43 protein-coding genes and 1 riboswitch are annotated in these 47954 nt (G+C 59.1%); of the genes, 16 read left to right on the top strand and 27 right to left on the bottom strand.

All coding sequences use genetic code 11. The features are described 5' to 3' along the window. Window positions 1–586 precede the first annotated feature (586 nt). From ppk1 to DXD77_RS08195, 5 genes are all read left to right on the top strand, one after another. On the top strand, window positions 587–2989 hold the full coding sequence (gene ppk1, locus DXD77_RS08215; protein WP_233502358.1) for a polyphosphate kinase 1: 2403 nt from the start codon (window positions 587–589) through the stop codon (window positions 2987–2989). Between the two features lie 98 nt (window positions 2990–3087). After that, a complete protein-coding gene (rlmD, locus tag DXD77_RS08210; RefSeq protein ID WP_117564380.1) occupies window positions 3088–4416 on the top strand; it encodes a 23S rRNA (uracil(1939)-C(5))-methyltransferase RlmD in 1329 nt (442 codons plus the stop codon). Window positions 4417–4522: 106 nt separating this feature from the next. Further along, entirely contained in the window at window positions 4523–5065 is a 543-nt protein-coding gene (locus DXD77_RS08205) for a DJ-1 family glyoxalase III (protein ID WP_055287259.1), read from the top strand. Further along, window positions 5062–5643 carry a nucleoside triphosphate pyrophosphatase gene (locus tag DXD77_RS08200; protein ID WP_117564381.1) on the top strand — a complete coding sequence of 194 codons (582 nt, stop codon included), beginning with the start codon at window positions 5062–5064 and terminating at the stop codon, window positions 5641–5643. Before DXD77_RS08205 ends, DXD77_RS08200 begins: the two co-directional genes overlap by 4 nt. A 100-nt stretch (window positions 5644–5743) precedes the next feature. Beyond that, the gene (locus tag DXD77_RS08195; RefSeq protein WP_117648379.1) at window positions 5744–6745 is read left to right on the top strand and encodes a P1 family peptidase; all 1002 of its coding nucleotides are present in this window, start codon (window positions 5744–5746) and stop codon (window positions 6743–6745) included. A gap of 364 nt (window positions 6746–7109) precedes the next feature. Here the strand turns inward: DXD77_RS08195 and DXD77_RS08190 are convergent, their stop codons facing one another. Both DXD77_RS08190 and glf read right to left on the bottom strand, forming a co-directional pair. Next, the gene (locus tag DXD77_RS08190) at window positions 7110–8141 is read right to left on the bottom strand and encodes a glycosyltransferase family 2 protein (protein ID WP_117648378.1); all 1032 of its coding nucleotides are present in this window, start codon (window positions 8139–8141) and stop codon (window positions 7110–7112) included. Continuing rightward, window positions 8134–9336, bottom strand: a complete 1203-nt coding sequence (gene glf / locus DXD77_RS08185; RefSeq protein WP_117564384.1) for a UDP-galactopyranose mutase — start codon at window positions 9334–9336, stop codon at window positions 8134–8136. The genes DXD77_RS08190 and glf overlap by 8 nt, the downstream gene beginning before the upstream one ends. Window positions 9337–9567: 231 nt before the next feature. On the opposite strand from glf, the gene pta reads away from it, so the two are divergent. Continuing rightward, window positions 9568–10548 (top strand): phosphate acetyltransferase, encoded by a 981-nt coding sequence (gene pta / locus DXD77_RS08180; protein ID WP_117564385.1) that lies wholly within the window; start codon window positions 9568–9570, stop codon window positions 10546–10548. Window positions 10549–10900: 352 nt separating this feature from the next. On the opposite strand, the gene DXD77_RS08175 is transcribed toward pta, so the two are convergent. From DXD77_RS08175 to rnd, 9 genes are all read right to left on the bottom strand, one after another. Further along, window positions 10901–12079: an acetate/propionate family kinase gene (locus DXD77_RS08175; protein ID WP_117564386.1), complete on the bottom strand. Its 1179-nt coding sequence runs from the start codon at window positions 12077–12079 to the stop codon at window positions 10901–10903. 163 nt (window positions 12080–12242) lie between these two features. After that, window positions 12243–13421: an acetate/propionate family kinase gene (locus DXD77_RS08170; RefSeq protein WP_006234305.1), complete on the bottom strand. Its 1179-nt coding sequence runs from the start codon at window positions 13419–13421 to the stop codon at window positions 12243–12245. A 120-nt stretch (window positions 13422–13541) separates the two neighbouring features. Further along, the gene (locus tag DXD77_RS08165) at window positions 13542–14702 is read right to left on the bottom strand and encodes an MFS transporter (RefSeq protein WP_117564387.1); all 1161 of its coding nucleotides are present in this window, start codon (window positions 14700–14702) and stop codon (window positions 13542–13544) included. Window positions 14703–14821: 119 nt separating this feature from the next. After that, window positions 14822–15712 (bottom strand): LysR family transcriptional regulator, encoded by an 891-nt coding sequence (locus tag DXD77_RS08160; protein WP_117564388.1) that lies wholly within the window; start codon window positions 15710–15712, stop codon window positions 14822–14824. Between the two features lie 41 nt (window positions 15713–15753). Further along, entirely contained in the window at window positions 15754–16089 is a 336-nt protein-coding gene (locus DXD77_RS08155) for a histidine triad nucleotide-binding protein (RefSeq protein WP_117564389.1), read from the bottom strand. Window positions 16090–16138: 49 nt separating this feature from the next. Further along, window positions 16139–16405, bottom strand: coding sequence for an exodeoxyribonuclease VII small subunit (xseB, locus tag DXD77_RS08150; RefSeq protein WP_006234311.1), 267 nt, complete (start codon window positions 16403–16405; stop codon window positions 16139–16141). A gap of 42 nt (window positions 16406–16447) precedes the next feature. Further along, the gene (gene xseA / locus DXD77_RS08145; protein ID WP_369831501.1) at window positions 16448–17899 is read right to left on the bottom strand and encodes an exodeoxyribonuclease VII large subunit; all 1452 of its coding nucleotides are present in this window, start codon (window positions 17897–17899) and stop codon (window positions 16448–16450) included. 115 nt (window positions 17900–18014) lie between these two features. Continuing rightward, complete coding sequence (locus DXD77_RS08140) at window positions 18015–18719, bottom strand: zinc metallopeptidase (protein WP_117564390.1); 705 nt, start codon at window positions 18717–18719, stop codon at window positions 18015–18017. 239 nt (window positions 18720–18958) lie between these two features. Continuing rightward, entirely contained in the window at window positions 18959–20092 is a 1134-nt protein-coding gene (rnd, locus tag DXD77_RS08135; protein ID WP_006234315.1) for a ribonuclease D, read from the bottom strand. 98 nt (window positions 20093–20190) lie between these two features. Between rnd and DXD77_RS08130 the strand changes: the two genes are divergently transcribed. The 5 genes from DXD77_RS08130 (at window position 20191) to DXD77_RS08110 (ending at window position 27133) form a co-directional block, all read left to right on the top strand. Beyond that, window positions 20191–21108 (top strand): diacylglycerol kinase family protein, encoded by a 918-nt coding sequence (locus DXD77_RS08130; RefSeq protein ID WP_117564391.1) that lies wholly within the window; start codon window positions 20191–20193, stop codon window positions 21106–21108. 408 nt (window positions 21109–21516) lie between these two features. Beyond that, entirely contained in the window at window positions 21517–23460 is a 1944-nt protein-coding gene (locus DXD77_RS08125) for a C69 family dipeptidase (RefSeq protein ID WP_117564392.1), read from the top strand. Window positions 23461–23860: 400 nt separating this feature from the next. Beyond that, window positions 23861–24430: a hypothetical protein gene (locus DXD77_RS08120; RefSeq protein ID WP_117564393.1), complete on the top strand. Its 570-nt coding sequence runs from the start codon at window positions 23861–23863 to the stop codon at window positions 24428–24430. A 212-nt stretch (window positions 24431–24642) separates the two neighbouring features. After that, window positions 24643–26394: an ABC transporter ATP-binding protein gene (locus DXD77_RS08115; RefSeq protein WP_117564394.1), complete on the top strand. Its 1752-nt coding sequence runs from the start codon at window positions 24643–24645 to the stop codon at window positions 26392–26394. Next, the gene (locus tag DXD77_RS08110; protein WP_117564395.1) at window positions 26387–27133 is read left to right on the top strand and encodes an energy-coupling factor transporter transmembrane protein EcfT; all 747 of its coding nucleotides are present in this window, start codon (window positions 26387–26389) and stop codon (window positions 27131–27133) included. The genes DXD77_RS08115 and DXD77_RS08110 overlap by 8 nt, the downstream gene beginning before the upstream one ends. Before the next feature lie 124 nt (window positions 27134–27257). On the opposite strand, the gene DXD77_RS08105 is transcribed toward DXD77_RS08110, so the two are convergent. After that, complete coding sequence (locus tag DXD77_RS08105) at window positions 27258–28004, bottom strand: aspartate/glutamate racemase family protein (RefSeq protein WP_233502375.1); 747 nt, start codon at window positions 28002–28004, stop codon at window positions 27258–27260. Window positions 28005–28088: 84 nt separating this feature from the next. After that, a complete protein-coding gene (locus DXD77_RS08100) occupies window positions 28089–29345 on the bottom strand; it encodes an ATP-grasp domain-containing protein (protein WP_117564397.1) in 1257 nt (418 codons plus the stop codon). Window positions 29346–29738: 393 nt separating this feature from the next. Between DXD77_RS08100 and DXD77_RS08095 the strand changes: the two genes are divergently transcribed. Beyond that, window positions 29739–30872 (top strand): glucosaminidase domain-containing protein, encoded by a 1134-nt coding sequence (locus DXD77_RS08095; protein ID WP_117564398.1) that lies wholly within the window; start codon window positions 29739–29741, stop codon window positions 30870–30872. A 142-nt stretch (window positions 30873–31014) separates the two neighbouring features. Here the strand turns inward: DXD77_RS08095 and DXD77_RS08090 are convergent, their stop codons facing one another. The 4 genes from DXD77_RS08090 to DXD77_RS08075 form a co-directional block, all read right to left on the bottom strand. Next, window positions 31015–32280, bottom strand: a complete 1266-nt coding sequence (locus tag DXD77_RS08090) for an ATP-binding protein (protein ID WP_117564399.1) — start codon at window positions 32278–32280, stop codon at window positions 31015–31017. Window positions 32281–32580: 300 nt separating this feature from the next. Continuing rightward, window positions 32581–33948, bottom strand: coding sequence for a protein kinase (locus DXD77_RS08085; protein WP_158549117.1), 1368 nt, complete (start codon window positions 33946–33948; stop codon window positions 32581–32583). A 99-nt stretch (window positions 33949–34047) separates the two neighbouring features. Beyond that, window positions 34048–34470, bottom strand: a complete 423-nt coding sequence (locus tag DXD77_RS08080) for an XRE family transcriptional regulator (protein ID WP_117564401.1) — start codon at window positions 34468–34470, stop codon at window positions 34048–34050. A gap of 38 nt (window positions 34471–34508) precedes the next feature. Beyond that, window positions 34509–35051, bottom strand: a complete 543-nt coding sequence (locus DXD77_RS08075; protein ID WP_233502376.1) for a DUF4352 domain-containing protein — start codon at window positions 35049–35051, stop codon at window positions 34509–34511. 332 nt (window positions 35052–35383) lie between these two features. On the opposite strand from DXD77_RS08075, the gene DXD77_RS10415 reads away from it, so the two are divergent. Beyond that, a complete protein-coding gene (locus DXD77_RS10415) occupies window positions 35384–35563 on the top strand; it encodes a hypothetical protein (RefSeq protein ID WP_117564403.1) in 180 nt (59 codons plus the stop codon). Window positions 35564–35569: 6 nt separating this feature from the next. Here DXD77_RS10415 and DXD77_RS08065 read toward each other — a convergent pair whose 3' ends face one another. From DXD77_RS08065 to DXD77_RS08045, 5 genes are all read right to left on the bottom strand, one after another. Further along, entirely contained in the window at window positions 35570–36325 is a 756-nt protein-coding gene (locus tag DXD77_RS08065; protein WP_117564404.1) for an EcsC family protein, read from the bottom strand. 371 nt (window positions 36326–36696) lie between these two features. After that, entirely contained in the window at window positions 36697–36942 is a 246-nt protein-coding gene (locus DXD77_RS08060) for a hypothetical protein (protein WP_158549116.1), read from the bottom strand. Window positions 36943–37045: 103 nt separating this feature from the next. Further along, window positions 37046–37387: a HigA family addiction module antitoxin gene (locus DXD77_RS08055; RefSeq protein ID WP_117564406.1), complete on the bottom strand. Its 342-nt coding sequence runs from the start codon at window positions 37385–37387 to the stop codon at window positions 37046–37048. After that, the gene (locus DXD77_RS08050; protein WP_117564407.1) at window positions 37359–37640 is read right to left on the bottom strand and encodes a type II toxin-antitoxin system RelE/ParE family toxin; all 282 of its coding nucleotides are present in this window, start codon (window positions 37638–37640) and stop codon (window positions 37359–37361) included. Before DXD77_RS08050 ends, DXD77_RS08055 begins: the two co-directional genes overlap by 29 nt. 102 nt (window positions 37641–37742) lie before the next feature. Beyond that, window positions 37743–38930: an amidohydrolase gene (locus DXD77_RS08045; protein WP_117564408.1), complete on the bottom strand. Its 1188-nt coding sequence runs from the start codon at window positions 38928–38930 to the stop codon at window positions 37743–37745. 145 nt (window positions 38931–39075) lie between these two features. Next, window positions 39076–39244: riboswitch (Lysine riboswitch) on the top strand. A 65-nt stretch (window positions 39245–39309) separates the two neighbouring features. Between DXD77_RS08045 and dapA the strand changes: the two genes are divergently transcribed. From dapA to dapD, 3 genes are read left to right on the top strand one after another with little or no spacing between them, the layout of a single operon-like run. Next, window positions 39310–41619 carry a 4-hydroxy-tetrahydrodipicolinate synthase gene (gene dapA, locus DXD77_RS10580; RefSeq protein WP_117564409.1) on the top strand — a complete coding sequence of 770 codons (2310 nt, stop codon included), beginning with the start codon at window positions 39310–39312 and terminating at the stop codon, window positions 41617–41619. After that, window positions 41612–42352, top strand: coding sequence for a 4-hydroxy-tetrahydrodipicolinate reductase (gene dapB, locus DXD77_RS08035; RefSeq protein WP_233502377.1), 741 nt, complete (start codon window positions 41612–41614; stop codon window positions 42350–42352). The genes dapA and dapB overlap by 8 nt, the downstream gene beginning before the upstream one ends. A gap of 39 nt (window positions 42353–42391) precedes the next feature. Beyond that, a complete protein-coding gene (dapD, locus tag DXD77_RS08030; protein WP_117564410.1) occupies window positions 42392–43111 on the top strand; it encodes a 2,3,4,5-tetrahydropyridine-2,6-dicarboxylate N-acetyltransferase in 720 nt (239 codons plus the stop codon). A gap of 78 nt (window positions 43112–43189) precedes the next feature. Here dapD and DXD77_RS08025 read toward each other — a convergent pair whose 3' ends face one another. The 5 genes from DXD77_RS08025 to DXD77_RS08005 form a co-directional block, all read right to left on the bottom strand. Then, on the bottom strand, window positions 43190–44194 hold the full coding sequence (locus DXD77_RS08025) for a nucleoid-associated protein (RefSeq protein WP_117648377.1): 1005 nt from the start codon (window positions 44192–44194) through the stop codon (window positions 43190–43192). 111 nt (window positions 44195–44305) lie between these two features. Next, the gene (locus DXD77_RS08020; RefSeq protein WP_158549115.1) at window positions 44306–44548 is read right to left on the bottom strand and encodes a hypothetical protein; all 243 of its coding nucleotides are present in this window, start codon (window positions 44546–44548) and stop codon (window positions 44306–44308) included. Between the two features lie 14 nt (window positions 44549–44562). After that, entirely contained in the window at window positions 44563–45465 is a 903-nt protein-coding gene (locus tag DXD77_RS08015) for an Mbeg1-like protein (protein WP_117564412.1), read from the bottom strand. A 114-nt stretch (window positions 45466–45579) separates the two neighbouring features. Then, a complete protein-coding gene (locus DXD77_RS08010; RefSeq protein WP_117564413.1) occupies window positions 45580–46530 on the bottom strand; it encodes an L-lactate dehydrogenase in 951 nt (316 codons plus the stop codon). A 201-nt stretch (window positions 46531–46731) separates the two neighbouring features. Then, entirely contained in the window at window positions 46732–47895 is a 1164-nt protein-coding gene (locus DXD77_RS08005) for a pyridoxal phosphate-dependent aminotransferase (protein WP_117564414.1), read from the bottom strand. Window positions 47896–47954: the final 59 nt, after the last annotated feature.

Here is a 47954-nt window from a genome sequence, read left to right as displayed (position 1 = left end):
TCGGAAGGCACGTGCAGACCTTTCGTCATGGCCTCCTACCTTTCTTTCGGGCCTTTCGGCCGAATCTCTCAGCACCCTTCCGTAACGGGTGCTGCTTGCTGACAGCTCTAGTTATATCCAAATATCACCCGCAATTCCACCTCGCCCCCGAACGGTCAACAAAGTTCGATGAACGGTATATCGAATATGATTCCCCCATAATGCACTTCGGCGTTCTAAAGTAGCTTTTCTAAGGTAAATGCTCTTTTTTCTTAAAAATCATTCGCAATCACAACTCCAATCTTTCGATTAAGAATTGCATATCTAAAACGGTTTTATGTATATAAATGACGCTTGTTCGTGTTTCTGTCTGTATTCGATGATATTCAGCTACCTATCATTCTTATTCACACATACTCACCAGTTGAGTGAGGATATAGACCGTTTTTCACAACGCGAAGGGCGTCAGCTCTATGGCTTGTCAGCGTAAGAAGTAGGTAAAGATACCGTTCACGCGATACGTCCGTGCCATAGGTCGACTAAATTGAGACAATAGTGAATAGTGTTAGGCAACCGTCCCCCACGGGGACTGAACGGACAGATGCATATGCCGAGCAAAATCGAAAAAAAGCAAGCCGCTGCAAAGCTGCGTAAGCCGCCGCGCGACTTCTCGTACACGCAGAACCGAGAGCTCAGCTGGCTGCGCTTTGACAACCGTGTGCTTGACGAAGCCTTCGACGAGACCGTTCCGCTGTTCGAGCGGCTAAAGTTCGTGTCGATTTTCGAGTCTAACCTCGATGAGTTTCTCATGGTGCGCGTGGGCGGCCTGTCCGATCTGGCAGAGCTCAAAAAACAGCCTGTCGACAACAAGAGCAATATGACCGCCTCCGAACAGGTCGATGCTGTCATGGCCGAAATGCCCGGGCTCCTTACCCGATGGGAGTCCATCTTTAAGAGCATCGAGGGCAAGCTCGACACCCTGGGCGTTCACCGCGCCCGCATCGATTCGCTTACGCCCGAGGAGCGCACCTTTGTAACCCGTTACTTCCAGGCCTACGTGTCGCCGGTCATCTCACCGCTGGTGATTGACCCGCGCCACCCCTTCCCCAACCTGCGCAACGGCGCACTCTACCTGGCCTGCGGCCTGGACGGCGTCACCGACGAGGAGAGTCTGCTGGGCCTTATCGAGATTCCCACCTCGATGAACCGCGTGGTCGAGGTCCCCTCGTCCACCGGCACCTACTCCTACATCTTGCTCGAGGACGTCATCCTCGCCTGCCTGGACAGCTGCTTTGGCTCCTATAAGCCGCTCGACCGCGCGCTCATCCGCGTCACCCGCAACGCCGACATCGACCCGGACGGCGAGGGCGTCGAGGAGGAAGAGGATTACCGTCAGCACATGAAGCGCATCCTCAAGAAACGCTTGCGCCTGCAGCCGGTGGTGCTCGCGGTCTCGGGGTCGCTCGAGAAGGCGACGCTCAAGACCATCCGCAAGGCGCTCGAGCTTTCGCGCCGCTCTGTCTTTACCTGCGATATCCCGCTCGACCTGGGCTACGTCTTTGGCATTGAGGGCAAGATTCCCGAGCACCTGCGCAACGAGCTGCTCTTTACGCCGTTTAAGCCGCAGCCCAACCCCACCATCGATATGACCCGCTCCATCCGCGAGCAGGTACTTCAGCACGACAAGCTGCTCTTTTATCCCTATGAGGCCATGAACCCCTTCCTGGATCTGGTGCACGAGGCCGCCTACGACCCCGAGTGCATCTCACTGCGCATCACGCTCTACCGCGTGGCCAAGCAGAGCCGCCTGTGCGAGTCGCTGATCGATGCCGCCGAGAACGGCAAAGAGGTCACGGTGCTCATGGAGCTCCGCGCGCGCTTTGACGAGCAGAACAACATCGAGTGGGCCGAGCGCTTGGAAGAGGCCGGCTGCACCGTCATCTACGGCTCCGAGGGCTTTAAGTGCCACTCCAAGATCTGCCAGCTCACCTATCGCGAGGGCATGGCGCTAACGCGCTTGACGCTGCTGGGCACCGGCAACTTTAACGAGAAGACGGCCAAACTCTACAGCGACTTTATGCTCATGACCGCTCACCCCGGCATCGGCGAGGACGCCAACCTGTTCTTCCGCAACCTGTCGCTGGGCAACCTGCGCGGCGATTACCGCTTCCTGGGTGTGGCGCCCGTCGGACTGAAACCGCTCATCATGCGCGGGCTTGACCGCGAGATCCAGCGCGCCCTCGCCGGCGAGCCCGCCCGCGTGTTTTTTAAACTCAACTCGCTCACCGACCGCGAGGTCATCGACAAGATCGCCGAGGCATCGTGCGCAGGAGTCCGCGTGGACATGATCATCCGCGGCATCTCGTGCCTCAAGCCGGGCGTTCCTGGCAAGACCGAGAACGTGCATGTCCGTTCTATCGTCGGACGCTTTTTGGAGCATGCGCGCGTTTACGCCTTTGGCGTGGACTCGGACATGATCTATCTGAGCTCGGCCGACATGATGACACGCAACACCGAGCACCGCGTGGAGATCGCCTTCCCCGTGCTCGACCCCACCTGCCGCGCCCTGGTGCACGAGTACATGAGCATGCAGCTGCGCGACAACGTGAAGGCCCGCAGCCTCACGAGCGACGGCACCTGGGTCCCCGTGGAGCGCGCAGAGGGTGAGAAACCCTTCAACTCGCAGGAAGCCCTGCTGGAGCGTGCCTACCGCAACGCCGAGGCCGCGCCCGAGCCCGTCATTGAGGCAAAGCCCGCCCCTGCTCCTAAGCCGCAGCCGGCCACACCCGAGGTTCAGAAGGTCCAGGCGACCGTCATTGAGCCCGAGCCCGCACCTGCACCTCAGCCCGAGCCGCAGGCAGCTAAGCCCGCACCCGAGACGAGCGCCCGTCGCGATAAGCCCGCCGGCAAGACCAAGGCCATCGAGCGCCATCGCCCCGGTCGTGTGCGCATGGGCCTGGGCCTGATCGGCCTGGGTCTTAAGACGCTCATTACCGGCAAGACGAAATAGTCGTTTGTAGAAGCAGTTTGTAGAAGCGCCCCGCATTTGAGGAAAGCCTCGGATGCGGGGCGCTTTTCCCTGCTACCATGGTGCGAGCAACAACACGAATGACAGGCAGGGATATGAAGCTCACTATAGAATCGATGACCTACGGCGCCGACGGGCTGGCGCACGCCGACAACGGCAAGGCCGTCTTTGTGCAGGGCGCCGTGGCAGGCGACACCGTCGAGGCCGAGGTCGTACAGGACGGCAAGTCGTTCATGCGCGCCCGCACGACCGAGATTCTGGAGCCGAGCCCCGATCGCATTCAGCCCCCCTGCCCCTTCGTTGGCATCTGCGGCGGTTGTTCGTGGGGCAATCTCTCACGCACGGCACAGCTCGCCGCCAAGGAGCAAAACCTGCGCTCCACGCTCGAGCGCATCGGCAAGTTCGCTCCTGAGCAGGTCGATGAGTTGGTACAGCCCATCTGCCACACCAAGGACGACTGGGGCTACCGCAATAAAATCGAGCTCGAACCGACCGTCGTCAACGGTCGCGTGCGCCTTGGCATGCACGGTGTCGACCCCAGCAAAATCGTGACCGTCGATGCGTGCCCGCTGTTCGATAAGCGCTTCCCGAAGGCGCTCAAATCGGTCGTCGGCGCACTCAACTATCTAAGCGGCAGCCATGACTTGGGACTCGAACGCGTGGGCATTCGTGCATCGCGCCGTACCAAGGCACTCGAGGTCGCACTCTGGACGCCTACAGGCTCTTTTCCGCGCTCGCAGGTCTCCCGCGTGCTGGCGGACGCCGCTCATCCCACGAGCATCGTGCGCGTGATGAGCAAGGGCGAAAAGAAGGCCCGCCGTGTCTCCAAGGTCGAAATGCTCGCCGGAGAGGGCTCATGGACCGAGAATATCGCCGAGGGTCAGATGCGCTTGTCCGCCCCGTCTTTTTTCCAGGTCAACACCAAGGGTGCTGAGATTTTGATCGAGCTTGTCATGGAAGCGCTCGACCCGCAAGAAGACGAGCTTGCCGTGGACCTGTACTGCGGCGCCGGAACCTTTACCCTGCCGCTCGCCCGCCGCTGCGACTTCGTCGCCGCCGTCGAGGCCTACGGCCCGGCCGTGCGCGACCTGCGCCGTAACCTGGAGATCAACAAGCTTGATAACGTCGACGTCATTGGCGGAGACGCGGTGCGCGAGTTCCCCGACCAGGATGCCGACGTCTTGGTGGTCGACCCGCCGCGCGCAGGCCTCGCCCCCGAGGCGATCGACCTTATCGCCAGCACGAGTGCTCGCGATGTCGCCTACGTGAGCTGCGACCCGGCCACCCTGGCGCGCGATCTCAAACGCTTTGTCGAAGAAGGCACCTTCTCCCCCGTCAAGATCACGCCAGTCGACCTGTTCCCGCAAACCTTCCACTGCGAGACCGTCGTCCACCTTAGGCGCAACTAGTCACTCAATCATTGCTCAGATAAATCATTGAGAAATCGAGCGTGGCAAGCGGAGGTCTTCGGGGTATAAGACGGCTAATTGTATGCCGCCTATGAAAGGAACCCTCATGCCCAGCGTTGCCGTTCTCGCCGCCGATGGCTTTGAAACTATTGAATGCTTGACCATGGTCGATGTCATGCGTCGCGGCGGTGTGCGTGCCACGCTCGTCTCGATTATGCCCACACGTGAGGTCGTAAGCTCGCTGCAGATCCCCGTGACCTGCGATGCGCTCTTTGATGAGATCAACTTTGACGAGTACGACTGCGTCGTGCTGCCCGGCGGCTTGCCCGGTGCCACCAACCTGCGTGCCGATCAGCGCGTCTGCGACGTGGTCTGCGAGTTCGCCGCGACCAAGCACGTTGCCGCCATCTGCGCCGCCCCGTTTATCCTGGGCGAGCTCGACCTACTCGAGGGGCGCCACGCCACGTGCTTCCCTGGCTTTGAGAAAAGCTTCCCCGAAGGCGCCTATACCGGCGAGAAGGTTACGCAAGACGGCAACATCATCACCGCCAGCGGCATGGCCCAGTCGCTCCCCTTTGCGCTTGAGCTGCTGCGCACGCTCGCCGGCGACAAGGCCGTCGAGAAGGTCGCCGAGGGCATTCAGCTATGATTTTGGCTTCGCAATCACCGCGCCGCATCGAGTTGATGCGCGAGGCGGGCTATGACATTCGCGTGATTCCCGCAGATATCGACGAAACGCCTTTTGATGGCGAAGCTCCGCTTACACTCGTCGAGCGCTTGGCGCGTGCCAAAGCCGCCGCCGTTGCCGCCGAGCATGCCGAGCCCAACGAACTGACCGTCGCGGCCGATACTATTGTCACCTTTGACGGCCAAATTTTGGGCAAGCCGGCAGACGGGGACGAGGCGCGCACCATGCTCCGCGAGCTTTCGGGCCGCACGCACCAGGTCGCAACCGGCGTCTGCATCGTTAAAGCCGGCGACGCTACAGCTCCGCATGCCGCCGAGAGCCTGTCGTTTGTCGATGTGACCGACGTGACGTTCTATGAGCTTACCGAAGAGCAGATCGAGCGCTATGTTGCCTCCGGCGAACCCATGGACAAGGCCGGGGCCTACGGCATCCAAGGCACAGGCGGCCGCATGCTTGTGCACGATATTTCGGGTGACTTCTACAACGTGGTGGGCTTGCCCATCGCTCGCGTCGCACGCGCGATTCAAAAACTCTCGTAATTGTATCTGGCGCTGGGTATCCCCCAGCGCCTACAATTTTGCCGTACCGTACGGATCCCGACCGGGCATAAGGCCCGGCGGAAAACCGATAGGAGAAAACATGGACACACTGCTCGAAGCCATCGATGTTTGCAATGTCGATGGCTTTTGCTATGGCAACTATACCGACGAGAAGGCCGGCACCGGCTGCACCGTAATCGTAGCGCCCGAGGGCGCCACCGGCGGTGTCAACGTTCGCGGCGGCGCCCCCGCTTCGCGCGAGACCGACCTGCTGCGTCCCGAGAACACCGTCGACAAGGTCCACGCCGTCTGCCTTTCGGGCGGATCGGCCTTTGGTCTGGAGGCCGCAAGCGGCGTGGCCCGCGAGCTCGAGAGCCGCGGCATCGGCCTGCCCGTCGGTCCCACACAGGTGCCCATCGTGTGCTCCAGCTGCATCTTCGACCTTGCCTTTGGCGACCCCACGGTGCGTCCCGACATCGAGGCCGGTATCGCTGCCGTGCGTGAGGCACTGGACCACACCCCTGCCTCGCTCGAGCAGGGCAACGTGGGCGCCGGCACCGGCGCCACCGTAGGTAAGCTCATGGGATCTGCCACCTGCATGAAGGCCGGCCTTGGAGCCGCCGCCGTGGCGCTCGGCCCCGTCAAGGTGGGCGCCGTGGTCTCAGTCAATGCCTGTGGCAACGTTGTCGACCCCTTCACCGGCGAGTGGGTCGCCGGTATGCGCGCCGCAGCCGATAGCGACCAGATCGTCGACATGGAACTCGCAGCCTTTGCCGCCGCCGGATCCATGCAGATGCCGCTCGACCGCACCAACACCACCATCAGCTGCATCGTCACCAACGTGGAACTCACTAAGGCACAAGCCACCAAGGTCTCTCAGATGGCCGCAGACGCCTACGCACACGCCATCCGTCCCACGCACACTACCAACGATGGCGACACCATCTACACCCTCGCCAGCGGCAAACTGGGCGCCCAGGCAAGCGCCGTCGTTCCCCTAGACCTGCTGGGCATGCTCGCCGTAAGGGCCCTGCAAACCGCCATCGTAAACGGAGCCAAAAACGCCAAAACCTCCCACGGCATCCCCGGCGCCGCGAGGTAATCTCACTCGTCCGTCGGTCGGAGGCGGGCGGGCATTACGTTTGCTGCTCTACAGTCCTATGCAAGACGAAGGCCACATTAAGTGGCCTTCTTTGCATGCGGAACTCGCGACAAACACAACCAAGCCCCACCGGGCAACCTGCTCAACCAGATCTTTTTCAGCCCAGGCCCCTGTGTACCGCACGTCCAAGATCTTCAAATTCAGCTGTCTGACATAAAGCGAGACATAGCAGAGGACCCCTGGTCCTTAACTTGATACGAGTTCCGCACGCAAAGGAGGCGCCAGTGGCGCCTCCGTCTTGCGCAGGACTGTCCGAAGTAGCAAGTTAAGGACCAGGGGTCCCCGTTACCCGAGCGTTTCTGTACTAGTTGAATTTGAAGATCTTTGAGGCAAGACGGTATAGGCCGAGTGTGGTTTTGTCTCCGGCCCGTCCATGCAGGTTGGTGAAGAATCCGACCACGCCGTAGCGGGCGCGACGATACATGCGCTCGTCGTACTCCTTCAAGTCCTTCCACAGCGTCTTCAGGCGCTCATCGGCACAATCCTCGTCGGAAAGCTTGGTGAGCACCGAGCAGATCGCCATCATCATGGTGAAGTAGCCCATCATGTACGAACGCAGACGCGACGACTCGACATCGCTGTACAGGTGGTACGACTCCATCATGATACGCGTAACACGGAACTGCTGGTCCAGACGCTTGACCATCGTGGCCTCGTTGACACTCTGGCCCTCGCGACCGATAAAGTAGCGATAGAGGTCGATGTCGGCGTAGTACATGGTCTTGCAACGCGGCAGCGGCACGTAGGCGTAGATGTTGTCCACATAGAACGTGTGCGGTGGCATGGGCAGGTTGGACTCGCGCAGCACATCTGTGCGATAGCACAGGCTGTGCATGAGCAGATTCTGGTCCAAACGGAAATGGCCGATCTGGTCCCAGGTAAAGATCTTTTTTCGCGGCAGGGCAAACTTGTAACCAATAGCCGTATGCGTACCCTCGTAAACCTTCTCGTACACGTAGTTCGAGATAAACAGGTCAACGCGCTGGTCGCGCTCTTCAAAGCCGCGCAGAATCGACAGCATGGTCGAAAGGGCAGCGCCGTCAAGCCAGTCGTCCGAGTCGACAACCTTGTAGTAGGTGCCCTGCGCCTCGCGCAGACCCGAAAGGACGGCAATACCGTGGCCGCCATTCTCCTGGTGCACCGCGCGGATGATTCCAGGATAACGGGCCTCCCACTCGTCGGCCTTGGCGGCCGTCTCGTCCTTGGAGCCGTCGTCCACCACGACAATCTCGATATCGGTGGCGTAATTGCTCCCCTCCAAGATGGAGGTGATGCAATGGTCCATGTCCTTGGCGGCGTTATACGAGGGAATACCGAATGTTATGACTTTATGCATGGCAGGCGATAATCTCATCCGAAAGATCGAGGGCGGAATTGGTCACGGCATCCATATCGTAGTAACGATACTCGGCCAGACGACCCACCGGGTGGAAGTTTGTCAGGTTCTGGACGCGCTCAAGATAGCGCTCATAGAGCTCACGGTTCTCGGGCTCAAGAATGGCGTAATACGGCGTCTCGCCCGAGCCGGGCGTATAGGCCTTGGAGTACTCCTTCATGATGGTGGTCTTGCCGGGCAGGACCTGACCAGTCATGTTCTTGAACTCGGTAATGCGCGTGTAGTCCTCACTCGTGGTGTAGTTGACGGTACCCACGGGCTGGAACTGATCCATATCGAGCGTCTCGAACTTCATATCGAGCGTACGGTACGGAAGAGCGCCCAGATCAAGGCCAAACAGCTCATCGAGCGGACCGGTATAGACGATCTCGCCGCCGTAGACCTTGCCACCGATCTTGACGGTGGTCTCGTCGATCTCAAAGAGATCGCGGGCGTCCACGTCGCAGAACACGTCGATCAGGTCGTGGTCGAGCATATGCTCGAACAGCGCCGTGTAGCCGTCCTGCGGCATACCCTGGAAGGGAGCCTGCGGGAAATAGCGGTCATCGTCGCCCACAAAGACGGGAACGCGGCCGGTGATCGAGGGATCGATCTGGTCGGGCGTCTGGCCCCACTGCTTCATGGTGTAATGCAAAAAGACGTTCTCGTAGACGTAATCGGCGACCTCGGCCAAGTCGGGGTCGTTCTTCTTACGCAGCTCCATAATGGGCACTTTGACATCCTTGCCAAAGGTCTCCACGAGCTTCTGATACAGCTCCTCGCCGCGCTCATCACCAAAGGCGAGCTTGAGACTCGCATGGTTGAAGGGCACGGGCATAAGGGTACCGTTGATGTTGGCGAGCACCTTGTGCTGATAATCCGTCCACTTGGTAAAGCGCGACAGGAAATTGTGCACGCGCTCGTTAAAGGTGTGATAGATATGCGGACCGTACTCGTGGATCAGGATTCCGGCCTCGTCAGTGCAGTCATAGGCATTGCCCGCAATGTGGCTACGGCGCTCCAAAACGGCAACACGATAGCCGATGGTCTCGGCAAGACGGCGGGCGCAAACGGCACCGGCATATCCAGCACCGACGACAATCATGTCGTACGCGCCAGCGTTAAAGCCTTCAGGCAGGCCTGAGGTAATCTGCATCGATACTCCTTGTCAAAAGCCACGGGCTCGTTAGCTGGGCTTTTCTCGAACATTCTTCGAGACATATTTATCAGAGTGATTATAGCGCTAATGCGTCCTATAATGAGCTTGCCACACAAGGAAAGCTCAAGCACCGCGGCGTACAAATTTGAAAGGTAAACCCGCTAGCAGCGGGTTTATTCGTGAACAGCCGGGCGCCTGGAGCTTAGTGAAACGCTTGTAAGGAGTAACATGAGCGATTTCCTTAACCGTATGAAGTCTGCCGCCAAGGCCGACCTTAAGACGATCGTCCTGCCCGAGGGCGAGGATCCGCGCACCATCGTCGCGGCCACCAAGATCATCGAGGAGGGCCTGGCAAAACTCGTCATCCTGGGCAACCCCGACGAGATCAACGTTCCCGGCGCCACCGTCATCGATCCGCGCAATGCCGAGAAGCACGAGGAGTACGCGCAGAAGTTTGCCGAGCTCCGCGCCAAGAAGGGCGTCACCATCGAGCAGGCTCGCGCCCAGGTGATGGACGCCACCTACTTTGGCACCATGATGGTCAAGATGGGTGACGCCGACGGCCTGGTCTCCGGCGCCTGCCACTCCACCGCCGACACCCTGCGCCCCGCGCTGCAGATCCTTAAGACCGCCCCGGGTACCAAGCTGGTCTCGGCCTTCTTCGTGATGTGCACCGACACCCCGCAGTTCGGCACCGACGGTACGCTAATCTTCGCCGACTGCGGCCTCAACATCAACCCGTCCTCCGACGAGCTATCCGAGATCGCCATCGCCTCCGCTCACTCCTGGTCCACCTTTATGGGCAGCGTCGAGCCGCACGTGGCCATGCTCTCCTACTCCACCATGGGCTCCGCCGGCGGCGAGGTCGCCAAGAAGGTCCAGGAGGCCGTTAAGTTCTGCAAGGAGAAGGCTCCCGAGCTCGCCATCGATGGCGACCTGCAGCTCGACGCCGCCATCGTTCCCACCGTCGCCCAGCTCAAGGCCCCCGGCTCCTCCGTTGCCGGCAAGGCCAACGTGCTTGTGTTCCCCGATCTCGAGGCCGGCAACATCGGCTACAAGCTGGTCCAGCGCTTCGCCGGCGCCGACGCTTACGGCCCCATCCTGCAGGGCATCGCCAAGCCGGTTAACGACCTTTCGCGCGGCTGCTCTGCCGACGACATCGTGGGTGTCGTAGCCATCACCGCCGTCCAGGCTCAGATGGCTGAGTAGCGGACGCACTCGCCCGAAGGCCGTACGGGCTAACCCCTGAAAACGTCCTCGACCAATGAAACGCCCCCGTTCTGCTCCTTCGGAGCTACGAACGGGGGCGTTTCTGGTCTGCGGAATGTTTTCAGGGGTTAGCCCGTACGGCCTTCTACTGCTACGAAGCATTCAGAGCATCTGGAGTGGACGGCGGCTTGGCTACGAGCTGGGGCTGAGGATCTGAATGGATGGGTGTCGTTGCTGGGAGCGCAGACGTTACTGGTGATGATCACTTTGGGACTGGAATTTCCGCCTGCTAGCAAAAAGGCCTCCTGAGCTGCTGCTCAGGAGGCCTTTCGTTCAATCGCAAGCGAACGCACTAGTTATTCGCGGTCAGACGCTCGACGTCGTGGGCGATCATGTATTCCTCGTCGGTGGGGATGACCATGACCGTGACGGCGGAACCGGCGGCGCTGATGACCTGCGGACCGTTGCCCACGGCCTCGCGGTTCTTGTTGTTGTCGATGCGCACGCCCAGCCACTCGAAGCAGTCGCAGAAGGCCTTGCGGATCGACCAGTCATTCTCGCCGATGCCGGCGGTAAAGGTAATGGTGTCCACGCCCGCCATGGAAGCGATCATGGAGCCGGCCTGCTGCATGGCCTTGTAGGCGAACATATCGAAGGCGAGCAGGCAGCGCTCGTCGCCCTCGGAGGCGCGCGTACGGATGTCACGGGCGTCGTTGGAGATGCCCGAGATGGCAAGCAGACCAGACTGCTTGTTCATCATGTCATCGACTTCCTGGTAGCTGTAGCCGCCCTCGCGCTGCAGGTAGCACACGGTAGCCGGGTCAATGGAACCACAACGGGTGCCCATCATCAGGCCGTCGAGCGGCGTGAGGCCCATCGTGGTATCGCGGCATACACCGTCCTCGATGGCGGCAAGCGAGGCGCCGTTGCCCAAATGGCACGAGAGCAGGCGGTGGCAGCGCGAGCCCAGGATCTCCTTGGCCATCATCCACTCATAGCGGTGACTCGTGCCGTGGGCACCGTACTTGCGCACGTGGTACTTGTCGCACACGTCCTTGGGCAGTGCGTAGGTGTAGGCAACCTCGGGCATGGTCATGTGGAACGAGGTGTCGAAGACGGCCACGTTGGGCAGCTCCGGATACTTCTCGCGGCAATATTCGATTGCCGCGGCCTCGCCGTAATTGTGCAGCGGGGCGAGCGGAGCAACCTCGAGGATCTTAGCCATGACCTCATCGTCGACGACCGCGGAATCATCGAAGTGCCAGCCACCCTGAACGATACGGTGGCCGATGCCATCGATCGTAAAGTCGGTCTTCTCGAGCTCCTCGAGCACGCGCGCAATGGCGCAGCGATGATCGGGAAAAGGAATCTCCTCGGTCTGCTTGGCACCACCGTTCTCGGAGTGGCCAAAGATGCCCATGTCCGAGCCGATACGCTCGCAGTTGCCCTTGGCGAAAACCTCGCGGGTATCGGTATCCAAAAGCTGATATTTAAGGCTCGAGCTGCCGGCGTTGACAACAAGTACGTTCATGAGACTCCTTTGCAGTGCGATACGGTCGGCGCAGACCCCTTAAGGCGGCCGCATGTTAATAAGAAGTTATCACAACTTGATAAATAGCTATCAGGCATATCGCTCAACGAGACAGAAGAGGGGCTGAACGGCGCTCGGTCGTCCAGCCCCTCCCCTCTTGCAATTACTTGCCGTTGACGATGCGCTCGACGTCGGAAGCGATCATGAACTCCTCGTCCGTAGGGATGACGAAGATCTTGACCTTGGAATCCTTGGCGGACAGGCACCAAGCGCCGTCGCCGCGCAGAGCGTTGCGGGCATGGTCCATCTTGACGCCCATAAAGGCCAGACGGTCGGCCACGCCAGCGCGGACGGCCGGAGCGTGCTCGCCGATGCCGGCGGTAAAGACCAGGGTGTCCATGCCGCACATGGAGGTGGCCATCTCGGCGGCCTTGGCGGCAATCTTGTAGACGAACATATCGAAGGCGAGCTGGGCCTCGGGGTCACCGGCGGCGGCGAGCTCCTCGACATTGCGGCAGTCGTTGGTCTTGCCGCCGGTCACAGCCAAAAGGCCGGACTTCTTGTTCATCATCTCGTCGACCTCGTCGAAGGTGTAGCCGCCCTCGCGCTGCAGGTAGCACACGGTAGCCGGGTCGATGGAGCCGCAGCGGGTGCCCATCATAACGCCGTCGAGCGGCGTCAAGCCCATGGTGGTGTCCATGCACTTGCCGTCCTCGATGGCGCACAGGGAGGCACCGGAACCGATGTGGCACACGACGACCTTGCGGGCCTCGCCGTTGGTCATCTCGGCGACCTTCTTGGAGATGTAACGGTAGCTGGTGCCGTGGGCGCCGTACTTACGGATGTGCAGCTTGTCGCAGACGTCCTTGGGCAGGGCGTAAGTCTTGGCGACCTCGGGCATGTTGAAGTGGAAAGCGGTGTCGTAAACCGTGACGTTGGGCAGGTCGGGATACTGCTCCAGGCAGTACTCGATAACGTTGGCCTCGGGGTTATTGTGCAGCGGGGCGAGCGGAGCGACCTCGCGGATCTTGGCGAGGACATCCTCGTCGACGAGGGAGGAATCGCCAAAGTACCAACCGCCCTGAACGATACGGTGGCCGATGCCCTCAATCTTGACGCCGTTGGCCTCGAGGTCCTTCAGGACAACCTCGATGGCGACCTTGTGGTCGGGGAACTCGATGTTCTCGGTCACCTTCTTGGAGCCGTTGGCAGCATGGGTGAAAGTGCCGCCGGTAAAGCAGACGCGCTCGCAGGAGCCCTTTGCGGACACCTTATGGGACTTGGTATCGATGACCTGATACTTAAGGGTCGAAGATCCTGCGTTGACGACCAGAACGTTCATGTGTCTCCCTACTAACAGGCGGTGTGGCGCCGCCAGGTTACATACGCTTCAATAATAAACCCAAACGCCCTCGCGCTCGGGTTTATTGCGTTGATATATAAGTTATCGGTGCCTAAATACTCATGTCCTCTGGCTTGTAAGACGAAATAACGCGGGGATATACACAAGGGAAGAAATCCCGAGCGCGACAAGCAATATGACTCGAATGCCCGCGATGCCGCTCAACGCAGCGTTGAACAGATAGAAAAGGATGGCACCCACCGCCACCATCTGGCTTTGAACCGAAATCAGTGAACAGCGCATCGAAGGATCGGCTGCTTTTTGAAAAATTGAGTATTTAATTGGAGCAAATAACGAGTACGCGACCGTCTGCAGCACATAGAACACGGGCAGCAAATAAACCGGAGTTAAGGGAATCAAAAACAGAGCTGTCAGGAAAAGACGCACGATGCCGCAAATACGCGCAAAGCGGCCCTTGTCGACATGAGCAATCGCACAGGGCACAATAAGTCCCATGGAGGCCGAGGCAAGGAGCTGAACCGCAATGGTCACACCCGAAGCGACGGCATTCATTCCGCGACCCGCAAGCAGCAGTGAGAAAAAGTCTTCCAGGGCGACAAAAGCAAATGCCTGAGAACAGTCCATGATGAACGCTGAACGAAGAATGCCATTACCCGCAATAGCGGCACCGATCATCTTCGGGCTAATCCCATGTTCAGGTGTCGTCGCAGTGCCCCCTCTTCGCATCTCAGGAATGCAGACAACGACAACCAACGTCAACACCATTGCGATGATATCTGCCGAAAGACCAATGAGATATGCACCGACGGACGAAATGAAACCGCCCACGCAAGCGGAGATGGCATAAGAGGCATAGAAAACAAATCGCTCAACGACATTAAGTCTTACGAGCTGGTCCTGAGAGACGCTGTCAATGAAAATCGCTTCTATGGATCCGCTCACACATGCAACGGCAAAACCTTTAAGAGCGAACGCACCGATTAAAAGCAGGGGAGAACGGACGAGAAGCAGGGCGGCGTAGTATCCAAGCATTCCTGCGACGCCAACGAGACCGCTTGTCTTTCGTCCAAACCTATCAGCAATATAGCCAGTGGGAACTTCAAGGATGAACTTGCTCACTTGGTATGCAATCATCATGCTAGAAATCGCCACCATCGAGAATCCGACGAACTCAAGGTAGACAGTTAGAAAAAACAAGATGGTGCTGAAGTTCGACAGAAAAACGAACGTCATATAAAGCAAAACCGTACGGTTTTTCATGCTCCGCCCTCCAAGAGTCAGCAATCTAAATCGGAATCTTGGAAAAGCATGAGGGCAAAGCTGTCAGCTATGTGTTACAAGGCGTCAATAATCACTTGATGCCTCGAAGCCAATTAATCTCACGAAGCAAGATGACGCAATAGGTGCAGAAAAACCGTCTGGTGTCGATCAGTCCAGGAATTTTGCCGATAGCAAAAGTAGATAGGCAAGGTTACATCACGCGAACCTTCAATGGAGCACTCGCTCACTTCCAATACATCTGATGCGAGAGAAGAGCCAGAAAAACTCAATATCAATCCCCCGGCTTGAAGAAACTCAGTCTGCGCCCTGTTTCCGTATTCAACATCACGGAAGCGAAAATTGACGAGCTGGGCTTCGGGACATTGATTGATTGCATTGAGACAGGGTGACAAATTAATGGGAACAGCGAGCCTGCCGCCCAGTAACTCGCGAATGGTCATGGCGCCCACAGATTGATGACCCGCTGGGCATGAAAGAACCTTGAGCTCCTTTTCACCCAAATATTTTGAAGAAAGGACGCTGTCCCGTGGTTCCTCGAATGAGATAGCCGCATCCGAAATGCCAAGCACAAGTGATTCAAAGCATGTAGCCGTTGGCTGATGCCACACATCAAGGTGAATCTGAGGGTGCGAGCGTTCAAACGAGTCATACCAGCTTTCGGCAAAAAGGCGCCCCCGCCCATGAAGGCAGGGGGCGTAAAGACGAAAGTGGCCATCGGGCGAAACGCCGCCGCCCCTCGATTGAACGTACTTTTTGAGATCGTCGACTTGTGCCAGGATCACGCGCGCACGACGCGCAAATTCTCTGCCCGCCGGAGACAAAACAGCCTCCCCCGCCGATCGGTCGAGCAAAACAATCTGATACTCAGATTCCAACTTTTTGATTGCCGACGAAACGGCCTGCGGACTCACATGAACGGCGCGAGCTGCTTTGCGCACGCCGCCATAGTTCGCTACCGCTTGAAGGTATTCGAGTTGAGAAAGCTGCATAGATTACTCCAAAGGCAGCCAAGTCGACGGGCCAAGCGCCCTCAGATGAGGTTCTCGCCCAGGTTTTTGCCGCCGAGGACGTGCATGTGGAAGTGCATGACAGTCTGGCCGGCGTTGACGCCCTTGTTGGAGATGACGCGGAAACCGTCCTCCAGACCCTTGGCCTTGGCGACCTCCTGGATGGCGTGAGCTATGGCGCCCATGGTCTCGGCGGGTACGTTGTCGGCGATGTCGCTGTAGTGCTTCTTAGGGATCACGAGCGTGTGGACCGGCGCCTGCGGGTTGAGGTCATCGAAGGCGATGACCTGGTCGTCCTCATAGACAACGGTCGAGGGGATCTCGTGGTTGGCAATTTTACAGAAGATGCAATCGCACATAGCTGGTTCCTTTCTTACAGACCAAGGTAATTATATTTGGTCGAGATGCTTAGAACGAAAGGTTATCATCGGTGTTGGCGGCCTCGCCGTCGGCGAGCACATCGTTGCCGTCGACGTCCTTAAGGAGCACCGAGACCTTCTGCTCGGCATCGGACAGGCGGGTGCGCAGGCTTTTGAGGAGCTCGACGCCGCGGGTGTAGCTCTCGAGCGACTCCTCAAGCTCCATATCGCCCGACTCCAGGCTGCGGATGATGAGCTCCAGCTCCTGCGAGGCCTGCTTGTACGTAAGCTGCTCGACCGGGGTCTTCTCTGCCATATCTGTTTCCTTTCCTAAGGGTCTATCACTGCGAAACGCGGTCTACTCGACCGTATCGACCGTTGCTGCCACGTTGCCGTCTGCCATGCGCACGCGAATGGCGTCGCCAGGCTTAAAGGTCTTGGCACTCGTAGCCACACCATCATCGCTGTACGCGATGGAATAGCCGCGAGCAAGCACTTTGAGCGGCGACAGGGCATCGAGCGACGCTGCCGCACGGCTCAGGTCGGACGCTGGCTTGCTGAGCATCGTGCGCCCTTGATGCTCTAGGCGGGAACTCGCAAGCGTGAGCGCATGGCGCTTACCATCGAGCCCCGAGGTGCTTGTAATCAGACGCTCGGGCAAGCGCTCAAAGTTGGAGCGGAATGTCCCGACCGAGCGTACTATGGCGCCCGACAGGCGATCGGCAGTCAGTGCAAGCTCCGATTCGCGACGCTCGACCATAAATGTGGGGTCGTTGAGGCACGGGCGACACGCAGCGGCATCGAGCGCATCACCCAAGCGAGCCGTATAGGTATCCCAGGCACGGCGACCGCGCTGATCGAGCATCTCCAGGTCGACCTGGGCCGACCCAATCATCGATGCCATCGCGGCACCCAGACGCTGATGGCGCGCCTCGAGCACATCGGCCAACTCCGTCATAGCCGGCGCCACCGATTCTGCCGCCGCCGTGGGCGTGGAGGCGCGTCGGTCGCTCACCATGTCGCAAATCGAGGTATCGGGCTCATGGCCAATGCCGGTCACCACGGGCACAGGACAAGCCGCCACCGCGCGGGCAAGCCCCTCGTCATTAAAGGTCATGAGGTCCTCAAAGGAGCCGCCGCCGCGCACCAGCAAAATACAGTCGGGCGCCGGCGTAATGGAAGCGGCGCGGCGCAAGCCATCAATGAGCTCGGCCGGCGCACCCTCGCCTTGAACCTTGGCGCCCACGCAGACAAGCTCGACGAGCGGGTTGCGACGGCGCAGCGTACGCTTGACGTCGTCGATTACCGCACCGGAAAGCGAGGTGACGACCGCCACGCGTGAGCAAAACACCGGGATGCGGCGTTTGCGGGACTCGTCCATCAGTCCCTCGCGGCGTAGCTTTTCGGCCAACTGCGCCACCTGTTGACGCAGCAGACCCTCCCCCGCCAGCGAAAACGAGCGAGCGACAAAGCTCATGCGGCCCGTGGCCTTATAGAGATTGAAGCTGCCCTTAAAGCTCACCTGCATGCCGTCACGCAGATCGAAGGTACGCTTGAGATAGGCGCCCTTCCAGATGATGCAGTCGACGGCGGCCGAGTCGTCTTTAATCTGGAAGTAGCAGTGGCCGCTTCGGGCATTGGGACCACGGAAACCCGTGACCTCGCCCAGGACACTCAGCTGCGGAATGGCATCGAGCGCACCGGCGGCGATCTCTACCGCCTGGCTCACGCTGAGCTCCTTACGCTCCTGCTCGTCCGAACCGTCGAACTCGGCGGAAACGGCATTGCCGGTTAGATTCCAGCCTGCCACGCAGCCTCCTTTCGTCATCGTGCACAAGGGCTTCGGCCCTGCGCAAATTCAAGTCCAACACATAGTACAGCGCCGCGAGGACACGAATCCCCGCGGCGCCCAGCGACCCAATTTGTTATCGGTTGGAGTTTCTGTTGTATCGAGCCATAAGATAGAGCAGCTGAATAATCGAGGTGAGCGCCGCAGCCACATAGGTAAGCGCGGCGGCCGTCAGCACCTTCTTGGCACCGTTGACCTGCTGGGAGCTCATACCCGACTGCTCAATATACGCCACGGCGCGCCGACTAGCATCAATCTCGACCGGTAGCGTAACCAGTTGGAACAGCACGCTAAACGAGAAGAAGATCAGTGCGAGGGTCGTGAGTCCCGCGATGTTCATAAACAGGCCCATGAGCAGCACGATGGTCCAAGTGTTCTGGGTAAAGTTGACGACCGGCACGAGGGCGGTGCGTACCTTCATCATGGCATAGCCGCTTTGACGCTGCGCGGCATGGCCTGCCTCGTGACAAGCGACAGCAACGCTTGCGACCGAGCCGCCCGAACGGTTGGAATCCGACAGATACAGGTTATTGTCCTGCGGGTTGTAATGGTCGGTGAGCTCACCGGCGACGCCCTTGATACCCACGGCGTTGCAACCGTTGGCGTCGAGCATGCGGCGAGCGACCGTGGCACCCGTGTCGCCGTCCGAGCGAACCTTGGACCACGTCTTGTACGTCGAATTGATATAGCTCTGCGCAGCAAGGCCAAGCACCGTGCAGACAAGAACAACCAGCAGGTACAGCGGGTCGATGCCAAAGCCATATCCATAGTAATAGGGCATGCGAATTCCTCCAAATCGAGTTACACGTTGGAGGCATTCTACCCACTCGCCCAGCAGGCAAATCAACATCGATGTTTTGGCAATGTCAGCGAAAACGGCCGAGAGCGAGCAAGGTGACGTGAAAGAGAAGCGACGCGTACTTTGGTACGCGAGCGACGATTGAACGTCAGATTGCTCGCTCTCGGCCGTTTGCAGCGTCGAGCTGTTACGCGGTTTGGTAAAACCGCGTAACTATATACCTATAACAACTCAATCTTTCCGTCCTTCACGGTGAGCCCCATATTGCCGGAAAGCAGATCGTCCAGGCGCGAACCCACAAGCTCAAAACGCCAGCCTTCGCGCAGGGGGCTTTGCTCAGGATGCTCGATGTAATCGGCCAGGTCATCGCGCGAGGCAATGACCGAGGTCGCCACCCCCGAGCGCTCGGCAACCAAGCGGATGAGCGCATACATCAGGTCCGTCACGCTCTCCAGCTCCGGCGAGATCTGACGGTGTCCGCGCACCATGAGCGGCAGGCGATCGTGCGGGCAGCTCGCGCCGCGCTTGATGGCCATGAGCGCACCGTCCACGTCGCGCTCCCCCAGCTGGTCGGTACCGCGAATGCTACGGAACTCCTCAACGCGGACGGGATTGCGCTTAACGAGCGCAAGCAGCGTGTCGTCGGACATGACCCACTTGCGCGGGATGTTACGGCGCTCGGCGCGGTCCTCGCGCCAGGCGGCGAGCTCGCGCGCGATACCCAGCTGGTGACGGCTGCACGAATTGATGCGCTTGACCTTGCGGAACGCCTCGTGGCGATCGGCGCGATAGTGCGACTCGTCAGCCAGCGGGCGCAACTCGTCGAGTACCCAGTCCACGCGGCCCAGCTCGCGCAGACGGCTCATCATCTCGGTATAGGCGACGATCAGGTACTTGACGTCATCGATCGCGTACTCAATCTGCTTATCGGTCAGCGGGCGACGCGACCAGTCGGTCAGCGACTCAGTCTTGGGCAGCGAGACGCCGCAAAACGTCTGCACGAGCGCGCCGTAGGAAATCTGCTGGCGCTCGCCTAAAAAGGCGGCGGCCACCTGCGTGTCAAAAATCGGACGCGGCAACACGCCTACGGTATGAAGCATAACTTCCATGTCCTGCGAGCAAGCATGGAACACCTTGGTCACGCTCTCGTCGGCCATGAGTTCGGCCAAGGGAGACAGGTCGTCGATCACCAGCGGATCAACCGCGACGCTCTCGGCAGGAGTGGCAATCTGGACCAGGCACAGGCGCGGATGGAACGTGCGCTCGCGCAAAAACTCGGTATCGACGGCAATCGCGTCAAACTCACGGGCGCGCTGACAAAAGTCGAGTAGAGCCTGATGTGTGGAAATGTACATATCAACCCATCGAATAAGGTTAGGCCCGAAAAACACGGGTAGGATAACGGCATTGTCTTACAACTATACTCGGTTAGTCACAGAACGGGAACGTAAGTATGCGCTGCCTTATCATCCACAACCCGGCATCGGGCCCCAGCTCAGATGAAATCTACGCATTCACGCACGCCCTCGCGCAGGGCGGCGACGAGGTCGTGATGCGTTTTATCGGCGATGGCATGGAACCCGAGGACGCCGTGGCAGACGTGCGCGAGTTTGATCGCGTGGTGATTTCGGGCGGCGACGGCACCGTCTCCAACGTGCTCGACCAGATGCGCGGATGCGGCGTCCCCACGCTCGTCTTCCCCTCCGGCACGGCCTGCCTGTTCTTCAACAACATCGGCAATGCCCCTGAGGCGGCGGCGCTTGCCAAGGCTTGCCGCGCCGGTCGCACGGTCAAAGTGGACATGGGCGAGCTCTTTTGGCTCGACGAGAACGGCAGAGAGAAGCGCCACGGCTTTATCATCATCGCCGGCTCGGGCTTCGACGCCGAGATCATGATGAAGGCCGCTCCCACCAAAAACGACATCGGCGAGATCGCCTACTTCCTCTCCGCTCTCGCCACGCCCAACCCCACGGTGGCGCGCTTTACCATTGAGCACGACGGCATTGTCGAGGAGCTCGACGGCATCTGCTGCATGGCGGGCAATACCTCGGTCATCCAAAACGACATCAACCTGTTCCCCGACTGCCGCATGAACGATGGCATGGTCGATATTGCGGTCATCGAACCCGTGCGCACCGTGCAGCTGCTGCCTACTGTGATCACCGCTGCGCTTGACCCCGCCGGCAAGGTACTCGGGCGCCCGCAGTTCAAGATCATCCAGACCAAGGAAGCCAAGATCACCTGCACCCCGTCGCTGGGCATGCAGTTCGATGGCGAGATTATCTCCAGCAATTCGGGCGTCTTTGGAGCCCGCGCGCTTCCGCAATGCCTCGACCTCATCGTCGACGAATTCTCACCGCTCGGAAAATAGGAGGACCCCATGAACGACAATCCCCTGATCGGCTTTATTGTCATCGTCTTGGCCATGCTCGTCGGTTACGCCATCAACGTGATTCACCGCCGAAAGAAGTAAATCCACATTGGTATGATATTCATCCAGTTATCGCCTCTCCCGCTGTTTATGCATTCGTCAAACAGCGGGGGATTTTCATTTCGGGCATTCCCAGCTACTTTATTCGGCTACAGTAATTACAGGGCGTCTTTATTAAAGTAAAGCTGCAAACTGAGTACGATTAACCGCTCATCGCATATTTCATCACGCTTATCGAGTAAGTTTCTTTCATAGATGAATATTGTTTCCAGTTCGTTACGCTAATGAGGTGTCTTTATTGGCTGAAGCCCTCTGGCGACAGAGGGCTTTCGCACGCTGGGAGGGAAAATGAGGAAAACTCGCCCCGTCAACGCGCTCAAGAAGCTTGGCATAGGCCTTGCATTTGGAGCTGCAACCATCATGTCCATGCCGACCTCTGCACTCGCTTGCACGCAGGTCTACATGGGCAAAAACCTTACGGCCGACGGCAACACGTACTACGGCCGTTCCGAGGACTATGGCCCGCGCTATCTTAAGCACTTTGGCATTGAGCCCTCTCACGGCCCGGGACATACGTACAGCTCGGACGAGTCTTCGTTCATGTACACCTCGACCAAGACCACGTATCGCTACACCTATGTACGCGACCATCCCTCCCAGTGGGACAACCGCTGGGATGCCTACTCTGAAGCAGGCATCAACGAGAAGGGCGTATCCTGCTCCGCCACGCTAAGCACCAGTATGAATGCAGATGCCGAGACAGCAGACCCCCTGACTAAAACCGGCATCGGCGAGTACAACTACGCCAGCGTCATCCTGGGCGAGAGCGCCACGGCCCGCGAGGGCGTCGAGCTCCTCGGCAGCCTGATTGACGAGCAGGGCGTCTGCTCCAACGACCAGATCATCATCGCCGACAACAACGAGACCTGGCTATTTGCCGCGCTTTCCGGTCACCAGTGGATCGGCATGAAGCTCGCCGACGACGTCGCCTCGATCAACCCCAACATCGGCAACCTCAACTACGATGTCGACCTCAACGACCCCGAGAACTGCCTGCACTCCGAGGGCATCGAGTCCATGCCTAAGGAGAAGGGCTTTGCCGAGTACACCGACGGCAAGTTCGACGTCGCCGCAACCTATGGCGAGACCATTCAGAATTCCGGTATGCACCAGTGGACCCGCTACGTCCAGGGCCGTAACTACTTTGGCAACGAGCTCCAGGAGGGCACCGACTACGAGATCGTCAAGGACGAGCGCGAAGAGGCTCGCGCCACGACCGGCGCCTTGGTCCACGAGATGCAGCCGCTGTTCTTCCAGCCCGGAAAGAAAGACTGGACTACCTTTGAGATGATTCGCTCTCTCGGTAACCGTGGCGAGAATACCCCGGGCCTTAACGCCAACACTGACGGTGCCTACGCCATCGGCACCGAGCGCAACACCGAGATTCACGTCTTCCAGGTTCGCAACGGTCTTGATCCCCAGGTTGCAACAATCCAGTGGGAAATGCTCTCCCGCGCCGCGTACTCCGTCGCCATCCCCTTCTACTCCGCGCTGATTACCGAGGTTAGCCCGTATTTCAGCGACCAGACCGTCTCCTTCGACCACTGCAAAGAGACGGACATCGTGAACAACGAGGAGCCCGAGAACTCCATCAACTACGTCCTCATGGACATCAGCTCCCTCTGCTTTGAGAATCCCGATACCCTTGGTATCAGCGTCCGCTCCTACCTCGATGCACTCCAGAACGAGCTCATCGAACAGAACAAGGAAGTCGACGCCGCCATGCTGGCCGAGACGACCACCGAGGGCCGCACCGCTCTGGCCAACAAGGCCGGCAAGGCTGCCACCGAGAACACCTACGTCAAGTGCAAGGCCCTGCTCCAGGAGATGCGCGCCTATCAGAAGGCCGGAAACTTTGACGAGCCCTTCACCCCGAGCGACCTGAACACCGAGACCAACGGCCTCAAGGTGTCCATCACTTACGCCAAGGATGCTCTTGCCACCGATCCGGTCACCCCGGATCAGCCCGGCACCCCCGAGCAGCCCGGCACCCCCGAGCAGCCCGGCACCCCCGAGCAGCCCGCTAAGCCCGAGCAGCCCACCACCAAGCCTGAGAAGCCTGGCAAGTCGGACACCACAACCACAGTAACCACCAACAAAACGAACACCAAGGGCGGCCTGCCCACCACCGGTGATCGTTTTGATGGCCGCATGGTGGCTGCATTCGCCATCGCTGGCGTTGCCGTCATCTCCGCCGGTGGTTACTTCCTCTACCGTCGCAACAAGGAGTAACGTCCTAGCTGAGCGGGCAAGGCAGCAATGGCAGCCTCGCCCGCTTAGCCCGCTCTTTTGACCGGCGGGAAACCCGCCTGAAATCTTTTTAAAAAAGATTTCCCCGCACACACTTCGCTGTGCTATAGTGCAGCGCAACAGCAACTAGGTGCGACCGCGCCACGGCATCACGAAAGGAGCCACCAACATGAAGAACACGATGAACTCTCTCAACAACTGGTGGTGGCGTGATGCGAATACGATCGGTCGACAGTGAGTCCCTCACGCCTGTTTTTTAGCTCTAGGTGATTGGAAGGCCTCCGGTTTCGACCGGGGGCCTTTTTCTATCTCGAGCCCGATCGCATTCGCATCACGCGCCTCCGCTTTTCTCTTGCACTCCCATTCCGAAAGGATTTTCACCATGTCTCAGAACACCACCGCCCAGCCCCGCACCGTCCAGACCGCCGACCGCGGTAAGCTCGATATCCGTGCCCTTGTCCTGCTCGCCATCCTCCTTGCCGCCGGCTTCATTCTCAACTTCACCGTCGGCAAGGCCATCTCGGGCATCTCGGGCGGCATGATTAGCCCCGAGTTCATCATCTCGGCCTTCTGCCTCACCATCCTGGTCGTTCGCCCCAACATTGGTCAGGCGCTCGTCATCGGCCTTATCTCGGCCGCCGTGATCCAGATCACCACCACCTCGCCGTTTGTCGATTTTGCCGCCGAGGGCATCGCCGCCATGCTCATGGCCCTCATCGTCAACGCCGCCGCCAAGGGAGGCCAGGTTAAGCCTGCCGTCGCCATCGTCGCAACGTTCGTGACCACCTTTGTCTCGGGCGTCATCTTCATGGTCATCAAGATGGCCATGCTCGGCGTGGTGAGCGAGCTCGCCGCAGCCATGTTGCCCGTCGTCGCCATGACCGCCGTGTTTAACGCCATTCTGGTCGGCGCCCTCTACCTGCCCATCCAGAAGGCCCTTAGGCTCAACTAACCCGCTCGGCTTTACGAGCCACCCCATCTTGGCGTTCATTCGTCGCTCGCGTACCCAAGTACGCTTCGCTCCTCTTTCGCGCCAACCTGGGGCCCCTCGTAAAGCCGTCTCCGTGCTCCACCATCAAAGACTGTCCCAGACAACTAGCTCTTGGGGACGTTCTTAAACGACTAGTCATGTAAGAACGTCCCCGATGACTCTGAAAGGTATCCATGGAAACGATCATCAACGTCGACGATGTCTCGTTCTCCTATGGCACGCAGACCGAGCAGGTGCTTAAGCATATCTCGCTCGGCGTGAACAGGGGAGATTTTATTGGCATTATCGGTCCTTCGGGCGCCGGCAAATCTACACTTGCCGCCTGTCTGTCGGGAGCCGTACCCCACCATTACACCGGCACGTTCTTTGGCTCCGTCACTGTCGACGGCAACGACACCTGTGAAGTTACGCTCACCGATGTGTCGCAGATCGTCGGCAGCGTGCTGCAGGACATCGACACGCAAATGGTCGCCTCGGTCGTCGAGGACGAGATGCTTTTTGGCCTGGAGAACTTTGGCGTTCCCCACGACCAGATCGAGCAACGTGTGAGCGAGACGCTCGAGACCGTCGGCATCAGCGACCTGCGCGACCGCGAGATCGCCACGCTTTCGGGCGGCCAAAAGCAAAAGGTTGCCATCGCCGCCATCCTCGCCATGCGTCCGCGCGTGCTCGTGCTCGACGAACCCACCGCGGCGCTCGACCCCGCCAGCTCCACGCTGATCTTCGAGACCCTGCGTGAGGCCAACCGCGCACTCGGCATCACCATCGTCGTCGTTGAGCAAAAAGTCGCCCTGCTTTCGGAGTATTGCAACCGCGTACTCGTGCTCAATCATGGCGAAATCGCGCTACAGGGCGAGCCGCACGAGGTCTTCGCACACGCCGATGAGCTCCGCGCCATCGGCGTCGATTGCCCGCGTGTCACGCGCATTTTCAACAGCCTCGAGGTCGATGGCCTGGCCAGCGGCACTCCCTGTTTGGATGTTGATGAGGCCGAGCGCCTGATTACGGGCATCGTCGACCCCGCACACGCAAGCAGTGACATTCAGGCACCCGCCGGCTCACCGCACGCACCGTCGTTGCGCCCGCACGCCAAGGACGCCGAGCCCGTGCTCACCTTCGATCACGTTGAGTTTGCCTATCCCAATGGCGGCGCCGCCGTCCACGACCTCAACCTGACCCTCTATCCCGGCGAGCTCGTGGGCATCGTCGGCCAAAACGGCGCCGGCAAGACCACGCTCACCAAGCTGCTCACAGGCCTGCTTAAGCCCGCCTCGGGCAGCGTGCGTGTCACGGGACTGGATACCGCAGCCGCTCCCACGAGCCGCATCGCCCGCGAAGTCGCAACCCTCTTCCAAAACCCCGACCGCCAGATCTGCAAGGACACTGTGCTCGACGAGGTCGCCTTTGGCCTGGAGCTTGCCGGCATCGACCGTGCCGAGGCGCTGCGTCGCGCCCAGCTCGTCATCGACCGCTTTGGCTTGCCGGCCGACGAGGCGCCCTTCTCGCTCTCGCGCGGTCAGCGCCAGATGGTGGCACTCGCCGCCGTCGTGGTCGTAGAGCCCAAAATCGTGGTGCTCGACGAGCCCACGAGCGGCCTTGACTACCGTGAGTGCATGACCGTCATGGAAACCGTGCGCACCATGGCCGAGCGCGGCTGCGCCGTCATCATGGTCTGCCACGACATGGAAGTCGTATCCGACTTTGCCGAGCGCATCGTGGTGATGGCCGACGGCCGCATCCTCGAGCGCGGCCGCACGCACGAGCTGTTCTCGAACATCGAGCTCATGCAGCAAGCCTACGTTGAGCCACCCCAGGTCATAGAGCTTTCTCGTCGTCTGGCATCCTCCGTCTCTCCTGCCTTTGCACAGGTGAGCGAGGTCACCGATATCGTTCGCATTACCGAGGAGATGGTCCACCGTGGTTAACGTCATCGACTATATGCCGGGCGATACACTGCTGCACCGCTTGAACCCGGTCGTCAAACTGGGCCTTGCCGCCGCCATCATCATCGGCATCTTCCTGTCCGATACCTACGTGGCGCTGTTGGGCTTTTTGGCGCTCACCCTTGCACTGGGCGCCTACGCCGGCGTCGTCGACCGTCTGCTCTCACTACTCAAGCTGCTGATTCCGCTCGCGCTTATCATGCTGGTGCTTCAGCTGGCCTTTATGCGCGACGGCAACGTGGTGTGGGGCTTTATCACCGACACGGGCCTCATTACCGGATCGAAGGCCTGCCTACGCCTGTTGGGCGTGGCGCTGCCACTCATCCTCATGCTTATGGTGACCAAGCTCAACGACCTCGCCAACGCCTGCGTCGAGGTGCTGCACGTGCCATATCGCTATGCCTTCACCTTTACCACGGCACTGCGCTTTGTGCCGGTATTTGGCCAGGAAATGAACGCCATCATGGAGGCGCAGACTGCACGCGGCGTCGAATACGACACTAAGAATCCCGTCAAGAAACTCAAACTCATGCTGCCGCTGTGCGTGCCACTGCTTATTTCGAGTGTGGGCAAGACCGATGCCACCGCACTTGCTGCCGAGCAGCGCGGCTTCTACCTGCGCACGCGTGCGAGTTCGTATAAGCGCTACCCCATCAAAAGCCTGGATATCGCCGTACTTATCGTCAGCATCGCCCTTATCGCCATCGGCTTCCTGTTCTAACAATCGCTGGCAGCAACCGGCAAACGCAAAAGGCCCCGGCTCGCACCAAACGAGCCGAGGCCTTTACTGTTTTCCCAGATAAAACCTGCCAAAATAAACCTGTCCCTTTTTGGCAGGTCGAGGGTTATAGGCGGTAGAGGGCGCCGCTGCGGATGATGGACTCGCGTACCAGGACATCCATCGCATCAAGGGTGATCTCGGGCATCTCGCGATACTTCTGCAACACCGAAAGCTCCGTGCAGGCCAGAATGACGCGGTCGCAGCCGCTGCGGGCGAACTCCCACATCACGCGATCGAACTTATCCATATCGGGTTCGCGCCCGGCCTTCACATCATCGTAGATGAGCGACATCACGTCGGCCTGACGCTTCTCACTGGGATAGACGACCTCAGCGCCCGCTGCCTCGCACTCGCGGCCATAGACGCCGGCGCCCACGGTGCCATCGGTGCCCATAATGCCGATCTTGTGCACCGGCTCGGCGGGCATACTCAGGTTGGGATCGAACTCGCACTCCCCCATCACCGCACCCGCCAGGGCATAACGCACCGATTCGCGCGGCATATGGATAATCGGCACCTTGGTAAACGACTGAATCTGATCGTAGAAGTAGTGCGATGTGTTACAGGGAATCGCTATGTGCGCGCAGCCCAGCGACTCGAGTGCTTGGGCACACTCCTTCATGGTCGCCAGCAGCTCGGTATGCTCACCGGTCTTGATGGCCAGCGTGCGGTCGGGCATGGTCGACTTGGAAAGCACCACCATGTCGATATGCTCCTGGTCGCACGTAGCCGCCGTATGGCGTACCACCTGGTCGTAGTAATACGACGTGGCCTCGGCGCCCATGCCGCCGATAACTCCCAGCTTTTCCATCGCCGCCTCCTTGGTGACGCCCACGCAATTGCGCGTATCATACCCGCGCCCGCCCGATACATACCGGACGGGCGCCACGCTCGTCTACTTGTAATACGTCTTGAACAGCTTATAGTGACGCAGTTTGGTGTGCCACATGCGCAACCAGCGGTTAAAGACAAAGTCTCCCTTCATAAACGAGGGATCGGCGCCCTTGCCCTCCTTGGCAAGACGATGCACCTTCGCGCGCAGCTCGGGAGCCTTGACGTACTTGTCGACGACGCCCATGGGAACGACCATCCACAGCGCCTCGTCCTTCGCCGTCACAAATTCCGGCTCAAACGGGCGGTTATAGACGTACTCATCCACCACGTACTTGGCAACGTTAAAGCCGCTGTTGGTTACGTAGTAGTTGCTGCGGCCCTGACGGGTGTTAAAGTCAAAGAACTTAAACGAGCCATCGCGCTCGTCATACTTGACGTCAAAGTTGGAATAGCCCACAAAGTGAAGGTCCTCGAGCAGCTTGCGCACGCCACTCATAAGCTCATCATTGGGCTCGGTGATGATGCAGGCGTGATTACCGACGCCATGGGGCTGATGCTCCTCGAGCAGCACGTGACCAAGGCACATCATGCGAACCTTGCCGTTGCGGTCAGAATAGCTGGTGAGCACGCGCATGTACTCGTCGTTGCCGGGCACGCGATCCTGCAAAATCAGGTCATCGGTGTAGCCACTGGCATAGGAATCGCGGATAACCTGCTCCAGCTCGGCGCGGTCGGCAATCTCATAAGCCTTCTTCTGACCCTCGAACTCATGCTGCCACCACATGATGCCGTCGGAAGGCTTCAGGATCATCGGGTAGGGAAAGTCGATCTGGTCAAGCACCTCGGCGGGAGCCTCACCCTGAGCGTTGAGCATCGCCATGGTAAAGGTAAACGTATGCGGATAGGGCACACCGTGCTTCTCGCACAGCTCGTAGAAGATCTCCTTCTTCTGGCACTGCTCAAGCATGCTATAGGGCGCGTAAGGCGCAACGATGTTATCCGCCAGCTCGTTGGCATCCTTGGCCTGGGCCACCAGAGCAACATAGTTATCGCCGCAGCCCATCAGGACAATCGTCTTTTCGGCATGTGCCCGAGCGATACCGTTGACGGTCTTAAGCATCACGGGCATGGTGTCGATATCCACGTTAGGCGTGTAGTCGATAATCTGGCTGCGATACGCAGGGCCCGTCTGATACTTGCCAAAGACCAGGCTCTTGACCTGATACTCCTCGTAGAAGGCGCGCGCCACCGAATACGCGTTGATGTCGCCGCCGAGCAGCACGGGAATAAACTCGCGCTCTGTAAACTGCAATGCCATGGAAACTTCCTATCATGAACTGCCCACACGACGGGCGGTCTTTGTGCAACTGATTTATTCTAGCGTGCCGAGCCGCCGGCACCCAAAGCTCCACCGTATCTATGGCAATCGGCGTAATTATCCAGCATGAAGGCCAAGCTCACCGCGACGGGACCTTGTAGTTGCAAAACCCCACGTGAGGGCAACTTTTACAGCCAAAACCCTCACAAACAGGGTGCCGTAACGTTAAAGTTGAACTCTATGGTTTCTCAACAATTCACCATTCCCGCAGGTCAAGGCCAAAGCCTCAAGTTCAACTTGACCCTTTAGAACCTTTAAGGTTCAAGTTGAGGTCGAAAGCAGTAGTAGAATACAGCTCGACCAATAACCTACGATTGATTGCAGAGGGACTGGATGCAGCATTCGAACCATCGCACCGCAGCGCTCATCGCGTCGAAGCCGGCTCGTATCATCACGAGCGCCGCACTCGCCGTCGCGCTGACGGCCACGCCGATGCTCTCCCCCATCGCGGCCTATGCCGCCTCGCAGGCAACGCAGGATCAGCTTTCCGCCGCCCAGAAAAAAATCGAGGACGCCACGAGCGCCTACAACGACGCCCGAACCAAGCTCGAGGATCTGCAGAAGCAGATCGACTCCAATGAGGCGAACATCGATAAGATTGAGGCCGAGCTACCCGAGCAGCAGGCCAAGGCAAGCTCCGCCATGCGCGATCTGTATAAGTACCAGAAGGGCACCAGCCCCATCGTGAGCTTCCTGGTGAACACGCAGAGCTTGGGTGACTTTATCACCACCTGCAAATACACCAACCAGATTACGAGCTCGAGCGTCGACGAGATCGAAGAGCTTAACAAGATGCAGACCGAGCTCGAGCAGAACAAAACCGAGCTCGAGCAGGCCAAGTCTCAGCTCGAGGGCGAGCAAAAGAATGCCGAGGACGCGCTGGCCCAGGCACAACAGCTCCGCAACGAGGCGCAAGCGAAGGCCGAGCAGGAAAATGCCGCCGAACTGGCTAAGCTCGAGGCCGACAAAGCCGCTGCCGCCGAGAAGCTCTCGGGTACCGGCGTGAGTGGCAATAACTCCAACAGTCAGGCCACCAACTCCAACACCACCATCGACACCACGGTGAACAACTCCAACAGCGGCAATTCCGATTACGACTCGTTCATTAACGAGTGGACGAGCCGCATCGACAACTACCTCGCCGGTTCCCCCATGGCAGGCCAGGGCTATAACTTTGCCGTCGCCGCCTGGAATACCGGCGTCGACCCCCGTTGGTCCCCCGCCATCGCCTGCATCGAGAGCAGCAAGGGCCTCTATTGCGCCGGCTCCTATAACGCCTGGGGCTGGAGTGCCCGCGGCGGTGGTTGGCGTAGCTTTGGCAGCTGGAGCGAGGGTGTCTCCGCCCACGTTGCCTACCTGGGCGCCAACTATGGCTCCACGCTTACCCCGGCAGCCGCCAAAAAGTACTGCCCGCCCACGTGGCAGGACTGGTACAACAAGGTCGCCGGCCAGATGAACCGTATTTAAGTGCAACTGCAAAGGGGCCCCAAACGGGACCCCTTTTCTTTGGCCTTGCTAGACCAGAATTGGCATGCAGGCATAAGTGAGTGTTGGAAAAGTCGCTTGAGACTGAAACCCCTTCCGAAGGCAAGGTGATCCCACCACAACGTTATGGCGCGAGTGTGTCAACGGGAGCAACGATGATGCCATCGGGCGTTGTATGAACCGGCATGCCGAACCCAATGATGATGAGTTTTGCCACAGGCGGCCTCTCGCCACGCTCGACCAGCTTTCGCTCCAGCCGAAGCAGATTTGCGGATGCCTCGGGGATTTGAGGGCTTCCAAGCTTCACCTCCACGGCAATCCAAGTTCCATCGCGCCTGTGGATAACTGCGTCAACCTCGAGATCGTCGGCATCGTGGTAATGGGACACCAACGAGTCATTTGCGGCGGCGTAAACCTTGAGGTCATGCAGGACGAGGGATTCGAAAAGCAACCCCAGTGTCTTCGGGTCAGATGCCAACGACTCCGGATTTGCTCCGAGCAGCGCAACGGCAAGCGAAGGATCGGCGAGATGCCTCTTCGCCCCCTGCCGCAGCTTCACCGGAGACCTGAGCGCTGGATGCCAAGCGGGGATATCGTCGACGATATTGATTCGTCTCAGGGCGTCCATGTATCTGGAGACCGAGTTCTTCGAAACGCCGGTACCGATATCTTTGTCAATAGACTTTGAGCCAGCAAGCGTCGACTCATTCCGCGCTAGCGATGCCAAAAGAGACCTGACCTTGACCGGATCGCGCTTAACGCCATCAGTTCTAGAAACATCCGATTCGCATACGCCATCAACATAGGCAGCGGCTATCTGCATGGCATCGTCAGTCGTTTTCCCCATCGCCTGAGGCCAACCGCCACGACACAGCAAATCGGCGATTCCGGCGATGCCGGAGATTGACCCGACAGCCTGCTTGGCAGGGTAACCGGAAAGAAGCGTTCCAATCGAAACCGCGCCAGAAGAAACGCCAAGCTCGAACATCGTCATGGTGTCCATTCGCAACCTAACTATTCGCCCAACGCCGCTATGCATCGGCCGCATCGAATCCCGAGGCGTTGCCGAACCCGTAAGAATAAACTGACCGGATTCTCCCCTCCTTGCATCGCACTCGAAACGCACGGCATCCCACAGCTTCGGCTCTTCCTGCCATTCATCGATGAGCCTGGGAGATCGCCCTGCTAATGCTTGCGCCGGATCGATCCGTGCCAGCTGGAGAGCGGAAAAATTTCCAGCCGGATCGGAAAGAGACAAGGATGAATTAGCAAAACGACTAGCCGAAGTAGTCTTTCCGCACCACTTTGGACCCTGAATGAGGACCGCACCGAAGATATTGAGATTACGGCTGATTGCCTTATCGATGCATCTATCTACATACCTATCCACACGGCCTCCTTCTTGACTTACCCATATTAGGTATTTTACCAGCTGTGTGGTGACGATTGACGGAAATTTGTGGTGAGGATTGATGGCGAATTATGGTGACAATTGACGGAATTCTGTGGTGACAATTGACGGCGCTTCGAAGCACGGAGCAATTTAACCGTCACAACACCTATGGCGATGGGCACTCGCCCCGCCCACGAGGCAGGACTGGTACAACAAGGTTGCAACCAGATGAACCGCATTTAAGCGCTACTGCAAAGGGCCCCAATCGGGACCCTTTTCTTATAGCGGTACATTGCATTAAGCGACTATGCCGGTTGCGTTGCCGACGGCAATAATCACGATCATGATGACGCACATAATTCCCAGCGCCTTAAGCCACAGCGTGACAAACTCACGGCCCCGATAACGATCAAGCACGGGAAAGCGGCGCCGAAGCCTGCGGCGGTCGAGCACGCCAAACGAGATGAGCACCACCATGCCATCGACTATAAGAAAATACTCAAGGGCCAAAAACCACGTTGGATAGCTGCGGTTGGCTCCCGTGGGCTGGAATACGGCAAAATGGCTTCCGACCAATAGCAGCAAGGTTGCCGCATAGATCATGCCGTTCCATATACGCCCAATGGGTTCCGGGATCCGTGAAAGCAGGCTCTTGCGGCAAGGAGTCACCGAAGAGACTTCCTTGGGCCGCCGCCCGAAAGACGGCGCCATTTGCGGAGCAGCCTGCGCCATTGAAGGCGCCGTCGTGCTATTCGAGCCAGGCACAGGCAGACACAGCCCGTATGCCGCGCGCGCAGCGTGTCCGAGCGCCTCGGCACTTGCAAAGCGCTTGGCCGGATCGAGCGCCATGGCCATGCAAATGACATCAGCCAGCGCCGCGGGGACGTCGCACGCCTCGCATTGCTCGCGCATATTCTGACCCGGCTTAGGGTCAGCCCCCGTCAGACAAAAGAACAGAAGCGCGCCGAGCGCATAGACATCGCTGCGCACGCTCGTCTGCCCAAAACCATATTGCTCGGGTGGCGCATAGGGTCGCGTTCCAAACTTAACCGTGTCGGCATCGGCCCCGTCACGCCACACACGCGCAATCCCCAAATCGATAATCACCAGCGACGAGAAGGTCATGCCAGCATCGGCCGCATACCTCACGCCCGATACGATGATGTTCGAGGGTTTCAGGTCGCGGTGGATTACCGGTACCCCCGGCTCCCCCGCAGCTGCAAAACCAGCATGTAGCTCGCCTACCGCTTCACACAAAACGGGATACAGCCCGCGGGCATAATCGGGCGTCGCCCCCAAGCGTCCCACCAACGCCTCGAGTGTCTCGCCTTCGACATACTCCATCACCACGTCGAGCTCGTCGCCCACACGGCGGCAATCGACGATTCGGGGCAGGTGCTCAAAACGACGACCGGCGCGCTGGGCCGCAAACAGGCGCTCATAAGCTCCGCCAATCTGCACCGAAGCATCGATGCGCTTGCGGACAAAGGGGCCAAGAGACCCGCCACCAGAGCCCTCAAAATAGACGAGTTCGGTCGTCTCGACATCCGAGAGCTTGAGCACGCGCTCCACACGATAGCTGTCATCGCGGTCGAACGACGCCAAATGCTCGACAAGCGAAGCAGTCAGCTCATCATCGGAATATGTTGGGCTCTGAGTATCCATAGCGTCCATCATAACGCAGGGCGCGGACACCCCATGTTGTCCGCACCCCGTTCGTTTGCATGGTTATTCTGGTGACACAACCGGCTCAGCCATCGGCCACTAACTCACCGTTTCCTCGCCAAAGCGATACAGCTCTTCATTGACTTTTTGGAGGCTACAGCCACGGTCGATGCAAAAGATAATGATTGCATCGCGACGGTCCTTGCAGTTGAGGACGCTCACTCCGGCAGCCGTCAGGGCGCGGTTGGTCTCTTTCATCGACAGCGCCATTGCAAAGGCAATCTGCAGCACCTTATTGCGGCTCGGATTGCGCGAACCGGTAAAGATCTGATAGCCAAAGGTCTCGTTGAGGTCGGCCATACGCACCACGCGCGAACGCTCGAGCCCCTTCTCTTGCAGCAACTGCTTTAAGTAATCCGAAAGCGACGGGGCGGCAAAGTCGTGTTCCCTTATGTAGCCATCGATACTTGGCGCATCGAGAAGCTCATTGAGCAGCTCCTCGGTCAGCTTTTTATCGGGCACGCGGCCTCACCTCCAAACGACCCAACGGCATCAACACGCTAAGCAAGCACCCAGCTAGCAGTCGCGGTCTTTTCGAGCATGTTGGCAAAATACAGGGCCTTCTTGATGTCGCCGTCAAAGTAGATATTGCCCGCAACGGAGCCGCCGGCGGCAAGGGTGCCAGACTGCAGCTCGTCAGAGCCTTCGCTGTAATAGCCCTGGTTCTGCTGGGCGCCGTTGGCGTCCTCGCCCTTCCAGTCGTAGACATTGTAATCCGCGCCCTCATCGCCATTGTTGACGTACGTGACGTGAATGCCCGTCATGGTCGAACCGTCAAAATTGGTAAGCCCGGTCTGCACGGAATCGACAGTAACGGAAAGACCGGCAGCCGTGGTCACGGTCGTGCCGACGGCCAGGTCGGTCGTTGGCTGTTCCTCCTTTTTCGACTCCTCCTTCTTATCTGCGTCGCCGGCGTCCTCGGTAACGGTCGCCTTATCGCTGCCACAGCCCGCAAGCAGGCCGGCAGTCCCCAAGGCAACGGTGGCGAACGCGCCAAGCGCAGCGCGACGGCTCAGCAGCACTTCGTTTTCGAGCTTTTTCATCATGCATCCTTCCATCTATCCGGCTACCGTGCCGGCACACAGCACATCGTAGGAAGGATTAAACTTGAATTCATTAGCTGAGAGCTAAGGTTGCCATACAGAAGAGCGTGAAGCGCGTGTCCATCGCCGATGACACCTCGAGGCTTGCCAACATCGATTAGAACTACTGGTTCTACGGCTGCAGTGCCTTGCCTCGATTTCCGACATGGCGAACCTGCGCGGCGTGGTCCATGCGGACGAAGACGCTCTCGAGCATGCCCTACACGCTCGATGCTCGCACGAGCTCGACAAGAATCCTGGTAGATGCGAGCTGAGAGCCACCCAAGGGTCACATGGGCTCGACCACATTCAACAACCACAAGGCCATCGTGGACGGCAACGACACGGCCTGCGACTCAAAGCAGACGATGCGCACGATGTGCCGAATAGACCGCGAGGAGCAGGCGGAATACCTCATAATAGCCGGGCAGTCCCTACGGCATAGGCTAGGCAATGGGGTGTGGGGCGTGTAGCAAGGACTAAAGCAGGTCGCTTTCCACCTCAACGTCTTCGATGCTTTCGATCTCCGCTTCAGTGGGCAGGGTCCCATCGGGGTCCTCGCCCTCCATGAACATCCTGATGGCGTTCTTAGCAATGATGCTCGTCGATGCCACGTCCACGCCGCCGCCAATCAAGCCGCCGGCGAGGGGCAGCATTTTCCCAAGGTTGATGATACCTTTCTCGCCGAACTTCGTGATAAATCTGAAGCCAACCTTCTGGTTGATCTTCACGAGTGCCGACCCGGGAATCTTCTTGATTGCAGCCTCAAGCGATTTCGTCCCAGTCTTGATGAGCCCCATTTTGACAAGATCACTCGCCGTCGTACCTGTGAGGCACATGTAGATCATCGTCTGAACTTGGTCGGACGTAACGTCATAGCCACCCATCTTCGCGATGCAGGCGATCATGCGCATCTGAACGTACATGACGCTGCTTATGTTCGCGGGAATTGCGACCGGAAGCGTAATCAAGCCCCCGAGCCCGGTGACGAAACCTGAGGTTCCGCATTTCATGACCTGCCACTTTGCGAGTGCCCTTGCGGCATCATCGGGCGACTTCGCCTTTCCCGTGTAGTCGGCAACCATCTCGTCGACCGAACGACTCACCTTAGGGACGCCATTCAGTGCGCTCCTGTAGATGGTATCGAGCAGCTTGCCGGCCGATTCCTCATCGATGGGAATCTCGAAGCCTTTGGCCTTTTCAACCGTTTCTTTCTCTCCCGTCTTCTTAGCCATGGCTCTTCCTTTCTCGCAGCTTTGCTTTCACAATGACCCTTGCAAATTCTGCGAACCGTCCATCAATCTTTGGACATTTTACCTCGCGATTTATAGCGATAATTCAGCTGCCAGCTGATTTGTGGCCGCAGCGAATGATGGGCTCGCAAGTTGGCCTATGTCCTGTTGGTGGGTCCTTATGGAATCTATTGCGATGAGCTGGCATGGGGGCTGGCGATCGCGGCCCGCATCCCCGTGTTACTGGCGGCGGTGCCCTCACGCCAAACACTTGCACATTCGGATTGCTACACAACGAATGAAACTTGTTGATGTGGGGCGCGGTTCATTCAGGGTCCGTCCCCTCGCTTCATCCTCAAGAAGCTCGTCGAAACCTACCCCACCGTGACGGATTCCCCGGTAAAGGCGCTCACAAGCAACAGGATAAAGAAGGCCAAATAGCTGATGCTCAGCAGGTAGGCGATGATCAAAAAGGCAATCCATCCTACATTGGTCTTACCTTCGGCGCGGCGTTGCTCGCGAGAACGGCGCAGCCAGACCGTCACGCCAATGGCCACAATCAGCAGCACGAGCGCCGCCGCGGCCAACCCGGCAAGCGCAAACATCACGCCAATGCTCACAGCAATAACCGGAAGCAGTAGCAAGCCACACCCGCATCCACCCGGACTATATACGGAAGACTGTCGGCGTCGCCTCATCGCCACCCCCCATCATCTTTGAGCACTACAGTGCGATGGCCTGCTGAACAGGAACGATCTTATCGAGTTCCGGTTCGATCCGCCTTTTCTCGGCCTCAAGGTCAAACGCCACCTGAGCGCGCAGCCAATAACCATCCGTCAGGCCAAAATAACGGCAAAGACGAAGGTCGGTGTCGGCCGTCACACGACGCCTTCCCAAGATAATCTGTCCAATGCGTTGAGCCGGAATCCCGGTCTCCTTAGCAAGGCGATATTGAGAAATGCCCATGGGGACAAGAAATTCCTCTTTGAGAAGCTCGCCAGGAGTCACCGGCGGCAGCAAATCAGACGCAGTCTCATCACTTGTGATAATCGGCGATTTCGACATTCCAAGCCATCCCCTGTCTCCACTCAAAACAGACCCGATAGCGCTCGTTAACACGGATGCTATATTGACCGGCACGATCGCCCTTCAAAGCTTCCAGGCGGTTGCCCGGTGGAACGCGAAGATCATCAAGCGAAGCACAAACCTGCAGTTGGCGAATCTTCCTCAACGCAACACGCTCAAAGGGCACGAACCTCCTGACCCGCACACCCATGGCAAAGCGTTCGGTATCCTCATCTTTATACGATGCAATCATAGTATCGCCTTACGTTAGTAACGTCAAACGTTTCTACAAACTTACATCTCTATTATATCGTACGTTTGTTCGTGTTTTCTAGAACAAATAGCCCTTCACGCCTTAGTCAAGCAAAAGCAATCGTTTGTAGACATCGAGGCCTTTGAGCAGGATTTCCTCGTCAAAGAGCATGGTATCAGTATGCAGGGCGCTCGTGGCATAGGCGGGGCAGCCATCCGAATCGATCGGGTTTTCTTGTCCCTCCGGCACGCCCATACCCAGCAGGAAGAACACACCCGGCAGATGGCGCTGATAGAAGGCGAAGTCCTCGGCGATTAGCAGTGGCTCGTCCACAAGTTGCAGCTCAGACAAGGCAGGCGCAATGTGGGCGAACAGCTCGGGGTCGTTATCGACCGGCGGATAGCCCTCGGCAAAGTCGAGGTCGTACGTACAGCCTGTTGCGGCGCAGGCCTCGTCCAACACGCGGCGCACGCCCTCGCGCGCACGGTCGAACATACCGTCCGTAAATACGCGGAGGCTGCCAGCCACATGGGCCTCCCCCGCCACCGCATTGCAGACGGTGCCAGCCTGCAGCAGGCCGAACTTACCAATGCAGGGCTCGTCGGCACCTAACTCGTCCATGAGCTCGCGCTCGGAAACCAAGAACTTGGCCGCTGCCAGCGCGGCATCATGCGATTCCTCGACTGGAACGCCGTAGGTCTTGGCGATATGGATGCTCGCGCCATGGATATGAATGTGCGTCTCGCTTGAGCGCGCCAGCAGCGGACCGGAACAGCTCGCCAACGTGCCGGCGGGCAAATCGGGCCATACGTGGAAGCCAAAGATGCGATCCGCCCCGTAGCGCTCGAATACACCGCTCTCGCACACCGTCTTGGCGCCACCAGTCGTCTCCTCGGCCGGCTGAAACACAAAGAGCACATTGCGCTTAATGGCGCCCGGCTGCTCACGGATCGTACGGTCAACGAAGGTTGCCGCCGCAAGCGCCATGGCCATGTGTCCATCGTGTCCGCAAGCGTGCATCTTTCCGGGATGCGTCGAGGCAAAGGCCGCGCCCGTCGCCTCCGCAATGGGCAGGGCGTCCATATCGGCGCGAATCGCCGTGGCATGCGCGGCGCCCGTGCCAGCGTCAAAGAAAGCGCAGACGCAGCTGGGGCACGGATGGGTCACCTCGCAAGCGAGCGGCGCCAACACGCCCTCGATATAGGCGATAGTCTGCGGAAGATCGAAATCAAGCTCCGGAATGCGATGGAGATCGCGGCGATAGCGACGGAGTTCTTGGAGCTCGGTCATAGAGGTTCCTTTCATGGGTGCGCGTCGGTTGCCATCTATTGTGCCGCAAGATTGCTACACCCTTATTTCCAGCATATCCTTGCATTTTTTAAACGTTATATACGAATACTCTTGTTTGGTAAAGTGCAACGTGGTAGGGTCTTTACCACTTGATAGAGGCGCGGGCACGAAGAACCGCGGGCGAGCCGGCAGGCTTTGACCCCGTGGGGAGGCGAAACCCGCCGAACTGGGTTTTTCGGGCACGAACAACCTGGTGGGCCTGCGGGAAACACCCGCAGGACTGTCTGCAGCAATGCGGGAGCGCTATCCGGACATTGGGTCCACGCTATGCGGATTCGATGCGCAGGTAGCGCCGTCTGGATAGCGAGGTTTACGGGACATGTCACTGACTCCCAACGAGGCATATGCGGCAAAGCAGCCGTTTGTGGACAAGGAGACGCTCGAGCATATCGTCGAGCAATTCTCCACGCCGTTTCATCTATATGACGAGGCGGGCATCCGCCGCAACATGCAAGAAGTGCGCGACGCCTTTGCCTGGAACCCGGGCTTTAAGGAATACTTTGCCGTCAAGGCCAACCCCAACCCGGCGCTCATCTCCATTCTCAACGAATACGGCTGCGGCTGCGATTGCTCGAGCTATACCGAGCTCATGATCGCCCGCTCGCTGGGCATCACCGGCCACGACATCATGTTCTCGTCCAACGACACGCCGGCGGCCGACTTTGAACTCGCCGACAAGCTGGGCGCCATCGTCAACTTTGACGACATCAGCCATATCGAGTTCTTTGAGCGTGTCGCGGGGCCCATCCCCAAGACAGTCAGTTGCCGCTTTAATCCGGGCGGCTTGTTCCAGCTCTCCAACGGCATCATGGACAACCCGGGCGACTCCAAATATGGCATGACCACCGAGCAGCTCTTCGAGGCCTTCCGCATGCTCAAGGCCAAGGGCGCTGAGGACTTTGGCATCCACGCATTCCTTGCCAGCAACACCGTCACCAACGACTACTATCCCAAACTCGCGCGCATTCTCTTTGAGCTTGCCGTGCGCCTGGAGCGCGAGACCGGTGCACACGTCGCCTTCATCAACTTATCCGGCGGCGTCGGCATCCCCTACCTGCCCGAGCAGCAGGCTAACGACATCCATGCCATCGGCGAGGGAGTGCACGCGGCATACGACGAGATCTTGGTTCCCGCCGGCATGGACGATGTGGCCATCTGCACCGAGATGGGCCGCTTTATGATGGGCCCCTACGGCTGTCTGGTCACCAAGGCCATCCACGAAAAGCAGATCTACAAGGACTATATCGGTGTCGACGCAAGCGCCGTCGACCTCATTCGACCTGCCATGTATAGCGCCTACCACCACATTACGGTAATGGGTCAGCCGAGTGGCGCCGACAAGACCGCAGCGCCCGTCACGGACACGTACGACATCACGGGCAACCTATGCGAGAACAACGATAAGTTCGCCATCGATCGCGAGCTGCCGCATATCGACATGGGCGATGTGCTCGTGATTCACGATACGGGTGCGCACGGCTACTCCATGGGCTACAACTACAACGGACGCCTACGCTCCGCCGAGGTCCTGCTGCGCCCCGATGGCTCGGCCGACCTCATCCGCCGCGCCGAGCGCCCGGGCGATTACTTCGCCACGCTCGACGTGCTGCCGTGCGGCCGAGAGCTGCTGGCGAAGTCGCGCGCCGAAAGTGCCCGCCGTCGCGCCCAGGACGAGCGCCTGGCAGTCGCCGCCCAATGGAACAAACGCATCCAGATCGCGGAAGCGAAGGAGAAGAACATGGACATCCGCAACCTCGAGGGTTCGATCGTCGCCCTTGTCACGCCGTTTAAAAAGGACGGCAGCGTCGACTTTGATGCACTCGAGCGCCTTATCGATTTCCACCTGCAAAATGGCACTGACGCCATCCTCACCCTGGGCACCACCGGAGAGAGTGCCACGATGACCGACGACGAGGACAACTCCGTTGTCGCCGCAGTGGTCAAGCAGGTTGCGGGCCGCGTCCCCGTCATCGCCGGCTCGGGCTCCAACTCCACGCAAACCATGCTCACCAAGTCGCTCACTTACCAAGGCCTGGGCGCCGACGGCCTGCTGCTCATTACCCCCTACTACAACAAGTCAAATGAAGAGGGCATCTACCAGCACTTTAAGACCGTCGCCGATGCCGTGGACATCCCTTGCATCCTCTACAACATCCCCGGCCGCTGCGGCTGCAGCATCAGCGAGCGCAACGTAGAGCGCTTGGCTGCGCACCCCAACATCATGGGCATTAAGGAAGCCTCGGGCAACGTCGCCTACGCGGCCAAGATCGCCCACCTGCTGTCTGATGACTTCCGCATGTACTCGGGCGAGGATGCACTCACCGTGCCGCTCATGAGCCTGGGCGCTTCGGGTGCCATCAGCGTGTGGGCCGACGTACAGCCGCAGCTCGTGCACGACATGTGCCGCGCCTATCTGGACGGTGACGTAGCGCGCGCCCGCGATATCCAGATTGCCGGCCAGCCGCTCATCAACGCCCTCTTTAGCGAGGTCAACCCCATCCCCGTTAAAGAAGCGCTCGCCCAGATGGGTATGATCGAGGCAAACTACCGCATGCCGCTGTGCCCCATGGCCGACGATACGCGTGCCGCACTTACCGATGCTCTGAAGGGAGCTGGTCTGCTTGATTAAGACCGTCATTATGGGAACGGGCCGCATGGGCTCGCTCATCCGCACCACTGCCGAGGGTATTGTCGATACCGCCGGACAGCCCGTTTTCGACATTGTGGCCCAGATCGGTTTTGACCTGTCTGAGCTCGAAAGCGCCCCGGCAGCCGACGTCATCATCGACTTCTCGAATGTCGTGACCTTCGATGCCGTCGTTGCCTATGTCGAGCGTACAGGCGCGGCGTTGGTCTCGGGCACCACGGGCTATACGCCCGAGCAGATGGATCGCCTGCGCGAGCTAGGTCAGAGCGCCCGCGTCATGCACTCCGGCAACTACTCCATCGGCATCGCGGCCCTGCGTCATCTGGTGGCACAGGCCACGCGCGAACTGCCTGGCTTTGACTGCGAGATCGTCGAGACACACCACAACCAAAAGGTCGACGCTCCCAGCGGCACCGCCAAGCTGCTACTCGACGCCGTCGTCGAGGCCGAGCCCGAGGCAGGCTACCAGCCCGTCTATGGCCGCGAGGGCATGTGCGGCGCGCGCGACCCCAAGGAGATCGGCATGCACTCGCTGCGCGGCGGCACGGTCGCCGGCGTACACGAAGTGAGTTTCTTTGGCCAAGACGAGGAAGTCACGCTCACGCATCGCGCCACGAGCCGTCAGATCTTCGTCAACGGCGCTCTGGCAGCCGCGCAGAAGCTCGTCACCCGCGAGCACGGCTTCTATACGTTCGACCAGGTCATGTTTGCCTAACCAGGTATCAACCGGATCCACCCAAAGGAGAGACAGCAAATGAGCAATGCAGCCGAGATGGATGCCCAGGAGATTATCAACTACATCGCCACAGCGCCCAAAAAGACGCCCGTCAAACTGTACGTGCGCGAGAAGCCCGGCATGAAGGTCCAGTGGGGCAATGCGCACGTCTACGGCGGTCGTCGTGGCAAGACCGTCTTTGGTGACTGGGATGAGCTCAAAGCCATCCTTGATGCCAATGCCGATTCCATCGATTACTACGATGTGGAGAACGATTGCCGCAACTCCGCCGTGCCCATGCTCGACCTTAAGGGCATCAACGCCCGCATCGAGCCGGGCGCGATCATCCGTGACCGCGTCGAGATCGGCGATCGCGCCGTCATCATGATGGGTGCCATCATCAATATCGGCTCCGTCATCGGTGAGGGCTCCATGATCGACATGGGCGCCGTGCTGGGCGGCCGCGCCACAGTGGGCAAGAACTGCCACATCGGCGCTGGAACCGTGTTGGCAGGCGTCGTTGAACCCGCAAGCGCCACGCCCGTCATCATCGAGGACGATGTCATGATCGGCGCCAACGCCGTGGTCCTGGAAGGCGTGCACGTAGGCAAGGGCGCTGTCGTTGCCGCCGGCGCCGTGTGCGTCGAGGACGTCCCCGCTGGTGCCGTCGTGGCCGGCGTCCCCGCCCGCGTCATCAAGATGCGCGATGAGAAAACCGACAGCAAGACCGGCCTCGAAGAGGGACTACGTCAGCTTTAATAGTTACGCGGTTTTACCAAGAAGGCCGAAGCCCCAAAGGGCTTTGGCCTTTTCGTTACGGTCAATCTACTCGAGCCGCTATCGATTCTCGATGCTGCCGATGTTTTTGAGCTCGATGGAGATGAGGCCGTTGGGTTCGTTGACGAACTCGATGTACTCGGAGTTCGAGCCCATCTCGGCCGGAAAGCTGATCTCGATGCCCGTGTCGGTACGAATCTTGTGGTTGCGCACGGCCGCACGCTCGACCTGCTTGCGCTCCACGGGCACACGCTCGGGCACCTTCTCTTCGGTCAGCGCCGCACGTACGCTCTCCTTGATGACCGGTTCGTCCTCAAAGACCTCATCGACGATATCCCAAGGCGGAAGCTCCTCGTCATCCTCGACCTTCTCGGCAACGGCAGCCTTAACCTTAGCGAGCGCTACGGCCGTATTGGCACCGTGCTCCTCGGCGACTTCCTCGACCACACGCGTCACGGTGTCGATGACCTCCTTGCCCGATACGCCCGTGTCGCACTGCAGCAGGCCATCGGGGATAAGCATACGGTCCTCGCCGGCAATCTTGCGCTTCTTGTCCACGTAGCCGATCTCCATGGTACTCGCGCGCACGATGGCATAGCTCGGCACCTTTTGCGAGGGGTTCGGCAGAATGGCGTAGTGGCGCGCGATGTCGTTGCGCACCTCTCCCTCCTCGCGGCCCACTTCGTGCATAAAAGCCTGCTTGGAGCCCAGCAGCATCACGGCAAACCAGCGGGCATCCTCATCGTCGTCAAAATCGGCCACGAGCACGTCGGTGGACTCGGCTTTCTCGGCTTTGGTGAGCTCGGAGGAGATAAACTCCGCAATCTGCTGCGACAGGTCTACGAACTCGCGCTCGCCAAAGAAATAGCCCTTGAGCTCGCCGCCAAACGCAGAGTTCTCGGCAAACGTGGCGCGCTTATTGTCGGCCGAGGTTCGTGCGCGGCGCAGATGCGTGGTCACAAAGTTGCGCACGGTACGGCTCTCGATATCGAGCTCGCGCTGGCTCATGACGCTGACGGCAGAGTCAAAGTCCAGGATATGCAGAATCGCGTGATTGATTTTCATATACGGCATTCCGTTCTAGATCGATTTCGGCACGAACCAGTATAGCGGTCGAGCCCTCCCCGAGCGCATCGAAGATTGGTACATCGGGGACAGGTTGCTTTGCACCAATGGCTAGCGCAGGAGCTCGGACTGCCAAGCCTCGAGCTGTTCTGCCAAACTCTTGCCGGCAGCGGGCATGTCGATCTGGGGTCGTTTGGGCAGCAGTGCGCATTTAAGGATTGCCACGATGGTCTGCGAGACAAAGCGTCGCGTATCCTTGTCAAAGCCTTGTGCAGCCTGGAGCATCACGGGCAGGCTCTCGCGCAGATTCCCAGCGATATCCGCAAACCGCTCAGCACCCGTAGCCTCAAACACGGAGAACAATGCATCTACAAAACGCTCGCGCTCGGCAGGCCCCACTGCAAGAGCATCTCGCGAATGGAGCCATCAACGTATCGAGCACCGGCGGACAGGCGCTCACAGTACACGAAGTCGCGACCATCAACCACCCAGCTAAAGGGATTGTGCTGCAGCAGGCTGAACTCAGTGCTCTCAACGATGGCATAGTCCTCCTGTGTCTCGAACATCATGCCAAAGATCGACGACCGAGGTAGCGTCTTATCGATGCGGCCGGAAAGATCGGCAAAGGCGTTGCCGTTCAGAAACTCCTCGACGAAGCCAGGACCATCATGGGAATACACCCGTTCGATTCGCTCACGGGCGACATCGGAGCACATCGCCGCACCGTACACCGCAAGGTTTCCACCCTTGGAATGACCTCCGCACAAAAGTGGCCCGTCAATCGCATCCGCCGCCTCGTCCACATAGCGCGCCGCGGATTCCTGGGCCGGCACAGGACACCGGAACGCCATGTTAAAGTCCTCTTTCCAGCCCACAATCGTACTGTCGGTCCCCCGGAAGGAAAGATAGCTAAACCCCGCCGGAAACCGGAACGCCATGGCTGCAAACTGCTCTGTCGCTACCACATCGCTCACGGCACGATAGCCGCAAACGTGCACGCCACGGTAACGAGGGTTTGCTGCCACGGCCTCCAACAAGGCCCTGCTCCCCTCTGGATCCCACAAGTCGTCAATCATGTCCCGGTAGCACTCGGCACGCAGCAGTTCGCGTACGTCTAGGCCCTGCCAGTTCGTCAGCTCCGCCATATCACCCGGCAAACGTAAATAGGACAACCACGCAAAGACCAGGCTATCCACCGCGCAGAACGACCGCTCCTCAAACGGATCAAACACCGTCTGGGCATATGTCAAAAAATTAGGCGAATCCGACATGACTCTCCCATCAACTATGGCGCATTGGGGTAGGGTTACTTTGCACCAAAAAGGCGCCCGGACCGTGTGGACCGGACGCCTTTCATTGTAGCCTGTTGCCCAAAAGAGCTGGATTTAGCAGGAGAAGTCGACGCTGTCGATGATGTCCTTGAGGGCCTTGGCGGAGGCGGTAAGCTCATGCTGCTCGTCATCGTCCAGCGGCACGGGGACGCGGCAGACAACGCCGTCGCGGCCAACGACGGTCGGCATGGAGATGGCAAGATCAGACAGGCCGTACTCGCCCACCATGAGCGAGGAGACGGGTAGAACGGTCTGTTCATCGCGCATGACGGCAGTGCAGATGCGCTTAACGGCCATGGCGACACCGTAGTAGGTGGCGTGCTTCTTCTCGATGATGGTGTAGGCGGAGTTCTTGACGTCCTCGGCGATGCGCTTCTCGGCGGCCTCGTGCTCCAGGTGGCCGTGAAGCTCGCAGAAGGTGTTCAGCGGCACGCCGGCAACCTGAGCGCTGGACCAAGCGACAAACTCGGAGTCGCCGTGCTCGCCCATGACGTAGGCCTGAACGTCGCGCGGGTCGACCTCGACGTGGGCGCCGAGCATCTGCTGCAGACGGCCGGTGTCGAGCACGGTGCCGGAGCCGATGACGTGGCCCTCGGGCAGACCGGACATCTTGATGGCGGCGTAGGTCAGAACGTCGACCGGGTTGGAGACGATGAGCAGAATGCCGTCGAAGCCAGACTTCTTAATCTCGGGAATAATGGACTTGAAGATGCTGACGTTCTTGTTGACCAAGTCCAGGCGGGTCTCACCGGGCTTCTGGGCAGCGCCAGCGGTGACGACGATCATGGCGGCGTCGGCGACATCGGAATAATCGCCGGCGTAGATCTTCATCGGCTCGGCAAACGTCATGCCGTGCGCGATATCCAGAGCCTCACCCTCGGCGCGGTTCTTGTCCACGTCGATGAGGACCATTTCGGAGAACAGACCGCTCTGCATCAGCGCGAACGCCGAAGACGAACCGACGAAACCGCAACCGACAATAGCGACCTTCTTCTCGTTAACCATTAGAAACTCCCATCTCTCTCCACAAGCAAGCCGCCCGGGAACGACCCGAGCGGCTTGCCGTAATCCCAATACATCCAATCGGGACTTTGATTATGCTCCTATTCGCAGCCAAAAATCGACCGTTTACCGAAATTGTTTGCAGGATTCGTAAAATAACTGCACGAAATCGGTTTCGAACTATTGACGAGCCTAAATGATCTTCTAATACAGGCCCGCCTCGCGAATAGCCTCGACAGCCAGAGCGATCTGATCGGGCGGCAGGACCAGCGCCATGCGCACGTGTCCCTCGCCCGAAGGACCAAAGCTCGCGCCCGGCGTCACCACAACGCCGGCCTTCTCCATGAGCTCCTCGCAAAACGCCATCGAGTCAGTGCGGCCGCCGGGAAGCTTGGCCCACACAAACATGGAACCGTGCGCGTTGGGGCGCTCCCAGCCTAGGCCCTCAAGACCGTCGCACAGGGCGTCGCGGCGCTCCTGGTACTTCAGACGTTGCGCCTCCACCTCATCACGCGGACCGTTCAGGCAGGCGATGGCAGCCTTTTGGATCGGGAAGAACATGCCAAAGTCGATCTGGCCGCGCAGCTTGGCAAAGGCAGAGACCACATCCTCGCGGCCGACCAAAAAGCCGATGCGGGCGCCAGTGACGTTAAACGACTTGGAGAGCGAGAAGAACTCCACACCCACCTCAAGCGCACCGGGATACTGCAAGAAGCTGCCGCCCGGCTCACCGTCAAACACGATATCGGAGTATGCATTGTCGTGAACGATGAGCAGGTCGTGCTCGCGGGCGAAGGCGATGATCTCCTCGTAGACCTCGGGCATGCCCACCGAGCCCACCGGGTTGGCGGGCAGCGATACGATCATATACTTGGCACGATCGGCCACCTCGGGATCGATACCCGCCACATAGGGCAGGTAATTATGCTCGGCAACCAGCGGATAGTACTCGAGCTTGGCATCGGCAATCTTGGCACCCGCCTCAAAGACCGGGTAGCACGGATCGGGCACCAGGATGGTGTCACCCGGATCGAGCAGGGCCAGACCCAAGTGGCCCACGCCCTCCTGCGTGCCGTTGCACGACTGCACCATAGACGGCGTAATGCCCAAAACGCCAAAGCGGCGCTCATAGTAATCGCACACGGCTTGCTTGAGTTCGGGCAGGTCGCGCAGGGCATACTTCCACATCTCGGGGTCCTGGGCCGCTTGCGTGAGCGCCTCGACCACGTGGTCGTACGGCTTAAAGTCGGGCGTTCCCACGCTCATGTTGTAAATGGTCTTACCCTGAGCCTTCAGCGTGAGCAGCTTGTTGTTGAGCGAGGCGAAGACCTCCGCGCCAAAGCGGTCGAGACGCTGCGATGCCTGCATGGTGCCAGGTGACGCATAATTTCTTTCGCAAATTGACAACCGCATAGCGGAACACGGCC

This window comes from Collinsella sp. TM09-10AT (genome assembly GCF_003436275.1).
Taxonomy (GTDB): Bacteria; Actinomycetota; Coriobacteriia; order Coriobacteriales; family Coriobacteriaceae; genus Collinsella.
Note: the sequence above shows the minus strand (reverse complement) of the source record. Positions and strands in the feature narration are given on the sequence as shown.

Excerpts from the sequence above, each read along its gene's own strand:
- ppk1 (WP_233502358.1), top strand. The coding sequence starts at position 587 with ATGCCGAGCAAAATCGAAAAAAAGCAAGCCGCTGCAAAGCTGCGTAAG.
- rlmD (WP_117564380.1), top strand. The coding sequence starts at position 3,088 with ATGACAGGCAGGGATATGAAGCTCACTATAGAATCGATGACCTACGGC.
- DXD77_RS08205 (WP_055287259.1), top strand. The coding sequence starts at position 4,523 with ATGCCCAGCGTTGCCGTTCTCGCCGCCGATGGCTTTGAAACTATTGAA.
- DXD77_RS08200 (WP_117564381.1), top strand. The coding sequence starts at position 5,062 with ATGATTTTGGCTTCGCAATCACCGCGCCGCATCGAGTTGATGCGCGAG.
- DXD77_RS08195 (WP_117648379.1), top strand. The coding sequence starts at position 5,744 with ATGGACACACTGCTCGAAGCCATCGATGTTTGCAATGTCGATGGCTTT.
- DXD77_RS08190 (WP_117648378.1), bottom strand. The coding sequence starts at position 8,141 with ATGCATAAAGTCATAACATTCGGTATTCCCTCGTATAACGCCGCCAAG.
- glf (WP_117564384.1), bottom strand. The coding sequence starts at position 9,336 with ATGCAGATTACCTCAGGCCTGCCTGAAGGCTTTAACGCTGGCGCGTAC.
- pta (WP_117564385.1), top strand. The coding sequence starts at position 9,568 with ATGAGCGATTTCCTTAACCGTATGAAGTCTGCCGCCAAGGCCGACCTT.
- DXD77_RS08175 (WP_117564386.1), bottom strand. The coding sequence starts at position 12,079 with ATGAACGTACTTGTTGTCAACGCCGGCAGCTCGAGCCTTAAATATCAG.
- DXD77_RS08170 (WP_006234305.1), bottom strand. The coding sequence starts at position 13,421 with ATGAACGTTCTGGTCGTCAACGCAGGATCTTCGACCCTTAAGTATCAG.
- DXD77_RS08165 (WP_117564387.1), bottom strand. The coding sequence starts at position 14,702 with ATGAAAAACCGTACGGTTTTGCTTTATATGACGTTCGTTTTTCTGTCG.
- DXD77_RS08160 (WP_117564388.1), bottom strand. The coding sequence starts at position 15,712 with ATGCAGCTTTCTCAACTCGAATACCTTCAAGCGGTAGCGAACTATGGC.
- DXD77_RS08155 (WP_117564389.1), bottom strand. The coding sequence starts at position 16,089 with ATGTGCGATTGCATCTTCTGTAAAATTGCCAACCACGAGATCCCCTCG.
- xseB (WP_006234311.1), bottom strand. The coding sequence starts at position 16,405 with ATGGCAGAGAAGACCCCGGTCGAGCAGCTTACGTACAAGCAGGCCTCG.
- DXD77_RS08140 (WP_117564390.1), bottom strand. The coding sequence starts at position 18,719 with ATGCCCTATTACTATGGATATGGCTTTGGCATCGACCCGCTGTACCTG.
- rnd (WP_006234315.1), bottom strand. The coding sequence starts at position 20,092 with ATGTACATTTCCACACATCAGGCTCTACTCGACTTTTGTCAGCGCGCC.
- DXD77_RS08130 (WP_117564391.1), top strand. The coding sequence starts at position 20,191 with ATGCGCTGCCTTATCATCCACAACCCGGCATCGGGCCCCAGCTCAGAT.
- DXD77_RS08125 (WP_117564392.1), top strand. The coding sequence starts at position 21,517 with ATGAGGAAAACTCGCCCCGTCAACGCGCTCAAGAAGCTTGGCATAGGC.
- DXD77_RS08120 (WP_117564393.1), top strand. The coding sequence starts at position 23,861 with ATGTCTCAGAACACCACCGCCCAGCCCCGCACCGTCCAGACCGCCGAC.
- DXD77_RS08115 (WP_117564394.1), top strand. The coding sequence starts at position 24,643 with ATGGAAACGATCATCAACGTCGACGATGTCTCGTTCTCCTATGGCACG.
- DXD77_RS08105 (WP_233502375.1), bottom strand. The coding sequence starts at position 28,004 with ATGGAAAAGCTGGGAGTTATCGGCGGCATGGGCGCCGAGGCCACGTCG.
- DXD77_RS08100 (WP_117564397.1), bottom strand. The coding sequence starts at position 29,345 with ATGGCATTGCAGTTTACAGAGCGCGAGTTTATTCCCGTGCTGCTCGGC.
- DXD77_RS08095 (WP_117564398.1), top strand. The coding sequence starts at position 29,739 with ATGCAGCATTCGAACCATCGCACCGCAGCGCTCATCGCGTCGAAGCCG.
- DXD77_RS08085 (WP_158549117.1), bottom strand. The coding sequence starts at position 33,948 with ATGGATACTCAGAGCCCAACATATTCCGATGATGAGCTGACTGCTTCG.
- DXD77_RS08075 (WP_233502376.1), bottom strand. The coding sequence starts at position 35,051 with ATGAAAAAGCTCGAAAACGAAGTGCTGCTGAGCCGTCGCGCTGCGCTT.
- DXD77_RS10415 (WP_117564403.1), top strand. The coding sequence starts at position 35,384 with ATGGGCTCGACCACATTCAACAACCACAAGGCCATCGTGGACGGCAAC.
- DXD77_RS08065 (WP_117564404.1), bottom strand. The coding sequence starts at position 36,325 with ATGGCTAAGAAGACGGGAGAGAAAGAAACGGTTGAAAAGGCCAAAGGC.
- DXD77_RS08055 (WP_117564406.1), bottom strand. The coding sequence starts at position 37,387 with ATGTCGAAATCGCCGATTATCACAAGTGATGAGACTGCGTCTGATTTG.
- DXD77_RS08050 (WP_117564407.1), bottom strand. The coding sequence starts at position 37,640 with ATGATTGCATCGTATAAAGATGAGGATACCGAACGCTTTGCCATGGGT.
- DXD77_RS08045 (WP_117564408.1), bottom strand. The coding sequence starts at position 38,930 with ATGACCGAGCTCCAAGAACTCCGTCGCTATCGCCGCGATCTCCATCGC.
- dapA (WP_117564409.1), top strand. The coding sequence starts at position 39,310 with ATGTCACTGACTCCCAACGAGGCATATGCGGCAAAGCAGCCGTTTGTG.
- dapD (WP_117564410.1), top strand. The coding sequence starts at position 42,392 with ATGAGCAATGCAGCCGAGATGGATGCCCAGGAGATTATCAACTACATC.
- DXD77_RS08025 (WP_117648377.1), bottom strand. The coding sequence starts at position 44,194 with ATGAAAATCAATCACGCGATTCTGCATATCCTGGACTTTGACTCTGCC.
- DXD77_RS08015 (WP_117564412.1), bottom strand. The coding sequence starts at position 45,465 with ATGTCGGATTCGCCTAATTTTTTGACATATGCCCAGACGGTGTTTGAT.
- DXD77_RS08010 (WP_117564413.1), bottom strand. The coding sequence starts at position 46,530 with ATGGTTAACGAGAAGAAGGTCGCTATTGTCGGTTGCGGTTTCGTCGGT.
- DXD77_RS08005 (WP_117564414.1), bottom strand. The coding sequence starts at position 47,895 with ATGCAGGCATCGCAGCGTCTCGACCGCTTTGGCGCGGAGGTCTTCGCC.